Source organism: Szabonella alba (assembly GCF_016765775.1).
Classification (GTDB): Bacteria; Pseudomonadota; Alphaproteobacteria; order Rhodobacterales; family Rhodobacteraceae; genus Szabonella; species Szabonella alba.
On sequence record NZ_JAESVN010000009.1, the window covers coordinates 56,718 to 102,429 of the forward strand.

40 protein-coding genes (1 of these 40 running past the window's edge) are annotated in these 45,712 nt (G+C 65.7%); 18 read left to right on the forward strand and 22 right to left on the reverse strand.

Features of this window, described 5'->3' with window-relative positions; translation table 11 throughout:
* The 7 genes from JL811_RS16550 to JL811_RS16580 all read right to left on the reverse strand — a co-directional run.
* Positions 1–86 carry the 5' end (the start) of a helix-turn-helix domain-containing protein gene (locus JL811_RS16550; RefSeq protein ID WP_202689815.1) on the reverse strand. It extends 574 nt beyond the left edge of the window, so only the first 86 of its 660 coding nucleotides appear in the window; its start codon is at positions 84–86; its stop codon lies off the left edge, out of view.
* Positions 87–154: 68 nt separating this feature from the next.
* On the reverse strand, positions 155–730 hold the full coding sequence (locus JL811_RS16555) for a sarcosine oxidase subunit gamma (RefSeq protein WP_202689816.1): 576 nt from the start codon (positions 728–730) through the stop codon (positions 155–157).
* On the reverse strand, positions 723–3,629 hold the full coding sequence (locus JL811_RS16560) for a sarcosine oxidase subunit alpha family protein (RefSeq protein ID WP_202689817.1): 2,907 nt from the start codon (positions 3,627–3,629) through the stop codon (positions 723–725). The genes JL811_RS16555 and JL811_RS16560 overlap by 8 nt, the downstream gene beginning before the upstream one ends.
* A complete protein-coding gene (locus JL811_RS16565) occupies positions 3,626–3,910 on the reverse strand; it encodes a sarcosine oxidase subunit delta (RefSeq protein ID WP_202689818.1) in 285 nt (94 codons plus the stop codon). The genes JL811_RS16560 and JL811_RS16565 overlap by 4 nt, the downstream gene beginning before the upstream one ends.
* 46 nt (positions 3,911–3,956) lie before the next feature.
* Entirely contained in the window at positions 3,957–5,207 is a 1,251-nt protein-coding gene (locus JL811_RS16570; protein WP_202689819.1) for a sarcosine oxidase subunit beta family protein, read from the reverse strand.
* A 133-nt stretch (positions 5,208–5,340) separates the two neighbouring features.
* A complete protein-coding gene (locus tag JL811_RS16575) occupies positions 5,341–6,069 on the reverse strand; it encodes a response regulator transcription factor (RefSeq protein WP_202689820.1) in 729 nt (242 codons plus the stop codon).
* A complete protein-coding gene (locus JL811_RS16580; RefSeq protein WP_202689821.1) occupies positions 6,066–7,292 on the reverse strand; it encodes a GAF domain-containing sensor histidine kinase in 1,227 nt (408 codons plus the stop codon). Before JL811_RS16580 ends, JL811_RS16575 begins: the two co-directional genes overlap by 4 nt.
* A gap of 244 nt (positions 7,293–7,536) precedes the next feature.
* Between JL811_RS16580 and JL811_RS16585 the strand changes: the two genes are divergently transcribed.
* From JL811_RS16585 to JL811_RS16605, 5 genes are read left to right on the forward strand one after another with little or no spacing between them, the layout of a single operon-like run.
* Positions 7,537–8,547: an ABC transporter substrate-binding protein gene (locus JL811_RS16585; protein ID WP_202689822.1), complete on the forward strand. Its 1,011-nt coding sequence runs from the start codon at positions 7,537–7,539 to the stop codon at positions 8,545–8,547.
* A gap of 40 nt (positions 8,548–8,587) precedes the next feature.
* Complete coding sequence (locus JL811_RS16590) at positions 8,588–10,036, forward strand: sugar ABC transporter ATP-binding protein (RefSeq protein WP_202689823.1); 1,449 nt, start codon at positions 8,588–8,590, stop codon at positions 10,034–10,036.
* Entirely contained in the window at positions 10,036–10,956 is a 921-nt protein-coding gene (locus JL811_RS16595) for an ABC transporter permease (protein WP_202689824.1), read from the forward strand. Before JL811_RS16590 ends, JL811_RS16595 begins: the two co-directional genes overlap by 1 nt.
* Positions 10,953–11,891: an ABC transporter permease gene (locus JL811_RS16600; RefSeq protein ID WP_202689825.1), complete on the forward strand. Its 939-nt coding sequence runs from the start codon at positions 10,953–10,955 to the stop codon at positions 11,889–11,891. The genes JL811_RS16595 and JL811_RS16600 overlap by 4 nt, the downstream gene beginning before the upstream one ends.
* A gap of 2 nt (positions 11,892–11,893) precedes the next feature.
* Positions 11,894–12,790 (forward strand): SMP-30/gluconolactonase/LRE family protein, encoded by an 897-nt coding sequence (locus JL811_RS16605; protein ID WP_202689826.1) that lies wholly within the window; start codon positions 11,894–11,896, stop codon positions 12,788–12,790.
* A gap of 117 nt (positions 12,791–12,907) precedes the next feature.
* Here the strand turns inward: JL811_RS16605 and JL811_RS16610 are convergent, their stop codons facing one another.
* Together JL811_RS16610 and JL811_RS16615 are read right to left on the reverse strand one after the other, a co-directional pair.
* Entirely contained in the window at positions 12,908–14,449 is a 1,542-nt protein-coding gene (locus JL811_RS16610) for an alanine/glycine:cation symporter family protein (RefSeq protein ID WP_202689827.1), read from the reverse strand.
* A 13-nt stretch (positions 14,450–14,462) separates the two neighbouring features.
* A complete protein-coding gene (locus JL811_RS16615; RefSeq protein WP_202689828.1) occupies positions 14,463–14,897 on the reverse strand; it encodes a universal stress protein in 435 nt (144 codons plus the stop codon).
* 377 nt (positions 14,898–15,274) lie between these two features.
* On the opposite strand from JL811_RS16615, the gene JL811_RS16620 reads away from it, so the two are divergent.
* The 3 genes from JL811_RS16620 to JL811_RS16630 are packed head-to-tail and all read left to right on the forward strand — an operon-like array spanning position 15,275 to position 18,341.
* Positions 15,275–16,063 (forward strand): inositol monophosphatase family protein, encoded by a 789-nt coding sequence (locus tag JL811_RS16620; RefSeq protein ID WP_202689829.1) that lies wholly within the window; start codon positions 15,275–15,277, stop codon positions 16,061–16,063.
* Between the two features lie 8 nt (positions 16,064–16,071).
* A complete protein-coding gene (locus tag JL811_RS16625; RefSeq protein WP_202689830.1) occupies positions 16,072–17,271 on the forward strand; it encodes an AMP-binding protein in 1,200 nt (399 codons plus the stop codon).
* Positions 17,268–18,341 (forward strand): thiolase family protein, encoded by a 1,074-nt coding sequence (locus JL811_RS16630; RefSeq protein ID WP_202689831.1) that lies wholly within the window; start codon positions 17,268–17,270, stop codon positions 18,339–18,341. Before JL811_RS16625 ends, JL811_RS16630 begins: the two co-directional genes overlap by 4 nt.
* Before the next feature lie 125 nt (positions 18,342–18,466).
* Here the strand turns inward: JL811_RS16630 and JL811_RS16635 are convergent, their stop codons facing one another.
* Positions 18,467–18,931, reverse strand: a complete 465-nt coding sequence (locus tag JL811_RS16635) for an Lrp/AsnC family transcriptional regulator (RefSeq protein ID WP_202689832.1) — start codon at positions 18,929–18,931, stop codon at positions 18,467–18,469.
* Positions 18,932–19,034: 103 nt separating this feature from the next.
* Here JL811_RS16635 and putA point away from each other — a divergent pair, with 103 nt between their 5' ends.
* Entirely contained in the window at positions 19,035–22,502 is a 3,468-nt protein-coding gene (gene putA / locus JL811_RS16640) for a bifunctional proline dehydrogenase/L-glutamate gamma-semialdehyde dehydrogenase PutA (RefSeq protein WP_202689833.1), read from the forward strand.
* 128 nt (positions 22,503–22,630) lie between these two features.
* The gene (locus tag JL811_RS16645) at positions 22,631–23,377 is read left to right on the forward strand and encodes a rhomboid family intramembrane serine protease (RefSeq protein ID WP_202689834.1); all 747 of its coding nucleotides are present in this window, start codon (positions 22,631–22,633) and stop codon (positions 23,375–23,377) included.
* 13 nt (positions 23,378–23,390) lie between these two features.
* Here the strand turns inward: JL811_RS16645 and metF are convergent, their stop codons facing one another.
* On the reverse strand, positions 23,391–24,260 hold the full coding sequence (metF, locus tag JL811_RS16650; RefSeq protein ID WP_202689835.1) for a methylenetetrahydrofolate reductase [NAD(P)H]: 870 nt from the start codon (positions 24,258–24,260) through the stop codon (positions 23,391–23,393).
* 93 nt (positions 24,261–24,353) lie between these two features.
* Here metF and JL811_RS16655 point away from each other — a divergent pair, with 93 nt between their 5' ends.
* Both JL811_RS16655 and JL811_RS16660 read left to right on the forward strand, forming a co-directional pair.
* The gene (locus tag JL811_RS16655) at positions 24,354–25,274 is read left to right on the forward strand and encodes a LysR family transcriptional regulator (protein ID WP_202689836.1); all 921 of its coding nucleotides are present in this window, start codon (positions 24,354–24,356) and stop codon (positions 25,272–25,274) included.
* 114 nt (positions 25,275–25,388) lie between these two features.
* On the forward strand, positions 25,389–25,853 hold the full coding sequence (locus tag JL811_RS16660) for a DMT family transporter (RefSeq protein WP_202689837.1): 465 nt from the start codon (positions 25,389–25,391) through the stop codon (positions 25,851–25,853).
* 37 nt (positions 25,854–25,890) lie between these two features.
* Here the strand turns inward: JL811_RS16660 and tdh are convergent, their stop codons facing one another.
* From tdh to JL811_RS16685, 5 genes are all read right to left on the reverse strand, one after another.
* Positions 25,891–26,916 (reverse strand): L-threonine 3-dehydrogenase, encoded by a 1,026-nt coding sequence (gene tdh, locus JL811_RS16665; protein ID WP_202689855.1) that lies wholly within the window; start codon positions 26,914–26,916, stop codon positions 25,891–25,893.
* Positions 26,917–26,924: 8 nt separating this feature from the next.
* On the reverse strand, positions 26,925–28,118 hold the full coding sequence (locus JL811_RS16670) for a glycine C-acetyltransferase (protein ID WP_202689838.1): 1,194 nt from the start codon (positions 28,116–28,118) through the stop codon (positions 26,925–26,927).
* A gap of 316 nt (positions 28,119–28,434) precedes the next feature.
* Positions 28,435–29,088 (reverse strand): helix-turn-helix domain-containing protein, encoded by a 654-nt coding sequence (locus JL811_RS16675; RefSeq protein ID WP_420496788.1) that lies wholly within the window; start codon positions 29,086–29,088, stop codon positions 28,435–28,437.
* Complete coding sequence (gene aroB / locus JL811_RS16680) at positions 29,051–30,178, reverse strand: 3-dehydroquinate synthase (protein ID WP_202689839.1); 1,128 nt, start codon at positions 30,176–30,178, stop codon at positions 29,051–29,053. Before aroB ends, JL811_RS16675 begins: the two co-directional genes overlap by 38 nt.
* A complete protein-coding gene (locus JL811_RS16685) occupies positions 30,175–30,717 on the reverse strand; it encodes a shikimate kinase (protein WP_202689840.1) in 543 nt (180 codons plus the stop codon). The genes aroB and JL811_RS16685 overlap by 4 nt, the downstream gene beginning before the upstream one ends.
* A 336-nt stretch (positions 30,718–31,053) precedes the next feature.
* Here JL811_RS16685 and JL811_RS20175 point away from each other — a divergent pair, with 336 nt between their 5' ends.
* From JL811_RS20175 to JL811_RS16705, 5 genes are all read left to right on the forward strand, one after another.
* Positions 31,054–31,188, forward strand: coding sequence for a hypothetical protein (locus tag JL811_RS20175; protein WP_273542500.1), 135 nt, complete (start codon positions 31,054–31,056; stop codon positions 31,186–31,188).
* Positions 31,178–32,716: a hypothetical protein gene (locus JL811_RS16690; RefSeq protein ID WP_202689841.1), complete on the forward strand. Its 1,539-nt coding sequence runs from the start codon at positions 31,178–31,180 to the stop codon at positions 32,714–32,716. The genes JL811_RS20175 and JL811_RS16690 overlap by 11 nt, the downstream gene beginning before the upstream one ends.
* Complete coding sequence (locus JL811_RS16695) at positions 32,713–33,669, forward strand: tyrosine recombinase (RefSeq protein ID WP_202689842.1); 957 nt, start codon at positions 32,713–32,715, stop codon at positions 33,667–33,669. The genes JL811_RS16690 and JL811_RS16695 overlap by 4 nt, the downstream gene beginning before the upstream one ends.
* On the forward strand, positions 33,669–34,973 hold the full coding sequence (locus JL811_RS16700) for an HlyC/CorC family transporter (protein WP_202689843.1): 1,305 nt from the start codon (positions 33,669–33,671) through the stop codon (positions 34,971–34,973). Before JL811_RS16695 ends, JL811_RS16700 begins: the two co-directional genes overlap by 1 nt.
* Before the next feature lie 230 nt (positions 34,974–35,203).
* A complete protein-coding gene (locus JL811_RS16705; RefSeq protein WP_202689844.1) occupies positions 35,204–37,243 on the forward strand; it encodes an ASKHA domain-containing protein in 2,040 nt (679 codons plus the stop codon).
* A 112-nt stretch (positions 37,244–37,355) separates the two neighbouring features.
* Here the strand turns inward: JL811_RS16705 and JL811_RS16710 are convergent, their stop codons facing one another.
* The 3 genes from JL811_RS16710 to recA all read right to left on the reverse strand — a co-directional run bounded on the left by JL811_RS16710 (position 37,356) and on the right by recA (position 41,775).
* Positions 37,356–37,646 (reverse strand): DUF1330 domain-containing protein, encoded by a 291-nt coding sequence (locus tag JL811_RS16710; RefSeq protein WP_202689845.1) that lies wholly within the window; start codon positions 37,644–37,646, stop codon positions 37,356–37,358.
* A 1-nt stretch (position 37,647) separates the two neighbouring features.
* Positions 37,648–40,308 carry an alanine--tRNA ligase gene (alaS, locus tag JL811_RS16715; protein ID WP_202689846.1) on the reverse strand — a complete coding sequence of 887 codons (2,661 nt, stop codon included), beginning with the start codon at positions 40,306–40,308 and terminating at the stop codon, positions 37,648–37,650.
* 396 nt (positions 40,309–40,704) lie between these two features.
* Positions 40,705–41,775 carry a recombinase RecA gene (gene recA / locus JL811_RS16720; RefSeq protein ID WP_202689847.1) on the reverse strand — a complete coding sequence of 357 codons (1,071 nt, stop codon included), beginning with the start codon at positions 41,773–41,775 and terminating at the stop codon, positions 40,705–40,707.
* 191 nt (positions 41,776–41,966) lie between these two features.
* Here recA and JL811_RS16725 point away from each other — a divergent pair, with 191 nt between their 5' ends.
* Complete coding sequence (locus JL811_RS16725) at positions 41,967–42,563, forward strand: hypothetical protein (RefSeq protein WP_202689848.1); 597 nt, start codon at positions 41,967–41,969, stop codon at positions 42,561–42,563.
* 254 nt (positions 42,564–42,817) lie between these two features.
* Here JL811_RS16725 and JL811_RS16730 read toward each other — a convergent pair whose 3' ends face one another.
* The 3 genes from JL811_RS16730 to purM all read right to left on the reverse strand — a co-directional run bounded on the left by JL811_RS16730 (position 42,818) and on the right by purM (position 45,539).
* Entirely contained in the window at positions 42,818–43,798 is a 981-nt protein-coding gene (locus JL811_RS16730) for a FliM/FliN family flagellar motor switch protein (protein ID WP_202689849.1), read from the reverse strand.
* Positions 43,799–43,905: 107 nt separating this feature from the next.
* Entirely contained in the window at positions 43,906–44,496 is a 591-nt protein-coding gene (purN, locus tag JL811_RS16735) for a phosphoribosylglycinamide formyltransferase (protein WP_202689850.1), read from the reverse strand.
* The gene (gene purM, locus JL811_RS16740) at positions 44,493–45,539 is read right to left on the reverse strand and encodes a phosphoribosylformylglycinamidine cyclo-ligase (RefSeq protein WP_202689851.1); all 1,047 of its coding nucleotides are present in this window, start codon (positions 45,537–45,539) and stop codon (positions 44,493–44,495) included. Before purM ends, purN begins: the two co-directional genes overlap by 4 nt.
* Positions 45,540–45,712: the final 173 nt, after the last annotated feature.

Sequence of the window (45,712 nt, forward strand, 5' to 3'; positions counted from 1 at the left end):
TCCGAGATTTCGCGGGTGCGGTGCGGGTCCTGCACGAAGGCAGGCTTGCCGCGCGGCAGGCTGGGGCTGGCAGGGCCGTCGGACATGCGGGTTTCCGGTTGTTGTGACCTTTCGATTTCACTACCGGGAAACAGGGGGTGCGGCAAGCGTCAGACTACCATACCGCCCGGGCCGCCGCCTCCAGCGCATGCAGCAGGCTTTGCGCCGAGGATCGCGGCCCATAGATCCGCGCGGCCCCTGCCCCCTGCCGGATCAGATAGATGCCCAGATGGTCCATCACCGTGCGCGTGGCAAATCCGTCCGGCGCGGCAGGGAAGTCGACATTGCAAAGCCGTTCCAGCAGCGACGCCAGACCGACGCCTTCACCAACGACCACCAGATCGAAGATGACCCAGGCATCGGTCTGTTCGGTGATCGACGCCGCATCGCCCAGCGCCGCGCGCAGCTGATCGGCAATCCATTCATGGCTGGCAAAGGGGGCCTCGGCAAACCACATGCCGGGTGCCACCCAGAAGGTGCCAAAGGGCGTGCCCGCCTGATACCGCGCGGGTCCCGGCAGCGGCAGGCCCGCAGGGGATGCCGCCCCCACCAGATCCGCGCCCCGCCCGCGCCGTTCCGCGACCGAGGCCAGCGCCAGATCGACGCGTTCGGTGATGCTCAGCGGTCCCACCGCCACCCGCGCCGGGCCATGGGCCCCCAGCGCCGTCATTGCCTGCAAGATCTCAGCCACGCAAACGCTCCCCTTCCGGATCGAAGAAATGGGGTGAGACGATCTCAACCTCGGTATCCTGTCCCGCCAGCAGATTGACCGCGCGCATCCGCTGCCCGATCCGGCCAGCGCCCGCCTTCAGATAGCCCAGCGCGATATCGCTGCCGATATGCGGCGAATAGACCTTGGAGGTCAGCCATCCGGCATCATTCGCCGCAACCGCCGCCGCACCGATATCCAGAAAATGACTGCCCGCCGTCAGACGCGCCGCCGGATCGACCGGCCGCACCCCGACAAGCCGGTAGCCTTCGGGATCGGTCAGCCCCTCGCGCGTGGACAGCACCCGGCCAATGGAGTCTTTCTTTTGTGAGACCATCTTGCCCAGCCCCATGTTCAGCGCGGTGGACTGGCCGTTCAGTTCGCCCCCGGCGACATGGCCTTTCTCGACGCGCATGACGCCCAGCGCCTCGGTGCCATAAACGACCGGGTCATATTCCGCCCCGCGCGCCAGCATCTCGCGCAGCAGCGCATCGCCATAGCGTGTGGGCACCGCGATCTCGAATGCCAGTTCGCCGGAAAAGCTGATGCGGAACAGCCGCGCGCGCAGGCCCCCGCAAACCGTGACATTGCCCGCCCCCATATAGGGAAAGGCCGCGTCGGAAATATCCTGATCGACGATCTTTTCCAGCAGGTTGCGCGCATTCGGCCCCGCGACCGAAAACTGCGCCCAGGCCTCGGTGGTCGAGATCAGCTGCACATCCATATCGGGCCAGAGGCATTGGCGGCAGAATTCCAGATGCCGGAACACGCCGACCGCATTGGCCGTGGTCGTGGTCATCACGTATTCATGTTCGGCCAGCCGCGCGGTGGTGCCGTCGTCATAGACAAGGCCATCCTCGCGCAGCATCAGCCCATAGCGGCATTTTCCGACCTTCAGCGTTGAGAAGGTATTGGCATAGACCCGGTCCAGAAAAGCCCCGGCATCGGTGCCCTGAATGTCGATCTTGCCCAATGTGGTGACATCGCAGATTCCGACCGAGCGGCGCGTGGCCAGCACTTCGCGGTCCACCGACTGGCGCCATTCTGTTTCCCCATCCTTGGGCACCCATTGGGTGCGCAGCCAGTTGCCGACCTCGACAAAAACCGCACACTGTTCGCGCGCCCAGTGGTGACTGGGGGTCATGCGAACGGGCTTGAACTCGGCCCCGCGCGACCGTCCCGCCAGCGTGCCCATCGCAACCGGCGTATAGGGCGGGCGGTAGATCGTGGTGCCGGTCTGCGGAATGCTGCGCCCGGTCAGTTCGGCCATGACCGCAAGCCCCAGCACATTGCCGGTCTTGCCCTGATCGGTCGCCATTCCCAGCGTGGTGTAGCGTTTCAGATGCTCGACCGAGATGAAATTCTCCTGCGCGGCCAGTTTCACATCCTTGACGGTCACATCGTTCTGCTGGTCGATCCAGGCGCGCCCCTTGCCCTGTGGCACATGCCAAAGCGGGGTGATGCGCGGCGTCGCATCCTCGGCTTCCGGCAGATCGGGGGCGGCCCCGGTCAGACCCAGCGCCGCGATGGCCGCATCGCGCCCTGTCCGCAGCGCGCCATGGGTCGACAACACCCCTGCCGCCGCGCCCGCAACCGTCAGGCCGGGCGGGCCGTCGGCACCGGGCACGAAGGCCACAATCGTGTCATCCCAGACCGGGCGGGCACGATGATGGGAATACAGATTCACATTCGGGTTCCAGCCGCCCGAAACCGCCAGTGCATCCACCGTGATGTCACGCCGCTGGCCTTTGCTGTCCTGAACCGTGACCGATTTCAGCCCCAGCCTGCCCCGGCTGTCCACGATCATATCGCCCTTGCGGCTGTCGATCACCTCGACCAGATCAACGCCTTTCGCGCGCAGGTCGGCCGCCGTTCGCAACCCGTCATCGTTATTGGTAAAGACAGCTACCCGCTGCCCCGCCGTCACTGCCCAGCGATTGGCATAGGCGCGCATTGCGCCCGCCAGCATGATGCCGGGCCGGTCGTTATTTTCAAAGGCGATGGGGCGCTCCGTTGCCCCGCCTGCAAGGACCGACCGCCGCGCATAGATCCGCCACAGGATCTGCCGGGGCTTGCCCGCTGCCGGTTCGGCCAGATGGTCGCCCAGCCGTTCAACCGCACCATGGATGCCATGATCGAAGGCCCCGATGACGGTCGTGCGCGGCATCAGCCGCACATTCGGCATCGTGGCGAGTTCCGTCACCACCCCGGCCGCCCAATCCGCCCCCGCCACCTGCCCGATGGTGAAGGTTTCGGCATTCAGCCGCCCGCCCATGCGGAAATCCTCATCGGCAAGGATCACCCTTGCCCCCGCACGCCCCGCCGTCAGTGCCGCCATCAGCCCTGCAGGCCCGGCCCCGATCACCAGCAGATCGCAATGCAGAAAGCCCTTGTCGTAAAGGTCGGGATCTTCCTCGCGGCTGACCGAGCCCAGCCCCGCCGCACGGCGGATGATCGGCTCATACAGCTTTTCCCAGAAACTGCGCGGCCACATGAAGGTCTTGTAATAGAACCCCGCCGCGAAAAAGCTGCTCAGACGGTCATTCACCGCCATCGCGTCAAAGCGCAGGCTGGGCCAGCGGTTCTGGCTTGTCGCCTCAAGCCCGTCGAAAAGTTCGGCCACCGTGGCACGGGTATTGGGTTCACGCCGCGCACCACTACGCAGTTCGACCAGCGCGTTCGGTTCTTCCGATCCGGCCGTCAAGGGCCCGCGCGGGCGGTGATACTTGAAACTGCGCCCCATCAGGCGCACGCCATTGGCCAGCAGCGCCGAGGCCAGCGTATCGCCGGGATGGCCGGTGAATCCCTGCCCGTCAAAGGTGAAGCGCAGGGTCTGGCCCCGGTCGATCTGGCCGCCGGAAATCCGGTTCGATTGGGTCATGTGCTGCGCCCCATTGCCCGGGCCACATCGCGGGCCAGTTCCACCTTTGTGATCTCATGCGTGACGGTGTTGCGCGTCACCACCAGCCAACTGCGGTCGCCCTGTTCGTGATACCAAAGCTCCCGATGGTCACCTGCGGGATTGTCACGCAGATAGGCATAGGTGTGGAAGGCCTCGATCCCGTCGGTCATCCCGTCGGGGCGGTCGATCAGGGCGGCATCGCCCAGATAGACGAATTCCTGCGCATCGCGCGGACCGAGGATCGGGTGATTGATGATCATGCGGCTGCCCTCCGGGCAAGTTGAATGCGCGTATCCATTCCGGACCTCAATGCAGGTTGGGCTGCGCGCCCTGCCCTTTTTCGTCGATCATCCGGCCCTTCAGGAACCGGTCGAAGCGGAAGGCGCGGGCTGTCGGATGCGGCTCATCCCGCGCCAGAAGATGTGCGAAACTCCAGCCCGAGGCGGGTGTGGCCTTGAACCCGCCATAGCACCAGCCGCCGTTGAAATAGAGGCCGTCAACCGGCGTGCGGTCGATGATCGGGCTGCCATCCATCGACATGTCCATGATGCCGCCCCATGTCCGCAAGAGCCGCACCCGCCCGATGGCCGGCATCAGCGCCATGCCGCCCTCGGCCACATCCTCGATCACCGGCAGATTGCCGCGCTGCGCATAGGAGTTGTAGCCGTCGATATCGCCGCCGAAGACGAGGCCGCCCTTGTCGGATTGCGACACATAGAAATGCCCGGCCCCGAAGGTCATCACCCCGTCGATCAGGGGTTTCAGCCCTTCGGAGACGAAGGCCTGCAGGACATGGCTTTCGATGGGCAGGCGCATTCCGGCATGGGCCAACACCCGGCCGGACGATCCCGCCACCGCAACGCCCACCTTTTTCGCCCCGATGAAACCGCGTGTCGTCTCGACCCCCCGGATGCGGCCGTTCTCGATCCGCATTCCGGTGACTTCGCAATTCTGGATCAGATCGACCCCGCGGCTGTCGGCCCCGCGCGCATAACCCCAGGCCACCGCGTCATGGCGCACCGTGCCGCCCCGGCGCTGCATCAGTGCGCCCTTGATCGGAAAGCGGGCATTGTCGAAATTGAGCCAGGGATACAGCGCGCGGACCTGTTCACGGTCCAGCATTTCCGCTCCGGCGCCGTGCAGGATCATGCCATTGCCCCGCCGGGTGAAGGCATCGCGCTGCGCGTCCGTATGGATCAGGTTGATGATGCCGCGCTGACTGACCATCGCGTTGTAATTGAAATCCTGCTCCAGCCCTTCCCAGAGCTTCAGGCTGAATTCATAGAAGGGTTCATTGCCGTCCAGAAGATAGTTGGAGCGGATGATCGTGGTGTTGCGCCCGACATTGCCGCCGCCCAGCCAGCCCTTTTCCAGCACGGCGATCCGGGCCTGCCCGAATTCCTTTGCCAGATAATAGGCTGTGGCCAGCCCATGCCCGCCGCCACCGATGATGATGTAATCGTAATCAGGCTGCGGCGCAGGGTCGCGCCACATCGGTTTCCACCCCCGATGACCGGTCAGGGCCTCGGCAATCACGCGAAATCCGGAATAGCGCATCTCGGGTTCTCCTGCTTCTGGCCCGTTCTAGGCGGGATGCGCGGCGGGAATGCGTGCTTTTCCGCCATCGGCATGGCGGTTTCCGCCATGCCCTGTTTTGTCGGCTTGCCGCACCGCAGCACCCGTCCCGGCCTCAGGCTCCCTGACGCGCCTGCCGGACCAGCCAGCGTTGCAATTCGCCCTCGGCGGTTTCCAGCGCCTCGGGGTTGATGACACGCAGGGCCAGCGCGCGCGCCACGGCACGGCTGCGCTTGTTCATCTGCATGTCCCCGTCCGCCGCGCGTTCCACCTCCAGCTTGTCGTAAAGCGACAAAAGCCGGTTCTGCACCGTGCGCATCGACATGCCCTGCCGCTGCGCCACCATCCGGTCGGACAGACCCAGCGACACATCGACCAGTACGGCATATTCGGCCTCGGTCAGCACCTCGACGGGGCGGATCTGGCGCTGCTGGAACTGGTGCACCTCCCGGTCCACGACGATCTGCCCTTCGACAAGAACCGAGCGCAGCGCCAGATGCAGGCGATCGTTCGAGGCGGTTTTCAGCACATATCCATAAGCGCTTTCCTTGGGCACGATGCGGGAAATGCCGCGCAAATAGGCCTCGTCGGAATAGTTCGACCAGAACAGGATCCGCGTTGCGGGCCGTTCGCGCCAGATCGTGCGCGCGGCCTCGATGCCGTTGCGCCCGCGCATCTGCAGATCCATCACGATGGCCCCGATCGCACCGCGCCGGGCCTCGGTCTCTCCCTGATGGCCGTCGCGGGCCAGCACGATTTCCTCGGCCTCGGGCAGCGCCTTCTGCACGGTCTCGCGCAGATAGGCGGCGTGGAACTGGTCATCCTCGACCAGAAGAACCTTCATGGCACCCCTCCCTTCAGGGCAGCGGCCGGCAGATGGACGCTGATCTGCGTGCCGCGTTCATCGCTGTCGAGGTCGAAATCGGCGGCGATCAGGCGGGCGCGGGTCTGCATATGCGCAAGTCCGCCGCGCGCCACAAGCACCCGTCCGCCCGGAAGGCCGCAGCCATCATCGGTCAGGTCCAGCCGCAGCCCCCCCGCCGCGTCCGTCCCGATCCGCACCGTCACTGATTTTGCCCCGGAATGGCGCACGGCATTGTTGATTGCCTCCTGTGCGATACGGAACATCGCGATGCGCGCCGTGGGTGCCAGACCATCGGCCAACCCGCCCGAGCGGTCCTCAAGCTGAATCGCGATGGGGTCATCGCCGACGGCGCGTTCCAGATGGATCCGCACCGCATGGGCAAAACCGAACAGTTCAAGGATCGTGGGGGCGGCCATGTCGATGGTGCGGCGCAATTCCTCGACACAATCCTGCAACCGCGCAGCCAGAACCGCGCGATCCGCCGCAGCGCCCCCCTGCCGCAGATCACGCAACAGCCGCGTCAGATCGGCCAGCGTCTGGTCATGCAGGTCCATGCCGATCCGCTGGCGTTCATGTTCCAGAAGTTGCGTCAGTTCCAGCGCGCCGACGCGCAGCGCCTCTTCGCGCCGTCTTGCCTGCGCCTCGGTCAGCGCCGATTGCCGCGCCTGTTCGGTCGCGCGGATCGCATGGAAATGCGGCGACAGGATATCGGCGACATAGCGGGCCTGTTCCACCTCGCGCATGCCATAGCGCCCCGCCTGCCGGGATGAGATCGACAAGGCCCCGATCAGATCGCCCTTGACCGACAGGGGCACATGCACCCTTGCCCGCAGCCCGTGTTCAAGGATCGGCTGGTTGAAGGCGCCGGGAAAGGCAAAGCGCGGATCGCAGGTGGCGTCTGGCGTCAGGATGAAATCCACCTCGGCGGCCAGCAGCGCGCGGATCGGCGAGAATTCCAGACGGGTCGAGGTGCGCCGCGCCCAGTCGGTCACCAGCCCGGATTCGTAGGCCGCCGTGATCGTGCGGCCATCGGCCTGTAACATGCAGACATCAATATGGTCATAGGGCAGGAATTGTGCGATCTCATCCGCGACCGCCGCAATGGCCGAGGCGAAATCCAGATGCCCGGCCAGATGGCGGGTAATATTGAAGAAATGCCGCAACAGCGGCACGGGGACCGCCTTTTCCACCATCTGCTGCATGATCTGGCGCCTCCTCCCGGCCCGGGTTTAGCCTAGCACAAGCCCGGGCAATGGCGAGGCATCACCGGGCAGCAGACTTGCGGGTTTCCGCATCCGGCCTGCGGAAACCCGCAAATGCCCTGCCTTGCCAGCCCTACCCGCCATGCCCCGCCCCGGTCTAGGATAGCCCCACAGCGGGGAGACTGGGAGGCACGTTCTCCACCGGCTGCAGGCCCGGCATACGGGCGCAAAACGGGAGGATGACATGATGAACTGCAAAACCTTCGCCCTTGCGGCGACGGCGGTCACGCTGGCCTGTTCCGCCGCGGCGGATACATCGGACAAGCGGATCGCGCTTTCGAACAATTACGCGGGCAATTCCTGGCGTCAGGCGATGCTGACAAGCTGGGAAACCGTGACCGGCCCGGCGGTGTCCGAGGGGATCGTCGCCGCAGCCGATGCCTTCACCACGGCCGAGAATCAGGCGACCGAACAGGCCGCGCAGATCCAGAACATGATCCTTGAAGGCTATGACGCCATCGTGCTGAACGCGGCCTCGCCCACGGCGCTGAATGGTGCTGTGAAAGAGGCCTGCGATGCGGGGATCGTGGTTGTGTCCTTTGACGGGATCGTGACCGAACCCTGCGCCTACCGCATTGCGGTGGATTTCAAGGAAATGGGCCGCAAGCAGGTGGAATATCTGGCCGGGCGCATGCCCGATGGCGGCAATCTGCTGGAAATCCGCGGCCTTGCCGGGGTATTCGTCGATGACGAGATCCATGCAGGCATCACCGCCGGGGTGGCAGAGTTCCCGCAATTCACCATCGCGGGTTCGGTCAATGGCGACTGGGCGCAGGATGTCGCCCAGCGTGCGGTTGCAGGCGTGCTGCCCTCACTGCCCGAGATCGTGGGCGTGGTGACACAGGGCGGTGACGGCTATGGCGCGGCGCAGGCCATCGCGGCAGCGGGCCGTCCGACCCCGGTGATCGTGATGGGCAACCGTCAGGACGAATTGAAATGGTGGGGAGAGCAGCGCGACGCCAATGGCTATGAAACCATGTCGCTGTCGATTGCACCCGGCGTCTCGACGCTGGCCTTCTGGGTGGCGCAACAGGTGCTGGACGGCGCCAGCGTACCGCAGGACCTGACGGTGCCCTTCCTTGAGATCACGCAGGACGGTCTGGATGAGGGCCTTGCCTCGACCCCCGAGGGCGGCGTGGCGAATGTGGAATATTCGCTTGAAGACGCCAAGGCCGTGATCGCAGGCGCGAACTGATCGCGACCGGCAAGACCAGGGCACAGGCAAAGGCGCAACCATGACCCGGACCGAACCCGGCCAACCGCTTGTCACCCTTGACGGGGCGCGAAAATCCTTCGGGGCGATCCGGGCGCTGGATGCCGTGACCCTGACCATCGACAGGGGCGAATGTCTCGCCCTTGTCGGCCATAACGGCGCGGGAAAATCGACGCTGGTTAACCTGATCAACGGCGCGCTGGCGCCCAGTGGCGGCACGGTCAGCTATGGCCTGCCCGACGGGCAGGTGGTGACGGGCGGCGGGGGGATGCGCGCGGCAGGCATCCGCGCCGTGCATCAGGAACTGTCGCTGTGCCCGAACCTGACCGTTCTGGAAAACCTGCGTATCCCGCAGCGTGACCTGACGGGGCGCGGCTGGCGGGCGCTGGCAGCGGCGCGGATCGGGCAGGCGCTGGACCGGATCTTTCCCGGCCATGGCATCCATCCCCGCGCCGTGGTGGGCGATCTGACCCTTGCCGAGCGCCAGATGGTCGAAATCGCCATCGGCTTTGCCGAAGGCGCCATCGCCCCCCGCCTTGTCATTCTGGATGAGCCGACCTCATCGCTGGACGCCTCCATCGCGCGGCAATTGCTGACCCATATCCGCGCCTTCTGTGCGGCGGGCGGTGCTGTGATCTTCATTTCGCATATGATGGGTGAGGTGTTCGATGTCGCCTCGCGCATTGTCGTCATGAAGGACGGCCGCATCACCGGCGACCGGCCCACCGTCGAATTCACCCGCGAAACGCTGGTCGCGGCCATGGGCCATGTTGCCCCCGGTGCGGCCTCAGCCCGCGCAGCCCCACAGGACAGCGCGACAATTCTGACCACACCCGAGGGGCTGACCGCCCGCAAGGGTGAGATTGTGGGCCTTGCCGGTCTGGCGGGCCATGGGCAGGCGGCGGCCCTCGCGCGGTTCTATCTTGGCCGGACCTCGGACTGGCGGCAGTCGGATCCGCCTGCGGCGGTCTTTGTGGCAGGCGACCGCGCGCGCGACGGGCTGATGCCGCTCTGGTCGATCCGGCTGAACACCTCGCTGGCGCGGCTGCCGGGACTGGTGCGGCGCGGTCTGGTGGATCGCCGGGCCGAGGCCGAACTCGCCGAGACATGGAAGGCCCGCATCGGCATCCGCAGCGATGACCTGACCAATCCGATCCTGTCGCTGTCGGGCGGCAATCAGCAAAAGGTGCTGTTCGCCCGGGCGCTGGCAACCGCTGCCCCGGTCGTGGTGATGGATGACCCGATGCGCGGCGTCGATGTCGGCACCAAGACGCAGGTTTATGCCATGATCCGCACCGAGGCCGAGGCGGGCCGCACCTTCCTGTGGTATTCGACCGAGACAGACGAGATCCTGCTCTGTGACCGGGTCTTCGTGTTCCGCAACGGCACCATCGTTGCCGAACTGACCGGCGACGGCATCACCGAGGCCGCCATCCTTGCCCATTCCTTTGACCAAAGGGAAACTGCCTGATGCGGCCCGATCTGCGTATCCTGCTGCCTGTCCTGTCGCTGGCCGTGCTTCTGGCGCTGGTCTTCTGGCTGCAACCCCGCGCGATGAGCTATCGCGGCCTGAACCTGCTGTTCAACCTTGCGGTGCCCATAGCACTCGCCACGGTCGCGCAGATGATCATCATCATGGTCAATGATATTGACCTCTCGATGGGCACATTCGTCAGTTTCGTGGCCTGTGTCACCGCGACCTTCGTGCATGACACCCCGGTGATCGGTTATCTGATGCTGGCCGGGGCGGTGCTGGCCTATGCGGCCATCGGCGCGCTGATACAGGCGCGCGACCTGCCTGCCATTGTCGTCACGCTGGGCATGAGTTTCGTCTGGGCGGGGCTTGCGGTGCTGGTGCTTCCGACGCCGGGCGGGGCCGCGCCCGAATGGCTGCGCACCCTCATGACCGCCCGCCCGCCTTTCGTGCCGATGGCGGTGATCGCGGCGGCGCTGATCGCGCTGGTCGGGCATCTGATCGTGATGCGTTCATCCTTCGGCGTGCTGCTGCGCGGACTGGGTGGCAATGAGAAATCCGTGGCCAAGGCGGGCTGGTCGCCGGTCCTGCTGCGCGCCTCGGCCTACGGTCTTGCCGGGCTGTTCGCGGTGCTGGCGGGCATGACGCTGGTCGGCCTGACCACCGCCGCCGACGCCAATATCGCACTGCGCTATACGCTTTTGTCCATCGCGGGCGTCATCCTTGGCGGAGGGGAGTTCACGGGGGGCCGTGTCTCCCCCGTGGGCGCCGTGATCGGGGCGCTGACCCTGACGCTGGCGGCAAGTTTCCTGAGCTTCCTGAAGCTTTCATCGGACTGGCAGATCGGCGCGCAGGGGGCGATCCTGATCCTTGTTCTGGCCGCACGCCTTCTGTTCGCGCGGAGGGCCCGGGCATGAAAACGCTTCTTGCCCGCCCCTGGATCTGGGCATGGGTCGCGGCGGCGCTGGCCTTCGCGCTGACCGCCGCGATCAGCCAGAATCAGGGCGCCTGGGGACTTGCGGTGGCCGCCCTGACCTTTTCGGCCTTTTCGGTCATCGTCGGGCTGGGGCAGATGTTCGTCATCACGCTGGGCCCCGGCAATGTGGATCTGTCGATCCCCGCCACGATGACGCTTGCGGGGACGGTCTCGCTCAAGGTCATGGACGGGGGGGCGGGGGCCGAGGTGACGGGTCTTGCCATCGCGCTGGCCATCGGGGCCGGAGTGGGGTTGACCAATTACCTGCTGATCCTGCTGATCCGTATTCCGCCGATCATTGCCACGCTGGCGGCATCATTCCTGTATCAGTCGCTGGCGATCTGGTCGAACCGGGGCCTGCGCGTCAAACCCCCCGAAAGCCTTGCCGAATTTGCCGTGGGCCGCAGCCTTGGTCTGCCTAATCTGGCCCTTCTGGCGCTGGTGCTGTCGGTTCTGGCATGGGTCGCGCTGAACCGCGCGGCCTATGGGCGGCAGATATCGGCCATCGGGCAGAACCCGCGCGCGGCGCGCCTGTCGGGCCTGCCGGTCGAGGCGGTGCGGCTGGCAACCTATATGCTGTGCGCGGTGCTGGCGGGGCTGTGCGGTTTCCTTCTGTCCTGCTTTTCGGGCGGGGCCGCGCTGAACATGGGTCAGGAATATCTGCTGGCCTCCATCGCGGTTGTTGTGATCGGCGGTTCTTCCATCGGCGGGGGACGGTCGAACGTGCCGGGCATCTGGGCGGGGGCGCTGTTCCTGTTCCTGATCGTCTCGATGCTCAATTCCTACGGGCTTGGGGCCGGGGTGCGACTGCTGATGACCGGACTTATCATCATTGCCATCGTTGCCGTCGGCAGCCGTGGCCCCAGAGGAACCTGACCATGAACCCCTGTTACCGGATCGACGACCCCCGTTTCCGCGCCCTGATCCAGCCAAATGCGCATCTGGAACGTCTGGCGACCGGACTTCGCTGGGCGGAGGGGCCGGTCTGGTTTCCGCTGACGCAGGTGCTGCTGTTCTCGGATATCCCGAATGAACGCATCATGTGCCTGACGATGGAGGGGGAACTGTCGGTCCATCGCCCTGCCTCGGGCTTTGCCAATGGTCATACGCGCGATGCCGAGGGGCGGCTGGTCTCCTGCCTGCATGGGCGCCGCGCGGTGGAGCGTACGGGGCATGACGGTAGGGTCACGGTGATTGCCGATGCCTATGACGGGCGGCGACTGAATTCGCCCAATGATCTGGTGGTGAAATCCGACGGATCAATCTGGTTCACCGATCCGACCTATGGAATCCTTGGCGATTATGAGGGTTATCGCGCCGATCCCGAACAGCCCTGCCATGGCGTTTACCGCGTCGGCACGGATGGGCGCATCAGCCTTGTCTGCGACAGTTTCGTGCAGCCCAACGGGCTGGCCTTTTCCCCCGATGAAAGCACGCTTTACATCGCCGAAAGCGGATCGAGCCATGATGCCGCCGTGCCTTCGGTGATCCGCGCCTTTCCGGTGACGGGCGAAACGCTGGGGGCGGGGCGCGATCTTTGCACCATTGATGCGGGCCTGCCCGACGGATTCCGCGTCGACCGAAACGGCTATATCTGGTCGTCGGCGGCCGATGGCATCCATGTCTTTGCGCCCGATGGCAAGCGTCTGGGCAAGATCTTCGTGCCCGAGGTGGTGTCAAACCTGACCTTTGGCGGCCCGCGCCTGAACCGGCTGTTCATCACCGCGACCACATCGGTCTATGCGATCTATGTCGAAAGCGGGCCAGTGGTCTGACGGGGCCGGATGATCGCCCCCCGCAGGGGCCGCCGGATCACGCGCTGATGATGTGAAAAGGGGGGCCGTGGCCCCCCTTTCCTGTCCGGCATGATGCCGATTTTCGGTTGCTCTGCCTTACTTGAAGCGGCGGATTTCACCGGATTCCAGACGTGCGAGATAGCTTTCGAGTTCGCGCTTCACCACAGGCATCAGGACGTAAAGACCGATGATGTTGAAGATCGCCATCGCAAAGATCGCCGCATCCGAGAAGTCGATGACCGGGCCAAGGCTGGCCGCAGCCCCGATAATGACGAAGACGCAGAAGATGCATTTGAACACCAGTTCCGTCGTCTGCCCTTCGCCAAAGAGATAGGTCCAGGCCTTCAGCCCGTAATAGGCCCAGGAGATCATCGTCGAGAAGGCGAACAGCACGACCGCAACCGCCAGCAGATAGGGGAACCAGGGCATTGCCGCACCGAAGGCTGCCGAGGTCAGGCCGACGCCCGTGGCGCCCGTCGCCGTGGCCACCTGTCCGCCTTCGGTCAGGATGTACAGCCCGGTTTCCGGATCGGTCAGCAACTGGCCGGTGATGATGATCACCAGCGCGGTCATGGTGCAGATCACGACCGTGTCGATGAAGGGCTCCAGGAGCGAAACGAAGCCCTCGGTGATCGGTTCCTTGGTACGCACCGCCGAGTGGGCGATGGCCGCAGAGCCGACGCCCGCCTCGTTCGAGAAGGCCGCGCGGCGGAAGCCCTGGATCAGCGCGCCGATCATGCCGCCGACAATGCCGTTGCCGGTAAAGGCACCGTTGATGATCTGGCCGAAGGCCCAGCCGATGCTGTCCGCATTCATGATAAGAATGAGCAGTGCGACACCGACATAGAGGATCCCCATGATCGGCACGACCTTTTCGGTCACCCGGGCGATGGATTTCAGGCCGCCCACGATGACCGCAAAGACGATGGCCGCAAAGACGACCCCGGTGATCCAGCCGGGAAATTCGCCGACAATGCCTGCGATCTGCTGATGCGCCTGATTGGCCTGGAACATGTTGCCGCCGCCCAGCGACCCCAGAACGCAGAAGATCGCGAACATCACCGCAATGAATTTGCCGCCCGGCACACCGCGCTCGGCAAAGCCCTTTGTGATGTAATACATCGGGCCGCCCGAAACCGTGCCATCGGGATATTCATTGCGGTATTTCACGCCCAGCGTACATTCGGTGAATTTCGAGGCCATCCCCAGAAGACCGGCAAGGATCATCCAGAAGGTTGCGCCCGCACCACCGATGGACACCGCGACCGCAACGCCCGCAATATTGCCCAGACCGACCGTGCCCGACAGCGCCGTGGCCAGCGCCTGGAAATGGCTGACCTCGCCCGCGTCATTTGGGTCGGAATACTTGCCCGCGACCAGATGCAGCGAATGGCGCCAGACCCGGAACTGGATGAAGCCGAAATACAGCGTGAAGACCGAGGCCGCGATCACCAGCCAGGCCACGATCCAGGCAAAATTCGTCCCCGGGATGGGGGCGAAGATGAAGTTGACGAACCAGCCGGTCGCCCCGGCAAAGGCCTCGTTTACCGCGGCATCAATGCCGCCCTCCTGCGCCATGACGGGCGCAGCCGCGAACAGGGCCACAAGGCCCGCGAAAAATCGTTGGAAAAGTGTCATGCCTGATCCCCTGTCATGGAACGATGGTGCAGGGGACGGGCGCAACCTGCGCAAGCGTCCCGGCGACGGATCCGAAAACCCGGCTCATCATGCCGGAATTCCCGGTGCGTCCGGTCACGATCTCGATGGCGCCCTGCTTTTCGGCGATATCACAGATCGTCTCGACGACGTGACCATAGCGGATCGCGCTTTCCAGCCCGACGCCCTGCCCGTCATAGCGCGTGATCAGCGGCGAGATGATCGCCTCTTCCGCCCGTGCGAGTTCCTGCTTGCGGCGGGCGTGGCGCTCTTCCAGTTCCTCTGGCGTGAGGAAGGTGTAAGGCGACCATTCCAGCACGTGAACGACCAGCAGCGAGGCTCCCAGTCCCTTGGCGCGGGCATGGGCGTGGGCCATGGCGCGTGCGCCGGCCTCGCTTCCATCCACCGCGACGATGATCTTTCCTGTCATCCGCAGGCTCCCTTTATTGTTGTCTGTCCCTGACCGGAGCGGCGCCCGTGTCCGAATGCCGCGCCCGATGCTTCACTATGCCTCATTTCGGGCGGCGTTTTTTCCCGAACTGCCCGTCACAGACAGGCGGAACGACCGAAATCCGGGGGATTGTCGCGAAAATGTGCAAGATCCTTCCCTTTGAACGATCCACCAGCACCGTTTTCAGCGCGATTGCGGCCTTCGGCGCGACAATTCTGCCCCGGCCCTGCCCCGGACCTGCACCGCACACCCCTGCGGCAGACCCGCCAAGATTGACCGCACCGCCCCTGCGTGGCTCTTGGCTTCCGGCCCCGCGGCGCGTATAGCCGGGCCGGATCACGGATGGAGCCCGACCGATGCAAGGCAGCGCAAACCTCAACCTGATGATGAAGGCCGCCCGCAAGGCGGGCCGTTCGCTGGTGAAGGATTTCCGTGAAGTGGAGAATCTTCAGGTTTCCAGCAAGGGCCCGGGCGATTTCGTCTCGCGCGCGGATCGCGAGGCCGAGCGCCTGATCCGCGACGACCTGACCACCGGACGCCCGACCTATGGCTTTCTGGGGGAGGAGACCGGCGAGACCGAGGGTGCCGACCCGACCCGGCGCTGGATCGTCGATCCGCTGGACGGCACCACGAACTACCTGCATGGCCTGCCGCATTGGGCCGTATCCATCGCATTGGAACACAAAGGCGAGATTGTCTCGGGCGTGGTCTATGACCCGGCCAAGGATGAAATGTACTGGGCCGAGAAGGGCGCCGGGGCCTGGATGAACGAACGCCGCCTGCGCGTTTCGGGCCGCCGCCAGATGATCGAGTCGATCTTTGCCACCGGCGTGCCCTTCGGCGGGCGCGGAACGCTGCCCGCCACCCTGCAGGATCTAGCGCGCCTGATGCCGGTCTGCGCGGGCGTACGCCGCTGGGGCGCTGCGTCGCTTGATCTCGCCTATGTCGCGGCGGGCCGTTTTGACGGCTATTGGGAACGCGGAGTTCAGGCCTGGGACATCGCGGCGGGCATGCTTCTGGTGAAAGAGGCGGGCGGATTTGTCTCGGCCATCCGTGATGGCGATGACCCGCTGGGCAAAGGCGCGGTGATCTGCGCCAATGAGCCGCTCTTCGATCCGTTCCGCAGAATCATCCGGGGCGAGTGAGCCCGGGGATGGCCGGGGCGGCGGAAGACGGCTTCCTCCCCCATCCTCAGGCGCGACTGTTCGGCCCTGACGGGCAGAAGGTGGCCCTGCCGCAGTTGCAGGCCGCGAACCGCCCCGCTGTTCTGCCCGACCGCCCTGCCCTTCCCGCCTTGCTGGCGGCCTTCGGGCAATCCTTCCGCATCGGCGCACCCGAGGCCCCCGCGCCTGTCACAGGGTTCGAGACGCTGACATCGGGCTCCACCGGCACGCCCCGCCGCATTGCGCGCAGCTTTGCCTCATGGCAGGCGGGTTTTGCGGTCAATGCTGCGCTGTTCGGCACCGGAACCGGCGCGCGGGTCGGCGTGATCGGCCGACTGTCGCAATCGCTGGCCCTGCATGGCGCGGTCGAGGCGCTGGCTCTGGGGGCGGAGCTGCATCTGCTGGACTGTCTGCGCCCGGACCGTCAGCGCGCCGAACTGGCGCGGCGCGGGGTCACCCTGCTTTGGGCCGCACCGGCACAGCTTCACCTGCTGACCGAGGCGCCCGGCCCTGATCTGCCCGCCCTGCGCTGGCTGCTTTGCGGCGGGGCCAAACTGGACAGCGCATTGCGCGCCCGTGTCGCCCGCCTTGCCCCCCATGCCGCGCTGCGCGAATTCTTCGGCGCGGCGGAAACCAGTTTCATCACCCTTGCCGATGCCGAGACCCCGCCCGAAACCGTCGGGCGGCCCTATCCCGGCGTCGAGATCCGGCTTTGCGATATGTCGGGCCAACCGGCAAATGAGGGCCGGGTGCAGGTCCGTTCCCCCTATCTTTTCAACGGTTACGCCTCCGATCCCGGATCGGCGCGCTGGCTGGCGGGGGCGGGCGGCTGGCTGGACCTGCCCGAAATCGCGCGATGGGAGGGGGCAAACCTGCGGCTGCTGGGCCGCCGCGACAGGATGTTCACCGTGGCCGGGCAGAACCTTTACCCCGAAGCGCAGGAAAGTTTCGCCCTTGGCCTGCCCGGTGTTGCGCGCTTTGCGCTGTTGCCGCGCCCGGACGGGCTGCGCGGCCAGCGCCCCGAGGCGGTGGTGATGGGCGATGCCACCTGCGCGGCTGTCATCCTGCAGGCGCTGCGCGCCGAATTCGGCGCGACGCTTGCGCCGCGCTGCCTGCATTGGCGCGCTGACTGGCCGCTTCTGCCCTCGGGCAAGACCGATCTGGCCGCGCTGATGCGGGGGCTGGAATGAGCGCCCATATCATCGCGGCACGGCGCAGCCCGGTCATGACTGCGGGCGGGGCCTTCGCGCGGCTGGACCTTCACCATCTGGCCCGTCCGGTGATTGCGGCCTGTCTGGCCGATGCCGGGGTTGAACCGGGCGAAGTGGAGGAGTTGATCTGCGCCAATGCGCTGGCTGCGGGCGGCAATCCGGCGCGGGTTCTGGCGCTGGCGGCGGGCCTGTCTGAACGCGTGGCCGGGCTGACCATTGACCGGCAATGTGCAGGCGGGCTGGATGCGATCCGGCTGGGGGCGGCGCTGATCACGGCAGGGGCGGCGGATCTGGTGCTGGCGGGCGGGGTCGAAAGCGCGTCACGCCGCCCGATCCGGATGCGCACCGATCCCGGGGGTGGTCCGCCCGTTGCCTATGACGCGCCGCCCTTCACCCCTTGGCCCGAACGCGACCCCGACATGCATGAGGCCGCCGCCACCCTTGCCCTGCGGCTGGGCATTTCACGCGTCGAACAGGACGCCTTTGCCGTGGCCTCCCATGCGCGGGCAATGGCGGCGGTGCTGCCCGAGATCGTGCCGGTTGCAGGCCATGCACGCGACGGTTTCACCCGGCAGTTGACCCCGGCCCTTGCGGCAAGGGCAAGGCCGGTCCATGGCACGATCACCGCCGCCAATGCCGCCGTCTCGGCCGATGCGGCGGCCTTCGTGCTGCTGGCCTCGGCCCGGATCGCATCCCGCGCGCCGCGCGCCCTGCGCATCCTTGCCAGTGCCACGCTCGGGGCCGCCACCGAAGATCCCGGCCTTGCCCCGATCCCGGCCATTGCCCGGATCTGGTCCCCCAGCGATGCGCTGGCACAGGCCGAGATCATGGAGGCCTATGCCGTGCAGGCCATCGCCTGTATCCGGGGCGCGGGCATCGACCCGGCCATTGTCAATCCGGGCGGCGGCGCTTTGGCGCGCGGCCATCCCATCGGGGCCTCGGGCGCGATCCTGGCCACAAGGCTGTTTCATGATCTTCAGTCCGGCCGGGGCCTTGCCGCCATCGCCGCCGCCGGAGGCATCGGCAGCGCCCTGCTGATCGGGGCCTGAGCCGCCCGCATGGTCCTCTCCTCCGACAGGGCTTTCACCTTGCCCAAATACCTCGGGGGGTGAGGCTCCGGCTCGCCGGAGCCGAGGGGGGCAGCGCCCCCCTTTTCTCGCCAGTGAAACGACCCTCAGGCGCCGACCTCTTTCACCGCCTCCATGCAGACATGGGTCGAGGTGCCCGCAACATGCGGCAGGGCCGAAATCCGTTCTCCCAGCACGCGGCGATATTCCTGAATATCCCCGGTCCGCACCTTCAGCAGATAGTCAAAGCGGCTGGCCATCATGTGGCATTCCTCAACCTCGGGCACGGCCATCACCGCGCGGTTGAAGGCCTGAAGCGCGGCCTCGCGCGTATCCGACAACCGCACCTCGACAAAGGCCACATGCGCCAGACCCATCTTGATCGGGTTCAGTTGCGCGCGATAGGCGGTGATGACGCCGGTTTCCTCCAGCCGTTTCATCCGCGCCTGTGTCGGCGATTTCGACAGGCCGATGCGCCGGGCAAGCTCGGTCGCGCTGATGCGCCCCTCCCCGGCCAGCACTCGCAGAATCGCCTGATCGAAGCGGTCCAGTTCCGGCATTGTCTCACTCATCCGCATCCCCCAAATCAGCCGATTCGGCTGCCATTTTACGTTAAACGGGACGAACGGCTTTGCAATCGCGTGTAATCTCGGGCCAAAGCAAGGAGTGCCCCCGATGACCACAAGCGCGCCGACCGATTTCTGGACCATCATCGACCACCATTCGCTGGCCGATGAGGCAAGCGTGCTGCGCGACCTGATCGCCGGGGCGGGGCTGTCGCAGGCCGACCGTGCACGCATCGCCGCCTCGGGCGCGGATCTGGTGACCAAGATCCGCAAATCGGCAAAGCCGGGGCTGATGGAGGTGTTTCTGGCCGAATACGGGCTTTCGACCGATGAAGGCATCGCGCTGATGTGTCTGGCCGAGGCGCTGCTGCGCGTGCCGGATGCCGACACGATGGATGCGCTGATCGAGGACAAGATCGCGCCCTCGGACTGGGGCCGCCATCTGGGGAATTCGGCCTCAAGCCTGGTCAATGCCTCGACCTGGGCCCTGATGCTGACGGGCCGGGTGCTGGAGGAACGCGAACCGGGGATCGCGGGTCATCTGCGCGCCGCCGTCAAGCGGCTGGGCGAACCGGTGATCCGCACCGCCGTCACCCGCGCGATGAAGGAAATGGGCCGCCAGTTCGTGCTGGGCGAAGCCATCGAGGCCGCGATGAAACGCGCGCGTGAGATGGAAAGTGAAGGCTATACCTACAGCTATGACATGCTGGGAGAGGCGGCCCGGACCGAGGCCGATGCGCGGCGCTATCATCTGGCCTATTCCGGTGCGATCACCGCCATCGCGAAGGCCGCAACCAGCGGCGATATCCGCAGCAATCCCGGCATTTCGGTGAAACTTTCCGCGCTGCATCCGCGATATGAGGTCGCCAAGCGCGCCCGGGTGATGGAGGAACTGGTGCCGCGTGTCCGCGCGCTGGCGGGGCTGGCGCGGGCGGCGGGGCTGGGGTTCAACATCGACGCGGAAGAGGCCGACCGTCTGGCCCTGTCGCTGGAGGTGATCGAGGCCGTGCTGTCCGATCCGGCCTTGCGCGGCTGGGACGGGTTCGGCGTGGTGGTGCAGGCTTACGGGCGGCGGGCAGGCGCGGTGATCGACTGGCTGAATGCGCTGGCAACCCGGCTTGACCGGCGCATCATGGTGCGGCTGGTCAAGGGCGCCTATTGGGATACCGAGGTGAAGCGCGCGCAGGTGCTGGGGCTGCACAGCTTCCCCGTCTTCACCCGCAAACAGGCCACCGATGTCAGCTATATCGCCAATGCGCGGAAACTGCTGGGCATGACCGACCGCATCTATCCGCAATTCGCCACCCATAACGCCCATACGGTCGCGGCGGTGCTGGATCTGGCTGCGGGGCTGGGTCTGGATCTCGGGGCCTTCGAGTTTCAGCGCCTGCATGGCATGGGCGAGCGTCTGCATGAAATCGTGCACAAGGATCAGGGCACGCGCTGCCGGATCTATGCGCCGGTGGGCGCGCATCGTGATCTTCTGGCCTATCTGGTGCGCCGCCTGCTGGAAAACGGCGCGAATTCCAGTTTCGTCAATCAGATCGTGGATGAGGACGTGCCCCCCTCCGAAGTGGCCGCCTGCCCGTTTGACGCCATCGAGGCCGCCGATCCGATTGCCAGCCCGGTGCTGAAACGCGGGCCGGACCTGTTCGGCGCGCGCTGCAATTCGCGCGGCTGGGATCTGACCGACCGCAGCGATCTTGCGGAAATCGAGGCGGCCCGTGCGCCCCATCACGAGACGCAGTTCGAGGCGCGGCCCATTCTTGCCGGTCCCGTGGCAACAGGGACGCCCGAGGCGCTGCGCAATCCCGCGACCGGCGCGCCGGTCGGGGATGTCCTGCCCGCAAGCCCCGCCGATCTTGAGACCGCGCTGAGCGCCGCCCGCATCTGGGACGCGTCGCCGCGCGACAGGGCCGAAGTGCTGCGCCGCGCCGCCGATCTGTATGAGGCGGAATTCGGGCCGATCTTCGCGATCCTCGCGCGCGAGGCGGGAAAGACCCTGCCCGATGCGGTGGGTGAATTGCGCGAAGCGGTTGATTTCCTGCGCTATTACGCGGCGGAGGGGGAGACGCTGACCGCCGCACCGCAGGGCATATTCACCTGTATCAGCCCCTGGAACTTTCCGCTGGCCATCTTCACCGGGCAGGTTGCGGCGGCGCTGATGGCGGGGAATGCGGTTCTGGCCAAACCCGCCGAACAGACGCCGCTGATCGCGCATCTGGCCGTCACCCTGCTGCATCGTGCGGGCGTGCCGATGACCGCGCTGCAATTCCTGCCCGGTGCGGGGGCCGTGGTGGGTGCGGCCCTGACATCCGATCCGCGCGTGGCGGGGGTCTGCTTTACCGGGTCAACCGCGACCGCGCTGACGATCCGCCGCGCGATGGCGCAGCACCTGTCGCCCTCGGCCCCGCTGATCGCGGAAACCGGCGGGCTGAATGCGATGCTGGTCGACAGCACGGCCCTGCCCGAACAGGCGGTGCGCGATATCCTTGCCTCGGCCTTTCAATCTGCGGGCCAGCGCTGTTCGGCGCTGCGGTGTCTGTATCTGCAGGAGGATATTTCCGGAACGGTGCAGGACATGCTGTTCGGCGCGATGGAGGATCTGGCGCTGGGGGATCCCTGGGATCTGGCGACCGATACCGGCCCGGTGATTGATGCGCGCGCACAGGCACAGATTGCCGAATACATCGCCGCCGCCCGGGCGCAAGGCCGCGTGATGAAGGAGTTGCGCGCGTCGCAGGCAGGGCATTTCATCGCCCCCACCGTGATCCGGGTCAAGGGCATCGCCGATCTGCAGCGGGAGGTGTTCGGCCCGGTCCTGCATCTCGCGACCTTTCCGGCAGGCGGAGTGACGGCGGTGATTGATGCCGTGAATAGAACGGGTTACGGGCTGACCTTCGGGTTGCATACGCGGATTGACGACCGGGTGCAAAAGGTCGTGGACCGAATCCATACCGGCAACACCTATGTCAACCGAAACCAGATCGGCGCCGTGGTGGGCAGTCAGCCCTTCGGAGGTGAGGGGCTGTCGGGCACCGGCCCCAAGGCGGGCGGGCCGCATTATCTGCACCGCTTCACCAAGGCCCCTGCCCCCGATCTGCCCGCCACCCCTGCCGCCGCAGCGCCACGGGATGCGGACCTGTCGCTGGCGCTTGCGGCGGCCGCGCTGAACCCTGATCCGGTCGCGGTGACCGATCTGCCGGGACCGACAGGCGAATCGAACCGCCTGACCGCCCTGCCGCGCGCGCCGCTGCTGTGCCTCGGACCCTCTGCCGCGCAGGCGATGGCGCAGGCCGAGGCGGTGCGGGCCAAGGGCGGGCGCGCGGTTGAGGCGCCCTGCCTGCCCCCCGAAAAACTGCGCCGGCTTGACGGGTTTTCAGGGGTTATCTGGTGGGGTGATGCGGCCACCGCGCGCGATTACGCGCAGGCACTGGCCGCGCGGGACGGCGCGATCCTGCCGCTGATCGGCGGGATGCCCGATGCCGCCCATGCCTGCCTTGAACGCCATGTCTGCATCGACACCACCGCCTCGGGCGGGAATGCACAACTGCTGGCCGAGGCCGGGGCGGAATGACCGCACCCGGAACGCGGCATCTGTCAAGCGGGCGCTGAGGAACCGGCGGGCAACAGGGGCGGCTGGGATGCCGGTGTCCCGCGCCAAGCCCGCTTGACGACGGCAAGGGGATCGGGAAGGCTCGCGCCATGTTTCCGATCCGCGATCACAACCCGTCCGAGCGGGTGCCCGTTGTCACCCGCGCGCTGATCCTGATCAATGTCGGGATCTTTGTGTATTGCTGGTTCGGCCTTCCCGATCAGGCCGCCATGGGCCGCGTCTTTATGGATTGGGGGCTGATCCCGGCGCGCATGACCTCGGGCAGCGCACTTGGCACGATCTTCACCTCGATGTTCATTCATGCCGGAGTGATGCATCTGATCGGCAATATGCTGTTTTTGTGGATCTTCGGCGACAACCTTGAGGATATGCTGGGCCATGGCCGGTTTTTGACCTTCTACCTGCTGACCGGGGTCGCGGCAGGCTTTGCACAGGTCGGCGCCGATCCTTTTTCGCCCATTCCGATGGTCGGCGCCTCGGGCGCGGTAGCGGGCGTGATGGGGGGATATCTGCTGTTCTTCCCACGCGCCAAGGTTGATGTGCTGTTCATCATCGTGATCTTTTTCCGCGTCTTCCCGATTCCGGCCTTCATCGTGCTGGGTGTCTGGTTCGGGCTGGAGCTTTTCAACGGATGGTCCACCCCGATGGACGGGGGCGGGGTGGCCTATTGGGCGCATGTCGGGGGATTTGCCGCCGGGCTGGTCATCGCCCTGCCCTTCTGGCTGGCCAATGGCGGGCCCGGGTTCTGGCGGCGGACAGACGGGCATCCCGACCATCCGGCCACCGAATACAGTTTCGCGAAATCCTCGATCCCCCGGACGGGGCGGCGGCGCTGACGGGGGTGCCCGCTCAGGCCACCTTTTCCAGAACCGCCGGCTGCTGGATCCCCAGCGCATGGCAGACATCGCGCGTCAGGCCGGGACGGTTCAGCGTGTAGAAATGCAGATCCTCCACCCCTTCCTCGATCAGCCGTGTGCACAGCGTGCTGCACTGGGTCAGCGCCAGCAGATCCTCACGCCCGTCGCGGGCGGCATTGGCAAAGGCCTCATCCAGCCGCAGGGGAACGGCGGTGCCGCAGCGGCCGGCGAATTTCTTGGTGCCCTCCCAGCTCTGGATCGGCAGGATGCCCGGGATGATCGGCGCGGTGATGCCTTCCTTGACGCAAAGATCGCGGAACCGCAGGAACGTATCGGCCTCGAAAAAGAACTGCGTGATGGCCGATGTGGCGCCCGCGTCGATCTTGCGCTTCAGCCAGCGCACATCGGCAAGCGTATCGGCGGCATCGGGATGCGGTTCCGGGTAGGCCCCGGCGCGGATCTTGAATTTTCCCGTCGCCGCCAGCGCCTCGATCAGTTCGACCGATGAACCGAAGCCCTCGGGATGCGGCATGAAGCGGTCCGCGCCTTTCGGCGCATCACCGCGCAGGGCCACAATCTCGGTCACGCCCGCCTCGGCATAGGCTTCGACAATCTCCATCGTCTCGGCGCGGGTCGCATCGACGCAGGTCAGATGCGCCGCAACATTCAGCCCGTAATTGCGCCCGATGGTCGCCACCGCCTCATGCGTCAGCTTGCGGGTCGTGCCGCCCGCCCCATAGGTGACAGACACGAATTCCGGCGACAGTGGCGCCAGCGCCTGCACGGTTTCCCACAGCCGGAAGGACGCATCCAGCGTCTGCGGCGGGAAGAATTCGAAGGAAATGCGCGGTGTAACGGTCATGGGTCTGGCTCCTGCTCTGGCCCCTCTTGTCGCTGATCCTGCGATGTGAGACAAATTCATAATTCTCAAGATCAATATGAGGATCACCACATAATGCACCTGGAGTTCCGCCATCTCCGCACGATCCGCGCCATCCATCAGGCGGGCGGACTGGCCCGGGCCGCCGATCTGTTGAACATGACGCAATCGGCGCTGTCGCATCAGGTCAAGGGGCTTGAGGATCAGGCCGGGGTCGAACTGTTCGTGCGCCGGTCAAAGCCGTTGAAACTGTCGGCGGCGGGGATCCGCATGCTGCGGCTGGCCGAACGGATCCTGCCCGAGATCGATGCGCTGGAAGAGGAATTCCGCGGCCTGCGCTCCGGCAAATCGGGGCGGCTGCATATCGCCATCGAATGCCATGCCTGTTTCGAATGGCTGTTTCCGGTGCTGGAGCTGTTCCGCCGCGCCTGGCCCGAGATCGACGTGGATATCCGCGCCGGGCTGGCGTTCGAGGCCCTGCCCGCGCTGCAACGCGAAGAGGTGGATCTGGTGATCTCCTCCGATCCGGTGCCATTGCCCGGCGTGACCTTCAATCCGCTGTTCGACTATCACCCGGTCTTTGTCGCCGCAGCCCAGAACCCGCTGGCGGCGAAACCCTATATCGAGGCCGAGGATTTCCGCGACCAGATGCTGATCACCTATCCGATCAGCCGCGACCGCATGGATATTTTCACCGAGCTTCTGACGCCTGCGAAGGTTGAACCGCGCGGCATGCGTGCGGTGGAGCTGACAGCCGTGATCCTGATGCTGGTCGGGTCGGATCGCGGGGTTGCGGTGCTGCCCGACTGGGTGGTGCGCGATATCCGCAGCCATGCCGATTACATCACGCGCCCGCTGGGTCCGCAGACCATCACCAAACGCCTTTATGCCGCGACGCGGGAAGAGGACGCGACCCGCCCCTTCATGGCACATTTCCTGCGGCTGGGGCGCAGCGAACCGGTGAAGCTGCAACGTCAGGACACGCCCGCAGGTTGATGCGGTGGCTTGCCCTGCGCGTCAGCCCCGCGAATCCGGGGCCGATTGACCCCGCCCACTCGGCTGCTAGGGTCTGGCATCCCGCCCGCCAGGGCCTCATGACAGGACACCCCCATGACCGCAGATACGCTTCGCTATGCGCTGGTGATGCTGGCCGCCGGGATCGGCATTCCGGTTCTGGCGGCGATGAACGCGCAACTGGGCGGGCGGATCGGCAGCCCTCCGGCGGCGGCGATGATCCTGTTTGTCGTGGCCTTTCTGGCCGCGACCGTCGTCACAGTGCTGACCAGCGGGCCGGGGCCGCTGCGGCTTGCACCGCTGCAGCCGAAACACCTGTTTCTGGCCGGGCTTCTGGTCGCCTTCTATGTCATCTCGATCACCACCGTCGCCCCGCGTTTCGGGATCGGCAATGCGGTGTTTTTCGTGCTTCTGGGCCAGATCATAGCCGCCGCGATGATCGACCATTTCGGCCTGTTCGGTGCGCTGCCCAAAGCGATGACCCTGCCGCGCGCGGGCGGCATCGCGCTGATGCTGGCGGGACTGGCGCTGATCCAGTTCGGTCAGGGCCGGGCACCCTGAGGCGCCGCACTGACCGGCCAGCCCCGGCGAACGCGCCTTAACCCCAGTCCAGCACGACCTTGCCCGACAGGCCCGACCGCATCGCGTCAAACCCTGCACCGAAATCTGCGGCCTTCATGCGATGCGTGATGACACGGCGCACATCCAGCCCATTTTCCAGCATCGCGATCATCTTGTACCAAGTCTCGAAAATCTCGCGCCCATAGACGCCCTTGATCGTGATGGCCTTGAAGACGATCCGGCTCCAGTCGACCGGCGATTTGCCTGGCGGGATGCCCAGCATCGCAATACGCCCGCCCATCACCAGTTCCTCGACCATCTGGTCAAGCGCGGCCTGACTGCCGGACATTTCCATGCCGACATCGAAACCCTGCACGATCTTGAGGCGCGATTTCACCGCCGCCATATCATCGGTTGCCACATTCACCGGCACCACATCGGCCACCTGCCCGGCCAGTTCCAGCCGCGCGGGGTTCACATCGGTGATTACCACATGGCGCGCGCCGACATGCCGCGCCACCGCCGCCGCCATGATGCCGATAGGCCCCGCCCCGGTGATCAGCACATCCTCCCCCACCAGATCGAAGGACAGCGCGGTATGAACGGCATTGCCCAAGGGATCAAGAATTGCGCCGATCTCATCATCAATCGTGTCGGGCAGCGGCACGACATTGAAGGCGGGCAGACGCAGATAGTCTGCAAAGGCGCCGGGTTCATTGACCCCGATCCCCCGCGTTGCGGGGTCCAGATGAAACTTGCCCGCCCGGCTTTGCCGCGACAGTTTGCCGATAAGATGCCCCTCGCCCGAACAGCGCTGCCCGATGGACAGCCCTTCGACATTGCGCCCGATCTCGACAATCTCACCGGCGAATTCATGCCCCGTCACCAGCGGCACCGGCACGGTGCGCGCGGCCCAGTCATCCCAGTTCCAGATATGCACATCCGTGCCACAGATCCCGGTCTTGCGGATGCGGATCAGCACATCGTCAGGCCCGATTGCGGGCACAGGACGGGTTTCCATCCACAGGCCCGGCTCGGGCCTTGCCTTGACCAGCGCCTTCATTTCATTCGTCATGCCAGCACCCCTGTCGCCTTGCCCGATGCCGCAAAGGCCTCCAGCGCGAAATCCAGATCCTCGCGTGTCAGGGCGGCGTTCATCTGCGTGCGGATGCGCGCCTGCCCCTTGGGCACGACCGGAAAGAAAAACCCCGCCACATGTACGCCGCGCCGCCCCAGATCGGCGGCCATGTCCTGCGCCAGCCGCGCCTCGCCCAGCATGACGGGAATGATCGGATGTTCGCCGGGCAGCAGGGTGAAGCCCAGATCTTCCAGCCCCGCCCGCCAATAGCGCGCATTGTCAAAGAGCCGCGCGCGCAGGTCATCGGCACCTTCGACCAGATCCAGCGCCGCCAGACCCGCCGCAACCACCACCGGCGGCAGAGCGTTTGAAAACAGATAGGGCCGCGCGCGCTGGCGCAGCAGGTCGATCACCGGTTGCGGCCCGGCGATATAGCCACCCAGCGCGCCGCCCAGCGCCTTGCCCAGCGTGCCGGTCAGGATATCGGCCCTGACCCCGGCATGGGCGGGCGTTCCGCGCCCCTCTGGCCCCATGAAACCGGTCGCATGGCAGTCATCCACCATGACCATCGCGCCGTAACGGTCCGCCAGCGCGCGGATTTCCAGCAATTTTGCCAGATACCCGTCCATCGAAAACACGCCGTCGGTCGCGATCATGATGAACCGCGCGCCGCCCTCGCGCGCCGCGATCAGTTGCGCCTCAAGTTCGGCCATGTCGGAATTGGCATAGCGGAACCGCCGCGCCTTGCAGAGCCGGATACCGTCAATGATGCTGGCATGGTTCAGCGCATCCGAGATGACCGCATCCTCGGGGCCCAGCAAGGGTTCGAACAACCCGCCATTGGCGTCGAAACAGGCGGCAAACAGGATCGAATCCTCCATGCCCAGATATTCCGCGATGCGCGCCTCAAGCGCGCGGTGCAGGTCTTGGGTGCCGCAGATGAACCGGACCGAGGCCATGCCGTAGCCTTGCCCCTCCAGCGCGCCCTGCGCCGCCGCGATCAGCGCCGGATGATCGGCCAGACCCAGATAGTTGTTGGCGCAGAGGTTCAACATCCGCTGCCCCTCCATCTCGACATGCGCGCCTTGTGGGCCGGTAATCAGCCGTTCCCGTTTCAGCAGGCCCTCGGCCTCGATCCCCTTCAAGGTCTCGCGCAGATGGTCCAGAAATTCGCCTTTATCCGCCATAGCAGACTCACCTCCTGTTTTCAGGATATATCCCGCCCCGTGTCGACCTCGTCAATATAAAAGAATCGAATCCGGCAAAACGGAACCCTCCCCTTCATCTGTTTCCAAATATCCTGCGGGGGGCCCGGGGGGCGCAAAGCCCCCCGGTTCTTCATCGCGGCGGGGCGCAAAGCCCCCCGGTTCTTCATCACGGCGGGGCGCAAAGCCCCCCGGTTCTTCATCACGGCGGGGCGCAAAGCCCCCCGGTTCTTCATCACGGCGGGGCGCAAAGCCCCCCGGTTCTTCATCGCGGCGGGGCGCAAAGCCCCCTATCCACTCAACTGTCCTGCACGATCAGAATGGCCCGGGCGGCCCCGCCTTCGGCCAGGATCGCATGATCGCGGTCGGCGGCATAGCGCGCCGCATCGCCGGGGCCCAGATGCTGTTCCTCCTCGCCTGCGCGCAGCGCGATCCGCCCTTCGATCACGGTCAGATGCTCGCGGCAACCGGGGGAATGGGCGGCACTTTCCAGCGCGCCGCCGGGATCAAAAACCAGATCATAGACTTCATGCCGGCCCACCGTTTCGGCGGGGGACAGGATGCGGATGCGCAGGCCCCGGCCATGGCCGGTCATCACCGGTGCCTCGGTGGCCCGGGTCACCTCGATAACCGGGCGGGGTGCGGGTTCCACCAGCCCCGCGAAATCCACGCCCAGCGCGCGGGTCAGGTTCCACAGCGTCGCAACCGTGGGGCTGGATTCGCCCCGCTCGATCTGGCTGACCATCGAACGGCTGACGCCCGAAAGCCCGGCCACGGCATCAAGGCTGAGGCCCCGCGCCTTGCGCGCGGCGCGCAGCCCTTCGGCCAGACGGCTGGTGATATCCTCGCCCCGTGTCATCTGCGCAGCATTCCAGCAGCGCCCGGCCCCGTCAATCGCCTCGTCAAGCGCCCCGTCAATGAGGCCGTCCCGATAGCGCGTCCTGCAGGACATCAAGCACGGGATCCGAAGGCACATCGGCGGCAACGAAGGCCTCCCCGATGCCGCGCGCAAGGATGAAGCGCAGCTTGCCGTCCACCACCTTCTTGTCCTGCCCCATCAGCGCCAGCAGCGCCTCGGCCCCCGGCAGATCGCCCGGAATATCGGCCAGATCGACCTTCATTCCCATGGCGCGCAGATGGGCGCGCACCCGGCTGGGCGCTTCCTGACTGCAAAGGCCCAGCCGCTGGCTGAGTTCAAAGGCCAGCGCGCAGCCGATGGCCACCCCTTCCCCATGCAACAGCCGGTCGGAATAACCTGTTGCCGCCTCCAGCGCATGGCAGAAGGTATGACCAAGGTTCAGCAGCGCGCGCTCGCCCTCCTCGGTCTCATCCCTCGCAACGATCCCCGCCTTCATCTCGACCGAGCGGCGGACGGCATATTGGCGCAGGTCCGCATCGCCTGTGGCCATGGCAGGCGCATTGACCTCAAGCCAGTCGAAGAAGTCCGCATCACCCAGCAGCCCGTATTTCACGACCTCGCCATAGCCCGCGCGGAAATCGCGCCCCGGCAGCGTGGCCAGCAAGCCGATATCGGCCAGAACAAGGCTGGGCTGGTGAAAGGCGCCAATCAGGTTCTTGCCGCGGGGGGAGTTGATGCCGGTCTTGCCGCCCACCGAACTGTCGACCTGCGACAGCAGCGAGGTCGGGATCTGCACGAATCGCACCCCGCGCCGCAGGATCGCGGCGGCAAAACCCGCCAGATCACCGATTACCCCGCCGCCCAGCGCGATGACGACATCGCGGCGCTCAACCTTCTGGTCCAGCAGCCATTCGGTCACGCGTTCCAGCTGCGGCCAGCCCTTCGTGCCCTCCCCCGGGGGCAGGATCAGCGCCTCGGAGGCGATGCCTTCGGCCTGCAATGCGGCACGCAGCGGGGCCAGATGCAGGGCGGCGACGTTCTCTTCGGTCACCACGGCGACGCGCGGACGGCGCAGCAGCGGCGCGATCTCGGCCCCGGCGCGCGCGACCAGTCCCGCACCGATGCGCACCTCATAGCTGCGCGCGCCCAGTTCGACCCGCACGATGTCGGTTTTTCCACTCATTGATGATTCTCCAGAACATCGGGGCGCGTGGTCAGGGCCGCCAGCACACGCCGCGCCATGGCCTCGATGGCCAGATCCGCCTCGGCATCCACCGCAAGATCAGCCAGCGCATAGACCGGCACGCGCGCCTCGTAGATCGCGCGCAGGCTTTCGCGCGGATTGGGCGTGCGCAGCAGGGGCCGCGTCGTCTTGTGACGCACCCGCTGCCAGAGCAGGTCAAGATCGGCGCGGATCCACACGGAAACCCCCTTGGCGGTAATCATCTCACGGTTCGCCGCCGACATGAAGGCCCCGCCCCCGGTCGACAGAATGCAGGGCGGACCATCCAGCAACCGCCCCACGACCTGAGTTTCTTTCAGCCGGAAGAAAGGTTCGCCGTCGCGTTCGAAAATCTCGGCGATGGACCGGTTTGCGGCGCGCACGATCTCTTCGTCCGAATCGAGGAAGGGCACGTCCAGAAGCCGTGCAAGGGCGGTGCCGACGGCGGTTTTTCCCGCCCCCATCATGCCCACCATCACCACCGATTTGCGCAATCGCATCGACGCCCTGCCCCCAGCTGCAGCCCCGCCATGACCTGCCGCGTGGCACCGCCCTGAGGCCCCGGGGGGGCCTGCAGGCAACGCCATGCGACAATGGCCGCGGGATCTTGTCCCCCAATAACGGGCGGTTTCGGGGCCTGTCCAGCCAAGACCGCCGTGAATAGCCGCCCGATGCCGGAAACTTTGATGACAGAGGGCGTGAACTCTGCCCCGAAGCCCTGTATAAGATGCCCAGAAGACCGGAACCCGCGAGGCGGGGACAACCGGCATGGGCAGTCCGGCCCCGCCAGTTGCGGGCCGGATCCGGAACAAGACCGAGGCAAGAAGGCGCAGTCGATGAAACTGATCGTGAAATTCCTTTTCGTGGTGGCGGTGCTGGCACTGGCCGGGCTTTCGGCCTTTGCCTATCTGACGGATCTTTCCCCCGAACAGGAACCCGTCACCCGACCGGTGATTCTGGATGCGCAATGACGCCTTGTGGCTTCTGCTGACGCTTCTGGCCGGGCTGGCGGCGGATCCCGCGCGCGCGCAGGATCCGATGTCGGCCATCGACTGGCTGTCGCAATCGGTCAGCAACCCAGCGCCGCTGCGCCCCGCCGAACCTGCCGTCACCGGTCAGGGCGGCGCGGTGCCCGCCGATGTGTTCGTCTCCACTCTGGACGGGCCCTCGCCGGACGGCGCGGGGATCCTGCCCTCATCGGTGACGGGCCTGCCGCGCAATCTGTGGGGCATCGGGCGCAGTTCCGAGATTGCCGAACTGCTGGCAACCGAACGGGTCGACATGATCCCGGCGCTGCAGGGGCTGCTGCTGACGCTGCTTCTGGCCGAGGCGCGCCCGCCTGCCGATGCAGCCCCGCCGGGGCTGCTGCTGCGCGCGCGGATCGACAAGCTGTTGGCGATGGGCGCGCTGGAACAGGCGCAGGCGCTGATCGTGGCGGCACAGGACCGCAGCCCCGAAATGTTCCGCCGCGCCTTTGATGTCGCGATGCTGACCGGGACCGAGGACCGGCGCTGCGATGAATTGCAGGACAATCCCGTGCTGGCCCCGACCTATCCGGCGCGGATCTTCTGCCTGGCCCGCGCGGGCGACTGGAACGGGGCCGCACTGACGCTGCGCGTGGCGCAGGCGCTGGGGCTGGTCACCGCCGAGGAGGACGCGCTGCTGTCGCGCTTCCTTGATCCCGATCTCTATGAGGGTGAGCCCCCCCTGACCCCGCCCCAGCCGGTGACCCCGCTGGCCTGGCGGATGCTCGAATCAATTGGCGAGGGGTTGCCCACCGCAGGCCTGCCGCTGGCCTTTTCCCATGCCGAACTGCGCGACACGGCGGGCTGGAAGGCACAGATCGAGGCGGCGGAACGCTTGGCCCGCGCCGGCGTGATCGACCCCAACGTGCTCTTGGGTATCTATACTGCGCGGCTTCCTGCCGCCTCGGGCGGGGTCTGGAACCGGGTGGAAGCGTTCCAGCGGTTCGAGACGGCACTGGCCGCGGGCGATCCCGGCGCGGTGGCGCGCACCATCGGCCCCGCCTGGCAGCAGATGGCCTCGGCGGAACTGGAACTGCCATTCGCAATTCTTTTTGCCGAACGCATCAACCGCCTGCCCCTGACCGGTGAGGCCGATGCGCTGGCCTTCCGTCTGGCGCTGCTTTCACCGGATTATGAGGCGGCGGCAATCCGGCGGGTCACCTCGGATCCGATGGAGAAATTTCTGATCGGTCTGGCGCGCGGTTCGCTTCAGGGGGTCAGCGCGCCCAGTTCGATGGCGCGTCTGATCGCACCCGCATTTCAGCGCCCCTCCCCGCCCGCCGAAATCAAGGCGCTCTTGGATGACAACCGGCTGGGCGAGGCGCTTTTGCGTGCCATGGACCGCATCGCACGCGGCCTGCATGGTGAGGGTCGCTTTGTCACCGACGGGCTGTCGGTGCTGCGGCAGGTGGGCATGGAGGATGTCTCACGCCGTCTGGCGCTGCAACTGATGCTGCTGGAACGGCGCGGATGACGCACGACACCGCCCGACATATCTCGACCTTCCTTGAGGCGCAGGCCGCCGAACTGGGGGCTGCCCGCAACACCTTGCTGGCCTATGGCCGCGATCTGACCGATTTCGGGGATTGGCTGGAAGGCCGCGGGCTGACCATCAAAGACATCGGACGCGAAGGCATCGAGAATTATCTTCTGCATTGCGAGGCGCAGGGGCTGGCGAAATCCACCCGCGCCCGCCGCCTGTCGGCCATCCGGCAACTGTTCCGCTTCGGGTTCGAAGAGGGCTGGCGTGGCGACAATCCCGCGCTGCGGCTGAAAGGCCCCGCCAAGGACGCCACCCTTCCCGCAACGCTGGACCGGGCCGAGATGGAGGCGCTGCTGGAGGCCGCGCGCGACAGCGGACGCGATGAGGGCGAAAGGCTCCGCAATATCTGTCTGATGGAACTGGCTTATGCGACGGGTATGCGGGTGTCCGAACTGGTTGAACTGCCGGTCGCGGCACTGCGGGGCAATCCCGCGATGATCCTCGTGCGCGGCAAGGGCGGCAAGGAACGCATGGTGCCGCTGTCCACCCCGTCCCGGGCGGCCTTGGCCGAATGGCTGAGCCATCGCGATGCGGCCGAGGCCGCACGTCCTGCCCCGGCACGGCCCTCACGCTTTGCCTTTCCGGGGCGCGGGGCTGCGGGTCATCTGACGCGGCAACAGTTTCATGGTCTGGTCAAGGGCTTTGCCCTTGCCGCCGGGATCGACCCGGCCCGCGTCACCCCGCATGTACTGCGCCATGCCTTTGCGACGCATCTGCTGGCCGGGGGCGCCGATCTGCGCGCGATCCAGATGCTGCTGGGTCATGCCGATCTTTCCACGACCGAAATCTACACCCATGTGCTGGACGAGCATCTGCGCACGCTGGTGCTGGACCATCATCCGCTGGCTCGGAACACTCTGGTTTTGAAGGACACTGAACGCTAATGGACACTTCTGCATTTGACACTGCCTTCTGGTTGACGGCTGCGGGCATTCTCGGCCTGCTCTGCATGTCGGCGTTTTTCTCAGGCTCGGAAACCGCTTTGACCGCCGCCTCGCGGGGTAAGCTCAAAGGCATGGCTGACAGGGGGTCGAGCGGGGCCGAATCGGCCCTCAACGTGACCGAGGACAGTGAAAAGATGATCGGGGCCCTGCTTCTGGGCAACAATATCGTCAATATCCTTGCGGCATCGCTGGCGACGGCCCTGCTGACACGTGCCTTCGGCGACAGCGGGGTGGCGCTGGCCACGCTGGTGATGACCGCGCTGGTGCTGGTCTTTGGTGAGGTTCTGCCCAAGACAATCGCCATCACCTTTCCCGAACCGGTTGCGTCCCGCGTTGCTCCGGTGATCCGCGTGCTGATCTTTGTCGGGGCTCCGGTGATTGCGGTGGTGCGCCTGCTGGTGCGGGGTATGCTGTATCTTCTGGGCATGCGCACGGATCCGAACAGCAAATTCCTTGCCCTGCGTGAGGAAATCGCGGGCGCCATCGCGCTTGGCCATTCCGAGGGCGCGGTCGAGAAAGAGGACCGCGACCGCCTGCTGGGCGCGCTGGACCTGTCGGACCGCACGGTTGAAGAAATCATGCGCCACCGGCGCGAGGTCGAGATGATCGACGCCGAAAAGGCGCCTTCGGACATCCTGACGCAGGTTCTGAACTCTCCCCATACCCGCCTGCCGGTCTATCGCGGCGATGACGAGAACATTCTGGGCGTGGTTCATGCCAAGGATCTTCTGCGAGAGGTGGACCGCCTGATCCGCCGAGGCGGCGCCGATGTGGCGACGCTGACCGATCTGGATATTCTCAAGATCGCGATGAAACCCTATTTCGTGCCGGAAACCACACCGCTGGACGAACAGATGCGCCAGTTCCTGAAGCGGCGCACGCATTTCGCGCTGGTGGTGGATGAATATGGTGCGCTGCGCGGGCTCATCACGCTGGAGGACATTCTGGAAGAGATCGTCGGCGAGATCCGCGACGAATTCGACATTGTCGAGAAGGATCAGTCGATTGTCCCGAATGAGGCGGGCGATTTCGACATCGATGGCGCCATGACCATCCGCGACCTGAACCGGATGACCGACTGGGGCCTGCCGGATGAAGAAGCCAATACCGTGGCCGGTCTCGTGATCCATGAGGCGCAGATGATCCCGAGTGAAGGGCAGGTCTTTGCCTTCCACGGCTTCCGCTTTGAGGTGGTAAGCCGCAAGGAAAACCGCCTGACCCGGCTGAAGATCCGTCCGCTTTGACGTGCTGCAGCCGGTCTGACCGGCGCGAGAGGGGGGCGCTGCCCCCGTCCCGTTTGCTGCGCGCAAACGGGACTCCCCCGGGATATTTGCGGACAGAAAAACCACCCCCGCAGGAGGCCCCACCGCACAGGGGCGAAAGCGGGCCACCCGATGCCGCTATCAGGCATTGCACCTGCGCGGGCGCGGCCTAGAAAGGGGCAGGCAGTAACGAGACAGGCAGGATACGCGTGATGTCGGATGAGGCACTGGTCATTTTCACCCCCTCGGGCAAGCGGGGACGCTTTGCCGTCGGCACACCGGTTCTGCAGGCTGCCCGCGCGCTTGGCGTCGATCTCGACAGTGTCTGCGGCGGACGCGGCATCTGTTCGAAATGCCAGATCACGCCGGGATATGGCGATTTTTCCAAACATGGCGTGACTGTTGCCCCCGATGCGCTGTCGGACTGGAACGCGGTCGAGGAGCGTTACAAATCGAAACGCGGCCTGATCGAGGGGCGGCGTCTTGGGTGTCAGGCAAAGGTCATGGGCGATGTCGTGATCGACGTGCCGCCCGAAAGTCAGGTCCATAAACAGGTGATCCGCAAACGCGCCGAGGCGCGGCAGATCACGCTCGATCCGGCGGTGCGGCTGCATTATATCGAGGTGGTCGAACCCGACATGCACGAACCCTCGGGCGATCTGGAACGCCTGTCGGATGCGCTGCGCGATCAATGGGATATCGCGCGCGTCACCTGCGCCTTTCCGGTGCTGGCCATTCTGCAGACCGCGCTGCGCAAGGGCGAATGGCGCGTGACCGTCGCCCTGCACCAGTCCGAAGACAGCGAAACGCCACGCATCCTGCATGTCTGGCCGGGACTGTATGAGGGCGGCATCTATGGCATGGCGGTCGATCTGGGCTCGACCACCATCGCGGGCCATCTGTGCGACCTGCGCACCGGCGACGTGCTGACCTCTTCGGGGCTGATGAACCCGCAGATCCGCTTTGGCGAGGATCTGATGAGCCGCGTGTCCTATTCCATGATGAATGAAAACGGCGCGGCCGAGATGACGGCGGCGGTGCGCGACGGCATGAACCGGCTGTTCGGACAGGTGGCGGATGAGGCCGGGATCGACCGCAATCTGATCCTTGATGCGGTTTTCGTCTGCAACCCGGTCATGCATCACCTGTTTCTGGGCATCGACCCCTATGAGTTGGGTCAGGCGCCCTTCGCGCTGGCGACATCGAATGCGCTGCGCCTGCGGGCGCGGGATCTGGGGCTGGATGTCCATCCGGCGGCGCGGGCCTATCTTCTGCCCTGCATCGCGGGCCATGTGGGCGCGGATGCCGCTGCCGTGGCCCTGTCGGAAGCGCCCGAGAAATCGGCCGAACTGCTGCTGGTCGTCGATGTCGGCACCAATGCCGAGATTCTGCTGGGCAATACCGAAAAGGTGCTGGCCTGTTCGTCCCCCACCGGGCCCGCCTTTGAAGGCGCGCAAATCTCATCGGGGCAGCGCGCTGCACCGGGCGCCATCGAGCGGGTGGAGATTGACCCCGCAACCAAGGTGCCGCGCTTCCGCGTGATCGGCTGTGATCTGTGGTCCGACGATCCGGGTTTTGCCGAGGCGACCGCCGCCAGCGGGATCACCGGCATCTGCGGATCGGGCATCATCGAGATGGTGGCCGAAATGCGCATGGCCGGGCTGGTGGACGGGCCGGGCCTGATCGGGTCGCCCGATCAGACCGGATCGGACCGCATCTTTCAGGACGGGCGGACATGGTCCTATCTGGTGCATGATGCCAGTGCCTCGGGCGGGCCGAAAATCACCGTCACCAACCGCGATATCCGCGAGATCCAGATGGCCAAGGCAGCACTTTATTCCGGCGCACGGCTGTTGATGGACAAGTTCGGCGTGGACAAGGTTGACCGGATCGTGCTGGCCGGGGCCTTTGGCGCGCATATCAGCCCGAAACATGCGATGGTTCTGGGCATGATCCCCGACGCGCCGCTGGACAAGGTGACAAGTGCCGGCAATGCTGCCGGAACCGGCGCGCGGATCGCATTGCTGAACCGCCGCAGCCGCGCCGAGATCGAGGATACCGTGCGCCGCATCCACAAGATCGAAACCGCAATCGAACCCCGGTTTCAGGAGCATTTCGTCAATGCCTCCCATATCCCCAATGCGGTGGAACCCTTCCCGGTCCTGTCCGGGCTGGTGACCCTGCCGGATGTGATTTTCAATACCGGCGGCGGTGACGGTGAGGGTGGCGGACGGCGGCGCAGACGGGGCTGACGGGGCAGCAGCTCAAGGAAAAAGGGCGCCCCGATCAGGGCGCCCTTTGTGGTTTCGGTTCTGATTTCGGGGATGGGGCAAAGGTCTGCACCGCCTTGCCCCCCGCCCGCCCCTAGTCCAGTTCTTCCAGTACCATCAGGTCGCGGACGGACGCGCCCTTGGCATGGGCCAGCGCCGCCTGATATTCCGGGCTGTTATAGCATGCCACGCCCGCCTCGAGCGAAGGGAAGCGCGCCACGACATTGCGGGCGCGGTCGCGGCCCTCAAGCTGCACATAGCGCCCGCCGCGCGACAGGAACACCCCGCCATGGGCCGCAATTGCCGGGCCCGCAAGGGCGGCATATTGGCCATAAGCGTCGGCATCCGTCACCTCGACATGGGCGATCCACAATGCTGTCGGCATATCACTTCCCCCCCAGAATGGCCTCGACCGCCGCAATGGCAGCCTCGGCGCCCGCAATATCCGCGCCACCCGCCTGCGCCATGTCGGGACGGCCACCGCCGCCCTTGCCGCCCATGGCCTCGGCCGCCGCGCGCACCAGCGTCACCGCCGACAGCGTATCGGTCAGATCCGGCGTGACCCCGGCCGCCACGGCGGGCTTCGCGCCGGTATCGGCGATCAGCAGCACCGCGCCGGACCCGACACGCGCCTTCATCTCATCCACCAGCCCGGGAAGATCCTTGCCCGCGACCCCCGTCATGACCTGCGCGATCAGCTTCACGCCACCGATCTCACGGATCTCGACGCCCGCCGCACCGCCGCCCGACATGGCCAGTTCACGGCGCAGTTGGGCGACCTCATTTTCCAGCTTGCGGCGTTCATCCAGCAGCGCCTTGGCGCGCCCTGCCAGTTCGTCAGGCGTGACCTTCAGCACCGCCGCCACCTCCTGCAACTGCCGGGTCTGCGCCTTGACATGGGCCAGCGCGCCCTCACCGGTCAGCGCCTCGATCCGCCGCACCCCGGCGGAAGAGGCCGAATCGCCCAGCAGCACGAAGATCCCGATCTGCCCGGTCCGCGCGACATGGGTGCCGCCGCAAAGCTCCAGACTGTAGGTCTGCCCGTCGGTGCCCTTGCCGGACCCATCCAGCATGCCCATGGACACCACGCGCACCTCATGGCCGTATTTCTCGCCGAACAGCGCCTGCGCGCCCAGGGCGCGGGCCTCATCCGGGGTCATGATACGCGTATCGACCACGCTGTTCTGGCGGATGAATTCATTCACCTCGGCCTCGACCTGCACCAGTTCCGCCGCCGACAGCCCCTGCGAATGCGAAAAGTCGAAGCGCAGCCGGTCGGGCGCGTTCAGCGATCCGCGCTGCGCCACATGATCGCCAAGCGCGCGGCGCAGCGCCTCATGCAGCAGATGCGTGGCGGAATGATTTGCGCGAATGGCTGAACGGCGGTCATGATCAACGCTCAGCGCCGCGCCCTGCCCCTTGGTGATCTCCCCCTCGACCACTTCGCCGATATGGATATGCAGGCCCTGACTTTTCTTCGTGTCGGTAATCCGCACAACAGCGCTGCCGCTGCGCAACAGGCCCGCATCACCCAGCTGACCACCCGATTCGGCATAGAAAGGCGTCTGGTTAAGGACGATTTGCACCGGCTCTCCGGCCTTGGCCGCCGCGATTTCAGCCCCGTCGCGCACCAGCGCAAGGATCTGCCCCTCGGCGGTTTCGGTGTCATAGCCCAGAAATTCTGTCGCACCCTCTGCCTCAGCAAGATCAAACCAGATCGCGGCATCGCTGGTTTCACCCGACCCGGCCCATGAGGCGCGCGCCTTGGCCTTCTGTTCGGCCATGGCCGCGTCGAAGCCGTCGGTATCGACGCTGCGGCCCTTTTCGCGCAGCGCGTCCTGCGTCAGATCCAGCGGGAAACCATAGGTGTCATACAGTTTGAAAGCCGCCGCCCCCGGCAGTTCCGCCCCTTCGGGCAGGCCCGACAGTTCATCATCCAGCAGTTTCAGGCCGCGATCCAGCGTCTGGCGAAAGCGGGTTTCTTCCAGCCGCAGGGTTTCCTCGATCAGCGCCTGCGCGCGGGACAGTTCGGGATAGGCCGACCCCATCTGGCGCACCAATGCCGGCACCAGACGGTGCATCACCGGATCCTGCGCACCCAACTGATGGGCATGGCGCATCGCGCGGCGCATGATCCGGCGCAGCACATAGCCGCGCCCCTCATTCGAGGGCATCACCCCGTCGGCGATCAGGAAAGAGGTCGAGCGCAGGTGGTCCGCGATCACCCGGTGATGGATGCGGCCCGGCCCGTCTGGGTCCTGACTGGTGGCATGGGCCGATGCCTCGATCAGCGCGCGCATCAGGTCTGTGTCGTAATTGTCATGCTTGCCCTGCAGCAGGGCGCCAATCCGTTCCAGCCCCATGCCGGTATCAATCGACTGCATCGGCAGCGGTTCCAGCCGCCCGTCGGCGAACTGTTCATTCTGCATGAAGACGAGGTTCCAGATCTCGATGAAGCGGTCACCATCCTCATCGGCGCTGCCGGGCGGGCCGCCCCAGATCTTGTCGCCATGGTCAAAGAAGATCTCGGTGCAGGGGCCGCAGGGGCCGGTCGGCCCCATGCGCCAGAAATTGTCATCCGTCGCAATGCGGATGATGCGGTCATCGGAGAGGCCCGCGACCTTTTTCCAGATATCCGCCGCCTCGTCATCGGTATGGTAGACCGTGACCAGCAACCGGTCCTTGGGAATGTCGAAATCGCGGGTCAGAAGCTCCCATGCGAAGGGGATCGCGTCGGATTTGAAATAATCACCGAAGCTGAAATTGCCCAGCATCTCAAAGAACGTATGGTGCCGCGCGGTATAGCCGACATTGTCGAGGTCATTATGCTTGCCGCCCGCCCGCACGCATTTCTGCGAGGTGGTGGCGCGGGAATAGTCGCGCGTCTCGGCGCCGGTAAAGCAGTTCTTGAACTGCACCATGCCGGAATTGGTGAACATCAGCGTCGGATCGTTGCGCGGGACCAGCGGGCTGCTGTCCACGATACGGTGGCCGTTGCGTTGAAAATAATTCAGGAAGGTGGAACGGATATCGTTCAGCGACGGCATTGGACGGGCCCCTTGGTCGGCGGATGGTCGGCAGGTCAGGCGGATGACAGCTCAGGCTTTCGGGGGTTGAGGTTTAACGGCGCGCAACCGCCCTGTCCACAAGCCTTTCCACCCAGCCGGATAGGCAGCGAAAAGGGGCGGATCGCCATGATCCGCCCCCCTTGGCATTGCTGCGCCCGCTGATTCTTTTGCCCGGTCACCTCTGCGCCCGGTCACAGCAGAACCCTGTCACTGCGGCGCCCAGTCTTTGCTGCGCCCGATCCTTGCTGCGACCGGTTACTGCTGCACAGGGGCACCGCTGCGCCCGGTGCGTCCCGGGCGCGTTCAGCCCTGCCGCTGGTCATCTCCCGATGGCAGCCCCGCCCTCCGGTTCCGGCGCAACGGGGCTCTGGGCGGTCACATATCGACCAGATCGCCGTCATTGCCCTCGGACATATGGAAATCCAGCCCATGCGAAGCACGGATCTTTTCCTCGATCGCATCGGCGACCGCCGGATTGGATTTCAGGAAGCTCTTGGCATTCTCACGTCCCTGACCGATCCGCTCATCCCCGTAGGAATACCAGGAGCCAGATTTCTCGACCACACCGGCCTTGACGCCCAGATCCAGCAATTCGCCGGTCTTGGAGATGCCTTCGCCATACATGATGTCGAATTCCACCTGCTTGAAGGGCGGGGCCACCTTGTTCTTGACGACCTTCACCCGGGTTGTGTTGCCGGTCACCTCATCACGTTCCTTGATCGCGCCGATGCGGCGGATATCCAGCCGGACCGAAGCGTAGAATTTCAGCGCATTGCCACCCGTCGTCGTTTCGGGGCTGCCGAACATCACACCGATCTTCATGCGGATCTGGTTGATGAAGATCACCATGCAGTTGGACCGTCCGATCGAGGCGGTCAGCTTGCGCATGGCCTGGCTCATCAGCCGGGCCTGACTGCCCATCTGCATATCGCCCATATCGCCCTCGATCTCGGATTTGGGCACAAGGGCTGCCACCGAATCGATCACGATCAGGCTGACCGCGCCCGAGCGCACCAGCGTATCCACGATCTCAAGCGCCTGTTCGCCGGTATCGGGCTGGCTGATCAGCAACTCATCCAGATTGACGCCCAGCTTCTTGGCATATTGCGGGTCCAGCGCATGTTCGGCATCGACAAAGGCGCAGACGCCGCCCTTTTTCTGTTCCTCGGCCACGACATGCAGTGTCAGCGTCGTCTTGCCCGAGCTTTCCGGCCCGTAGATTTCAATGATGCGGCCCTTGGGCAGCCCGCCGATCCCCAGCGCGATATCGAGACCCAGCGATCCGGTCGAGGTCGCCTCGACATCCATGATCGCGTTTTCCGAGCCGAGCTTCATGATCGAGCCCTTGCCGAACTGCCGCTCAATCTGGGCCAGCGCGCTTTCCAATGCTTTCGACTTGTCCATTTCGCGCTTGTCCTTCAATTCGAAAAGGTTCCCCACTGCCATTCTCCGTCCCCTTATTCCACAGCCACGCACGGGCGGCAATCCGGTTCGCGTTCCTGTGTTGTTCTCACACTTTTCAGATCAAAACAAGAACATTTACCAGGAACTTTCCGATCTCAGCTTTTGGCCAAAGACGTTAAGGGATAGTTTACGACGAAGGACGAAAACCGGGGCAAAGCGGAGGTCGGGACGGTATGTTGGTGTTCTGGGAGCAAGGTCTGGCCTTTCTGGCGACGCCAAAGACCGGGTCGACCGCCATCGAGGCGGCACTCGAATCGCTGTCGGCGGTGGTGGTGCAGCGCCCGCCGGTTCTGAAACATACCTCGGTGCGCCGCTTTCACCGCTTCCTTGGCCCCTATCTTGAGGTCGCTTCGGGCCGGCCTTTCGAAGTCTGCGCGATGATGCGCGAGCCGCGCGACTGGCTGGGCAGCTGGTATCGCTATCGTCAGCGTGAGGATGTGACCGATGCGGCCAAAAGCACCCGGGGCCTGAGTTTCGACCAGTTCGTGCAGGCCTATTGCGCCGCGGAACAGCCCGATTTCGCCGCTGTCGGTTCGCAATCGGTGTTTCTGGCCGAACGCAAGGGCAAGGGGGTCGATCACCTGTTCCGCTATGCCGATATCGGCGCCTTCGTGCATTTCCTTGAGGACCGGCTGGGATGTGCGATCCACCTGCCCCGGCTGAACGTCTCCCCCGAGGCGGAGCTGGAGCTTTCGGGCGCCACCATCGCCCTGATGGAGCGGGTCATGGCCGAGGATTTTGCGCTTTACGCCTCCATCCGGCGCGGTTGATCCGCAGGTCTCCGGGGTAGCGCCGGGTCCGCCTCAGGCACAGGCTGCGCGGATCCTTCCTGGCCGGATCCGGAAATAGCCCATCCGCGGCGACACCGCCCTGCCCCCGATACTCACCAGACAAGGCGATTGCAGTCAGGGCATCGCCTGCATATGCGCTGGGCGCGACGATGCCCCGGCCCGCGCAGGGGTAGCGCAAGGCCCGATCAACGCCCCGATCAACATGGGGGTCAAACCCTGCCTTCGTCATGCGGTCAGGTTCCGGTGCCCAGACGGCGCATATCCGCCTCCAGCGAGGCTGGCCCTGCGCCGCGTGCAATATTGTCCATCACTTCGCGGGCGGCAGGCCGGGAATCGGGGTTCAGACGCAGTGCGCGCTGGCCGCGTGACTGCCCCATCTTGCCCCCGGCAATGCGCAGCCCGTCCATGCCTTCCAGATCCACACGGTCGATTCGCGCCGATCCCAGCGGCAGCGAATCGCCGGGGCGCAGCGCCATCACACGGTCCAGCGGCAGGTGCAACCGGGCAATCACCGCTGTCAGGCGGACCTCGGCCTCTTCGACCTGAGCGGACAATGCGGCACGGAACAACAACGCCTGCGCCGCCGCCCCTGCCCCCGTCCCGACCACGGCCCCTGCCGGTATCTCGGGCTGACGCCCGCAGCCCATGGCAGGCAAGGCCAGGATCAACGCGCCCGATTTCTCGGCCTTGCCCAGAACCACCTCGGCCGTAAGGGTGCGATAGGCGATATCCTCCAGCAGCAGTCCCAAAGGGCGCGGATCCTCGATATGGGAGGTGATGCGGAACCCGTCAGTCCAGACCCGGTCAGGATCGGTCACAAGGGCGGCGGCAAGCCCCGCAAGGGCCGTGTCCAGCACGCCCGTCACCATGGCCGCATCGGTGCGGGTCGGACGGCGCGGCAGGGGGTCGGTTGCCGTCAGGCGGCCAAAGGTCTGCATCTCGATCAGCCCAGCCATCAGCCCCGGCCCGAGCACGATCAGTCCCAGCCCGCCCTTCGGCCCCTCCAGCATCGCGATCAGGGCGCGTTCCGGCAGGGTTTCCAGCAATTCGGCCAGTGACAGTTCTGCCAGACGGGGGCTGTCAAAGCGAAGTTCCAGCCCCATCGCCTCTTGCACCGCGCGGGCAAAGGCCAGTCGCCATGCACCCCCGGCCGCGCCGCCCTGCGGCCGGGGCTGCTGCTGGCCCGGCACGAGCTTTCTGCGGATCGCCTCCATCCCTGTCCCCGCTGCAAGTCACAGGGACATCCCCTGCCCTGACGGTTCTGGCAGAGCAGGATTGCCAAAGGCTTAACCGCGCCCGAACCGGCGCATCGAAGCCGCGATCAGCGCAGCAGCAGCGGGTCGCGATTGCCCGCAGCGAAACGGCGAAGAACGGCGGGGTAAAGCCGGTGTTCCTGCACCAGCACCCTTGCGGCAAGGCTTGCGGCATCGTCCCCCGGCAGAACCGGCACCCGCGCCTGCCCCAGCACGGGGCCCATATCCAGTTCCGCCGTCACCTCATGCACCGAACATCCCGCCTCGGCATCGCCTGCGGCAAGGGCGCGGGCATGGGTGTCAAGGCCGGGATATTTCGGCAAAAGCGAGGGGTGGATATTCAGCATCCGTCCCTGAAACCGCCGCACGAAATCCGGCGTCAGGATGCGCATGAAGCCCGCAAGGCACAGGATATCGGGTCGGGCCTGCAGGATCGGTTCCAGCAATGCCGCCTCAAAGCCCGCGCGATCCTTGCCAAAGGGGCGGTGATCGACCGCCGCCGTGGAAATCCCCATCCCTGCCGCCCGGGCCAGCCCCCCCGCCTGCGGGTCGTTCGAGGCTACCAGAACCGGGCGGCAGGGATGATCCCCCGCCATGTCCCGCGCCAGCGCCAGCATATTGGACCCACCCCCGGAAATCAGGATGGCAACCCGTTTCACAGCAGCTTGCCGCTGTAGATCACGCCCGCCCCCGGCACGACCTGCCCTATGCGCACAACCGTTTCCCCAGCGTCACGCAGCAGCGCCGTCAGCGCCTCGGCCCGGTCGGGCGAGACGACCAGCATCATGCCGATGCCGCAGTTGAAGGTCTTGAGCAGTTCTGGTTCAGTCATGCCCGCCGTTTCGGCCAGCCAGCGGAAGACGGGCGGCAGCGCCCAGGCGTCAAGGTCGATCTGGCAGGCCAGCCCTTCAGGCAGCACGCGGGGCGGGTTTTCGGTCAGCCCACCGCCGGTGATATGGGCCAGCGCATGAACGCCGCCCGCCCGCACCGCCGCCAGCGCCTGTTTCACATAAAGCCGCGTGGGTGCGAGCAGCGCCGCACCAAGGTTGCCCCCGTCCCACGGACAGGGCGCATCCCAGCCGAGACCCGAGATTTCAACCACCTTGCGCACGAAGGAATAGCCGTTGGAATGCACGCCGTTCGAGGCCAGCCCCAGCAGCACATCGCCCGACGCCACGCCCTGCGGCAGATCCGCGCCCCGCTCCATCGCGCCCACGGCGAAACCGGCAAGATCGAAATCGCCCTTGTGATACATGCCCGGCATTTCCGCCGTCTCACCGCCGATCAGCGCGCAGCCCGAGGCCTCACAGCCCGCAGCGATCCCGTTGATGATGCGCGTGGCCTCGTCAACATTCAGCTTGCCGGTCGCGAAATAGTCCAGAAAGAACAGCGGTTCTGCCCCTTGGCAGACCAGATCATTGACGCACATCGCGACCAGATCCACGCCGATCGTATCAACCTCACCCGTGTCGATGGCGATGCGCAGCTTGGTGCCCACCCCGTCGGTTGCCGCGACCAGAACCGGATCGCTATAGCCTGCGGCCTTGAGATCGAAGAGCGCGCCGAAGCCGCCCAGACCGGACATCGTGCCTGGCCGGGCCGTGCGTTTCGCGGCGGGCTTGATGCGTTCCACCAGCGCATTGCCTGCGTCGATATCCACGCCCGCATCCGCATAGGTGATGCCGTTCCTGCGATCGCTCATATCCAGCCCTCCGGGTTTCCCGCGCGGGGTAACGCAAGCGCGGTCCTTTGGCAATCGGCTGCGGTCCGGTGCGGCGGGGGATCAACGGGCCCCGTCCGACGCATTTCCGGGCCGGGATGACAGCGGCATGAGCGCGCAGGGGGGCGCTGCCCCCCTCTTTGGCTGCGCCAAAT

Coding starts and splice junctions, on each gene's coding strand:
- JL811_RS16560 (WP_202689817.1), bottom strand. CDS start 3,629: ATGACCCAATCGAACCGGATTTCCGGCGGCCAGATCGACCGGGGCCAG.
- JL811_RS16565 (WP_202689818.1), bottom strand. CDS start 3,910: ATGATCATCAATCACCCGATCCTCGGTCCGCGCGATGCGCAGGAATTC.
- JL811_RS16570 (WP_202689819.1), bottom strand. CDS start 5,207: ATGCGCTATTCCGGATTTCGCGTGATTGCCGAGGCCCTGACCGGTCAT.
- JL811_RS16575 (WP_202689820.1), bottom strand. CDS start 6,069: ATGAAGGTTCTTCTGGTCGAGGATGACCAGTTCCACGCCGCCTATCTG.
- JL811_RS16580 (WP_202689821.1), bottom strand. CDS start 7,292: ATGCAGCAGATGGTGGAAAAGGCGGTCCCCGTGCCGCTGTTGCGGCAT.
- JL811_RS16585 (WP_202689822.1), top strand. CDS start 7,537: ATGATGAACTGCAAAACCTTCGCCCTTGCGGCGACGGCGGTCACGCTG.
- JL811_RS16590 (WP_202689823.1), top strand. CDS start 8,588: ATGACCCGGACCGAACCCGGCCAACCGCTTGTCACCCTTGACGGGGCG.
- JL811_RS16595 (WP_202689824.1), top strand. CDS start 10,036: ATGCGGCCCGATCTGCGTATCCTGCTGCCTGTCCTGTCGCTGGCCGTG.
- JL811_RS16600 (WP_202689825.1), top strand. CDS start 10,953: ATGAAAACGCTTCTTGCCCGCCCCTGGATCTGGGCATGGGTCGCGGCG.
- JL811_RS16605 (WP_202689826.1), top strand. CDS start 11,894: ATGAACCCCTGTTACCGGATCGACGACCCCCGTTTCCGCGCCCTGATC.
- JL811_RS16610 (WP_202689827.1), bottom strand. CDS start 14,449: ATGACACTTTTCCAACGATTTTTCGCGGGCCTTGTGGCCCTGTTCGCG.
- JL811_RS16615 (WP_202689828.1), bottom strand. CDS start 14,897: ATGACAGGAAAGATCATCGTCGCGGTGGATGGAAGCGAGGCCGGCGCA.
- JL811_RS16620 (WP_202689829.1), top strand. CDS start 15,275: ATGCAAGGCAGCGCAAACCTCAACCTGATGATGAAGGCCGCCCGCAAG.
- JL811_RS16625 (WP_202689830.1), top strand. CDS start 16,072: ATGGCCGGGGCGGCGGAAGACGGCTTCCTCCCCCATCCTCAGGCGCGA.
- JL811_RS16630 (WP_202689831.1), top strand. CDS start 17,268: ATGAGCGCCCATATCATCGCGGCACGGCGCAGCCCGGTCATGACTGCG.
- JL811_RS16635 (WP_202689832.1), bottom strand. CDS start 18,931: ATGAGTGAGACAATGCCGGAACTGGACCGCTTCGATCAGGCGATTCTG.
- putA (WP_202689833.1), top strand. CDS start 19,035: ATGACCACAAGCGCGCCGACCGATTTCTGGACCATCATCGACCACCAT.
- JL811_RS16645 (WP_202689834.1), top strand. CDS start 22,631: ATGTTTCCGATCCGCGATCACAACCCGTCCGAGCGGGTGCCCGTTGTC.
- metF (WP_202689835.1), bottom strand. CDS start 24,260: ATGACCGTTACACCGCGCATTTCCTTCGAATTCTTCCCGCCGCAGACG.
- JL811_RS16655 (WP_202689836.1), top strand. CDS start 24,354: ATGCACCTGGAGTTCCGCCATCTCCGCACGATCCGCGCCATCCATCAG.
- JL811_RS16660 (WP_202689837.1), top strand. CDS start 25,389: ATGACCGCAGATACGCTTCGCTATGCGCTGGTGATGCTGGCCGCCGGG.
- tdh (WP_202689855.1), bottom strand. CDS start 26,916: ATGAAGGCGCTGGTCAAGGCAAGGCCCGAGCCGGGCCTGTGGATGGAA.
- JL811_RS16670 (WP_202689838.1), bottom strand. CDS start 28,118: ATGGCGGATAAAGGCGAATTTCTGGACCATCTGCGCGAGACCTTGAAG.
- JL811_RS16675 (WP_420496788.1), bottom strand. CDS start 29,088: ATGTCCTGCAGGACGCGCTATCGGGACGGCCTCATTGACGGGGCGCTT.
- aroB (WP_202689839.1), bottom strand. CDS start 30,178: ATGAGTGGAAAAACCGACATCGTGCGGGTCGAACTGGGCGCGCGCAGC.
- JL811_RS16685 (WP_202689840.1), bottom strand. CDS start 30,717: ATGCGATTGCGCAAATCGGTGGTGATGGTGGGCATGATGGGGGCGGGA.
- JL811_RS20175 (WP_273542500.1), top strand. CDS start 31,054: ATGAAACTGATCGTGAAATTCCTTTTCGTGGTGGCGGTGCTGGCACTG.
- JL811_RS16690 (WP_202689841.1), top strand. CDS start 31,178: ATGCGCAATGACGCCTTGTGGCTTCTGCTGACGCTTCTGGCCGGGCTG.
- JL811_RS16695 (WP_202689842.1), top strand. CDS start 32,713: ATGACGCACGACACCGCCCGACATATCTCGACCTTCCTTGAGGCGCAG.
- JL811_RS16700 (WP_202689843.1), top strand. CDS start 33,669: ATGGACACTTCTGCATTTGACACTGCCTTCTGGTTGACGGCTGCGGGC.
- JL811_RS16705 (WP_202689844.1), top strand. CDS start 35,204: ATGTCGGATGAGGCACTGGTCATTTTCACCCCCTCGGGCAAGCGGGGA.
- JL811_RS16710 (WP_202689845.1), bottom strand. CDS start 37,646: ATGCCGACAGCATTGTGGATCGCCCATGTCGAGGTGACGGATGCCGAC.
- alaS (WP_202689846.1), bottom strand. CDS start 40,308: ATGCCGTCGCTGAACGATATCCGTTCCACCTTCCTGAATTATTTTCAA.
- recA (WP_202689847.1), bottom strand. CDS start 41,775: ATGGCAGTGGGGAACCTTTTCGAATTGAAGGACAAGCGCGAAATGGAC.
- JL811_RS16725 (WP_202689848.1), top strand. CDS start 41,967: ATGTTGGTGTTCTGGGAGCAAGGTCTGGCCTTTCTGGCGACGCCAAAG.
- JL811_RS16730 (WP_202689849.1), bottom strand. CDS start 43,798: ATGGAGGCGATCCGCAGAAAGCTCGTGCCGGGCCAGCAGCAGCCCCGG.
- purM (WP_202689851.1), bottom strand. CDS start 45,539: ATGAGCGATCGCAGGAACGGCATCACCTATGCGGATGCGGGCGTGGAT.